Raw genomic sequence first — 57,671 nt, forward strand, 5'->3', positions numbered from 1 at the left:
CGAGCTCCCCATCGAGTTCCTCTGTGGACCAGCCGTGCTCGGCGGCGATGGCCTCGAAGATCTCGTCCAAGGTCATCACGTTCTCCGGCTGGTCCGGGCGCTGGGTCTCGTTCCAGGCGCTGAAGACGTAGCTGGAGTCCTCGTCGCGCATCTGGACCAGGTAGGGGGCTCCGTCTGCGGCGACCACGAGCTCGGTGGAGCCGTCCTCGGTGGCGTAGACGTAGACCTGCGCGCCGTCACGGGTCTCTGCGGTGCCCTCGAGCCCGGCGATCTCCTGGCCCTCGAGCTCACGCTGCCAGGTGCTGATGAAGTCCTGGGCGGAGAAGACTGCGCCTGCGCCGTCGGTGCTGAACTGGACCCACTGCTCGACGACCACCGAGGTGATGAAGTCCTCTTCGATGAGGGCGGTGATCTCTTCATCCATCTCGCTCATCAGCAGCGCGGCGAAGTCCTCCCCGCGGAAGTACTCCACCCCGTCGATGGCGCGCTGGGTGAAGGTGACGTCGCCAGCGGTGAAGGTCATCTCGGAGTCGCTGCCGTCCACGGCGCCGGTGATCAGCAGATCCCCGGTGTCGTCTTCGTCGATGTCTTGGAACATCTGGTCGACGTCGGCCTCGGCGGCTTCGATCTCGCCTTCGATGTTCACGGTGTCCGCGGTCAGCATCGCATCCCACATGCGGTCCTGGATCTGCCCGAAGCTCGGAACCTGGGGCTCGTCGTCCTCCGCATCGCCCGCGAAGGGGTTCCCGCCACAGCCGGCGAGCAGCACGACGGCGGCAGCAGCGCTGCCAGCCAGAGCCGAACGCTTCATGGGGCCTCCTTGGGGACATACACGGTGCAGGTCGACGAGCTGCGCGAGGGCGCGGCGCGGGTGGGACTCTTCAGCGTAGCGCCTCGCGCTCCACCCACGCCGTCGCGCTCAGAGAAGGCGCGGATCCCCGGGGCGCTTCACCCGCAGCCACCGGCAGCCATAGCCGTCCAGCGTGACTTCGGTGCGGTGTTCGGCATCGATGGCGCAGGCGCCGTCCTGAAGCAGGTCGATGAGCTCGGTGTCCTTCTCCTCGTCCTCCAGCATCAGCGGCACCACGAGGGACTTCGGTGAGAGGTTATGGATCAGGACCATGGACTGATCGCCGCTGGTCATGCGATGCGCGAGCACTTCGTGGTGCGGCTGCTGAAGGATCGACAGCTCACCCCAGCCCAGCTCGGGGCAGTCGCGGTAGCGTCGGGCCAGACGGCTGACATGGTGGAGCAGCGAGTCCTCGTCCCGGCGGGCCTGTGCAGCGTTGACGTGTTCGGGCCCGAAGGGACCCTCCACGACCTTGCGTGCGAGCTTCGAGGGTCGGGCCGAGGAGAATCCGCCGTTCTTGTCCTGACTCCACTGCATCGGCGTTCGGACGGCCTCGCGTCCGGGCACTTCGAGGTTCTCCCCCATTCCGATCTCCTCGCCGTAGAAGAGCACCGGGGTGCCGGGCAGGGAGAACAGCAGCGAGTAGGCCATCTTGATCCGCCGCGGGTCACCGTCGAACATGGCGGGCAGCCGACGACGCAGCCCACGGCCGGCGAACCGCATGTCCTCCTCGGGGGCGAAGGTGTCCAGCACCTCGTCGCGCTCTGCGGCGCTGAGCAGGTCCAGGGTGAGCTCGTCGTGGTTGCGAAGGAAGTTCGCGTACTGGGTCTCGGTGGGGAGGTTCTGCGGCCGCTGCGCCAGGGCTTCGGCGAGGGGCCGAGCGTCCTCGCGGGCGAAGGAGAGGAAGGCCTTCTGGTTCACGGTGAAGTCGAACTGCATGGTGAGCTGGTCACCGTCCTCCCCGCCGAAGAAGGCCAGCTGTTCCTGGTGTGGAAGGTTCACCTCGCCGAGGATCATCGCGGAGCTCGTTCCGGTGGAGCGGCGCTGCAGGAAGGCCCGCAGCGTGCGCAGGTAGTCGTGGGGTTCCACGAAGTCGTGCTGATCTGCCCCGGTGAGCGTGGTCTGGTTGATCGCGAAGGGCACCGCGTCCACCCGGAAGCCGTCCACCCCGAGCTGGAGCCAGAAGCCCATGGTCTTGGTGATCGCATCGCGGACCTGCGGATTGGAGGTGTTCAGGTCCGGCTGGGTGTGCAGGAAGTGGTGCAGGTACCACTCCTCGGTCTTCTCGTCGTGGGTCCAGATCCCGCCTTCCTGCCCGGGGAACATCGCCTCCTCGGAGGTGTCCGGCGGGGTGTCGCTGCGCCAGACGTAGAAGTCTCGGTAGGGGCTGTCCTTGGAGGCCCGCGAGCTGCGGAACCATGGGTGCTGGTCCGAGGTGTGATTGATGACCAGGTCCACGATGACTCGGATCCCACGGTCATGGGCCACTCGGACCAGCTCGACGAAGTCCCCGTGATCGCCGTAGCGCCGATCGACCCCGAACATGTCAGAGATGTCGTAGCCGTTGTCCCGGCGGGGCGAGGGGTAGAAGGGCATGAGCCAGAGGCAGCTGACGCCGATGTCGGCGAGGTAGTCGATCCGCTGAGTCAGCCCCGGCAGGTCACCGATCCCGTCGCCGTCCGAGTCCAGGTAGGTCTCCAGGTCCACGCAGTAGATGACGGCGTTCTTGTACCAGAGGTCCGCGGTGTCGGTGATGCGCATCAGGCGCCCTTCAGTTCGGGGAGGATCGACTCGCCGGCGAGGTCGAGCCAGGGTCGCTGCTCCTGGCCCACATGGTGGAGGTAGACCTGGTCGAAACCGGGCTGGACGGCGGCGTCGATCCATTCGGCGAGCTGGCCGGGCTCCTCGGAGATCCACACCGCCTTCGCCACGGTCTCCAGGCTGACCTCCGCGGCGGCGGAGTCGAAATGTTCCGGGGTGGGCAGGTCCTGGTCCAGCGGTGAGCCGAAGACGTTGGTGCGCCATTGGTCGTGGGCGATGGCCTCGGCCTGCTCCCGTGTCTGCGCCCAGCTGAGGTGGATCTGCAGCATGGCGGGCCCTTCCCCGCCGGCTTCGCGGTAGGCGGCGAGCACCTCGTTCTGCACATCCTCGGGCTGGTTCAGGGTGATCATGCCCTTGGCCCAGACAGCGGCGAGGCGAGCGGCGTCGGGGGTGATGCAGGTGGCGTAGAGCGGGATGGGCTCCTCGGGGCGGTCATAGAGGTAGGCGTCGTCCACGCTGACGAAGCCGCGGTGGCTGATGATGCGCTCACCGCGGTGCAGCCGGGAGATGATGTCCGCACATTCGAGCAGCCGCCGTCGTCGGGTCTCCTTGTCCATCCAGAGCTCTCCGGTGACGTGTTCGTTCATCGCCTGTCCGGCACCCAGCGCGGCCCAGTACCTGCCGGGAAACATCTCACCCAGGGTGGCTGTGGCCTGCGCGACGATGGCGGGGTGATAGCGCTGGCCTGGAGCGATCACCGATCCGATGGGGAAGGCGGTGGTGGCCAGTGCGGCGCCGAGCCAGGAGAGGGTGAATCCCGAGTGGCCCTGCCGCTGCGACCAGGGCATGAAGTGGTCCGAGCTCATGGCGGCCTGGAATCCGACCATCTCGGCGTGCTGGACGTCGCGCAGCAGCTGGGAGGGGGCGATCTGTTCCTGTGATGCGTGGAACCCGTAGATGGTCATGTGTGACTGCCTCTCGTCTCGTGTCCTTGACTGAAGGTTACTGAGAGTGCCCTGGTGACCACCTGGACGTAAGAGAAGTGTTACCTCGGAATCTTGCTGACCCGGGGGGTCGAGAGTACCCTGCGCTAACCCTCGATGACAGTGCCCTGGGCGGCGCGGTGGGCGTCCTTGTGACCCAGGTAGACCTCGGCGTTGCTGCGCAGCCCGGCGATCTCCTCCTCGGTAAGCTCGCGCCGGACCTTGGCGGGAACGCCGGCGACCAGGGACCGCGGCGGAACCTCGGTGCCCTCGAGCACCACGGCCCCGGCAGCGATGAGGCTCTGCTCGCCGATGACGGCGCCGTTCATGATGGTCGCACTCATCCCGATCAGCGAGCCGTCTCCCACGGTGCAGCCGTGGACCACTGCGGAGTGCCCGACGGAGATCCCGGCACCCAGGGTGCACGGGTGACCGGGATCGGCATGGAGCACCGCGTTGTCCTGCAGGTTGGTGCCCTCCCCCACCGAGATCGCCGCCGAATCGCCGCGGACCGAGACGCCGTAGAAGGCCGAGGAGTCCTTCGCCATGGTCACCTCCCCGGTGATCGCGGCGGTGGGGGCCAGGAACACGCCCTCACCGATCTGGGGCGTGTGTCCGCTGACGGTGAGCACATGTGCCATGAAGATTACTCCTGGGATCCGAAGGGGGTCGGGTCGTGCTGGGCGTGAAGGCAGTACTGGTGGTGAAGGTCGACCTGGTGGTGCGGGCTGGGGATGTCCTCAGTATCCCTGGGCAGGATCCACCAGGCCCAGCATCGGTTCGCCGGCATGGAAGCGGCGGTGGTTCGCCAGGATCCGCTCCCGCAGCAGCGGCACCACCATCTCCGTGGTGTCCGCGGTGTGCGGGGTGATCAGGCAGTTCTGGAGCGACCAGAGCGGGTCGGTCTCGGGAAGCGGCTCCGGCTCGGTGACGTCGAGACCGGCGCCGCGCAGGGCTCCGGTGCTCAGCGCCTCGACGAGCGCTGTCTGGTCCACCAGGCTGCCGCGGCCCACGTTGGCGACCACCGCGCCGTCGGCCAGCAGCGCCAGCCGGTCGGCGTTGAGCAGGTGCCGGGTGGCAGGAGTGGCCGCTGCTGCCAGCGCCACCACTTCGGCCCCGTCCAGCGCCTCATCGAGACCCTCGAAGGCGACGGTGACATCGGCGTGCTCCACCGGTTCGGCGGTGCGCCGGACGACGGTGACGTGGGTGTCGAAGGCCTTGTAGAGCCGGACGATCTCCGCCGCGACCCCACCTCCGCCGACGACGACGCAGCGCAGCCCGTTCAGCGAGATCCCGCCCTCGGTGCCCCAGCTGTTCGCCAGGGCCCGGGCCTTGAGTCCGCGCAGCGCCGCGAGGGTCAGCGCCAGCGCATGCTCCCCGACCGGTTTGGCGTAGGAGCCCTTCGCGGAGGTCCAGGTCAGTTCTGGGAACTGGGTGAGGATCTCCGCGTAGAGCTCGATGCCGGCGCTGGGCAGCTGCACCCAGCGCACCTGGGGATTGGCCTCGAGCACCTCGGCGAGGTTCAGCGTCTTGAACATCCCGGTGACGATGATGCCCTCGGGCTGTTCATCCTCACCGACGAGGACGGCGCCCTGCTGCCGCAGCCCCTCGCGGAGCGCAGCATCGGCCTCGGGCCGGACGTGGAGCCGCGTCATCTCAGGCCTTGAGGCCGTCGATGATGCTGTTCAGGGTCGCCGAGGGGCGCATCGCGGCGAAGGCCTTGGCCTCATCGGGGCGGTAGTAGCCGCCCAGATCCACCGGTTCGCCCTGGACTCCGTTGAGCTCGCTCAGGATCTGCTCCTCGTTCGAGGTCAGCGCATCCGCCACGGAGGTGAAGCGCTGAGCCAGCTCGGTGTCCTCGGTCTGCGCGGCCAGCTCCTGGGCCCAGTACATGGCCAGGTAGAAGTGCGAGCCGCGGTTGTCGATGGTGCCGAGCTTGCGTCCCGGCGAGCGGTTCTCCATCAGGAAGGTGGCTGTGGCGCGGTCCAGCGCGGAGGCGAGGACCTTGGCCTTGGGGGCCTGGGCCTGCTCGGCGTACTTCTCCAGCGAGGGCACCAGGGCGAAGAACTCACCCAGGGAGTCCCAGCGCAGGTAGTTCTGCTCGGCCAGCTGCTGGACATGCTTCGGCGCGGAGCCGCCGGCGCCGGTCTCGAAGAGTCCGCCGCCTGCCATCAGCGGCACGATGGAGAGCATCTTCGCCGAGGTTCCCAGCTCCAGGATCGGGAACAGGTCGGTGAGGTAGTCGCGCAGCACGTTGCCGGTCACCGAGATGGTGTCCTCGCCGCGGCGCAGCCGCTCCACGGTGTACTTCGTGGCCGCCACCGGGTCGAGGATCTTGATCTCGAGCCCGTCGGTGTCCAGCTGGGCCAGGGCGTGGTTGACCTTCTCGATCATGGTGCGGTCGTGGGCGCGCTTGTCATCGAGCCAGAACACCGCGGGGGTGCCGAATTCGCGGGCCCGGGTCACGGCGAGCTTCACCCAGTCCTGGATGGGGGCGTCCTTGGTCTGGCAGGCGCGCCAGATGTCTCCTGCGGAGACCTCGTGCTCGAGCAGCACGTCGCCGGCGGCGTTGGTGACCTGCACGGTGCCGGCGGCATCGATCTCGAAGGTCTTGTCGTGGGAGCCGTACTCCTCGGCCTTCTGCGCCATCAGTCCGATGTTGGGCACGGTGCCGATGGTGGTCGGGTCGTAGGCGCCGTGGGCGCGGCAGTCTTCGATGACCGCCTGGTAGACCCCGGCGTAGGAGGAGTCGGGGATGATCGCGAGGGTGTCGTCGGTCTCTCCGGTGGGGCCCCAGGCCTTGCCGCCGTTGCGGATCATCGCGGGCATGGAGGCGTCCACGATGACGTCGGAGGGTGCGTGCAGGTTGGTGATGCCCTTGGAGTCATCGACCATCGACATCCGGGGGCCGTCGGCCAGGCCCTGGGTGATCTCGGCCTTGATGGCGTCGCCCGCCTCGCCGAGCTTCTCGGCGCCGGCGAGGATGGAGGCCAGTCCGTCATTGGCGGAGAGTCCGGCCTCGGCGAGGGTCGCCCCGTGCTTCTCGAAGACCGTCGGGAGGAAGGCCCGCACGATGTGTCCGAAGATGATCGGGTCCGAGACCTTCATCATCGTGGCCTTCAGGTGGGCCGAGAAGAGCACATCCTCTTCCTTGGCGCGGGCCACCTGGGCGGTGAGGAACGCGTCGAGCTCGGCGGCGCGCATCACGGTGGCGTCGACGACCTCTCCGGCCTTGACCGGGAGGGACTCCTTGAGCACGGTGGAGGCGCCGTCGGTGGAGACGTGGGTGATGGTGAGCGTGTCCTCGACGTCGAGCACCACTGACTGCTCGTTGGCGGCGAAGTCGCCAGAGTCCATGGTGGCCACGTTGGTCTTGGAGTCTGCGCTCCAGTCGCCCATGGAGTGCGGGTTGGCGCGCACGTAGTTCTTCACCGAAGCGGGGGCGCGGCGGTCCGAGTTGCCTTCGCGAAGCACCGGGTTCACCGCGGAGCCCTGGACCTTGCCGTAGCGGGCGCGCACGTCGCGCTCCTCATCGGTGGACGGTGACTCGGGGTAGTCGGGCAGGGCATATCCGGCGGACTGCAGCTCGGCGATGGCGGCCTTGAGCTGGGGTCCCGAGGCGGAGATGTTCGGCAGCTTCACGATGTTGGCTTCTGGGGTCTTCGCCAGGGCGCCGAGCTCGGCGAGGGAGTCGCTCTCGCGCTGGTCCTCACGGAGATACTCGGGGAACGCAGAGATGATGCGGCCGGCCAGTGAGATGTCGCGGGTCTCGACCTCAACCCCGGCGGGGGCGGCGAAGCCCTCCACGATGGGTTTGAGGGAGAACGTGGCCAGCATCGGCGCTTCGTCGGTGTTGGTATAGATGATCTTTGCCGTCGGCATGGATCTCCTCAAGTTCGGTTATATGTTGTTTCCCTGATCACAAATCTACCCCAGATGCTCCGGCTGGCCCGGGCACTCAGATTCCCAGCACGGTGCGGGCGATCATGAAGTACACGATGAGTCCGGTGGCATCCACGAAGGTCGAGATGAACGGGTTGGCGAAGACTGCCGGGTCGGCGCCGAGCTTCTTGCCCAGCAGCGGCATCAGCCCGCCCACCGAGGCGGCCAGGGTGCAGATGGAGAGCAGGGTCAGCCCGATCACGGTGCCGATGTCCCAGCCGTAGAAAAGTCCGGCGACCAGGAAGCCCAGCACGCCGAGCGTGGCACCCAGGGTGATGCCCACCCGCACCTCGCGCCAGAGCACCTTGAACACGTCTCGGGTGCCCACGTCGCCCAGCGCCAGCGCGCGGACGACCGTGGTCGCTGCCTGGTTGCCGGTGTTGCCGCCGGTGCCGATCAGCAGCGGCACGAACAGGCTGAGCACCACCATGGATTCGATGGTGCCCTCGAAGACGTCGAGCACCTGGACGGTGAGCGCGGCACCCAGAGCCAGCACCAGCAGCCACACCACGCGGGAGCGCATGATCTGCAGCACCGGGGTGGAGAGGTAGGGCCGGTTCAGCGGCTCGGCGCCACCGTGGCGGGCGGCGTCCTCGGATTCGGCGCGCTCGAGGATGTCGAGCGCGTCGTCGACCGTGAAGATCCCGACCACCCGGTGCTCGGAGTCGGTGACCGGCACGGCGAGGTGCTTGCGGTCGGCGCACATGCGAGCGGCGTCCTCGGCGTCGTGGTCGGCGTCCACCGAATCTGCCTCGCGCATCAGCTCCGCGATGAGTGTCTCGCCGCTGTTGCTGACCAGGTCGCGCAGCGAGACCACGCCCTGCAGCAGCCGACCGGGGTCCACCACGGGCAGGGTGTAGAGCGTCTCCGCGTCCTCACCGGCCTTGCTGACCTTGTCCATCGCCTCGGCGACGGTCCAGTGCTCGGGGATCGCGACGAACTCGGGGCTCATCTGGCGCCCGATGGTGCCGCTGGGGTAGCCGAGCACGATGTTGGTCAGGCTGCGCTCACGAGGGTCCAGGTGGCGCATCATCCGGCGGGCGATCGAAGCCGGCATCTCGTCCATGAGCCGGACTCGGTCATCGGGGTCCAGGGACTCGAAGTAGTGCGCGACCTCGACGTCCTTGAGGCCCTCGATGATCTCGCCCTGCAGCGACTGGTCCAGCAGGTCGAAGGCTTCGACGGCGACGCCCTTGGAGAGCAGCCGGAAGGCCACCGCGCGGTTCTTGACGCCGAGGCGTTCCAGGAAGTCGACGATGTCACCCACGTTGAGCTCGTCCAGGGCGGAGCGCAGCTCCGTGAGGCGCTCCTCACGGATCATGTCTTCCAGCTCGTCAAGCAGTTCGTTCACGGGTTCCACCCTTTCAAGGGTGCCGAGCAGGCGTAGGGGCGACCGGATCCGCGGGTGCGGACGGGGTGAGGTCCGCGGCTGCAGATCTGGTCAGTGGTGGTGGTCGATCAGTGGAAGAAGTGGCGCGTTCCGGTGAGGTACATGGTCAGGCCGGCGTCGCGGGCTGCGGAGACGACCTCCTCGTCGCGCTGGGACCCGCCGGGCTGCACGACCGCGCGCACCCCGGCGGCGATCAGGCTCTGCAGCCCGTCGGCGAAGGGGAAGAAGGCGTCGGAGGCCGCGACGGACCCGCGGGCCCGCTCCACCCCGTCACCGGCGAGCGTGTTCGCGCGCTGCACAGCGAGCCGGCAGGAGTCGAGCCGGTTGACCTGACCCATGCCGATCCCCACGGTGGCCTGGTTCTTCGCCAGCAGGATCGCGTTGGACTTCACCGAGCGGATCGCCCGCCAGGCGAAGTCGAGGTCGGCGAGCATGTCGACGTCGGCGGCTTCCCCGGAGACCAGCTTCCAGCCGGAGGTGGTGTCACCCTCGGCGTCGACCGCGTCGGAGGCCTGGAGCAGCATGCCTCCGGAGATCTGCTTGTATTCCACCCGGTCGCGCCGGTGGCCTTCGGGCAGGCGCAGCAGCCGGATGTTCTTCTTCCTGGTCAGGATCGCCAGCGCCTCCTCCTCGAAGGCCGGGGCGACGACGACTTCGGTGAAGATCTCCGAGACGGTCTTGGCCATCTCCGCGGTGACGGTGCGGTTGGCGGCGATGACACCGCCGAAGGCCGAGAGCGGGTCGCAGGCGTGGGCGGTGCGGTGGGCCTCGGCCACGGTGGCACCCACGGCCACACCGCAGGGGTTGGCGTGCTTGATGATCGCCACGGCGGGCTGGGCGAAGTCGAAGGCGGTGCGCACTGCGGCGTCGGCGTCGACGTAGTTGTTGTAGCTCATCGCCTTGCCGTGCAGCGTCTGGGCCTGGGCCAGGCCGGGGCGGGCGCTGGAGTCGGCGTACAGCGCGGCGGGCTGGTGCGCGTTCTCGCCGTAGCGCAGGGTGTCCAGGCGCTGCAGCGCGAGCCCGGCGTAGGGCGGGAAGTTCAGCTTCTTCTCGGTGCGGCTCAGCGGCGAGGCGGGCACCGAGGCGGCGTCGAAGTCGTCGTCGAACTGCTGCGAGGTCCAGCGCGCCACGGCGGTGTCGTAGGCGGCCGTGTGGGCGAAGGCCAGGGCGGCCAGGCGCTGCCGGGCGGTGAGCGTGAAGCCTCCGGCGGAGGCCGCGGAGATGATGTCGTGATAGCGCAGCGGATCGACCACCACAGCGACGGAGGCGTGGTTCTTGGCGGCGGCGCGGACCATGGAGGGTCCGCCGATGTCGATCTGTTCGACGATCTGGTCCTCCGCGGCGCCGGAGGCGACGGTGTCGGCGAAGGGGTAGAGGTTCACCACGACCAGGTCGAAGGGTTCGATCTGGAGCTCCTCGAGCTGGGCCCGGTGGTCTTCGCGGCGACGGTCCGCCAGGATGCCGGCGTGCACCCGGGGGTGCAGGGTCTTCACCCGGCCGTCCAGGCACTCCGCGAAGCCGGTGACCTCGGAGACCTCGATGACAGGGACCCCGGCGGCGGCGATGCGCTTGGCGGTGGAGCCGGTGGAGACGATCTCGACGCCGGCGGCGTGCAGTCCCGCGGCGAGGTCCTCCAGCCCGGTCTTGTCATAGACCGAGATCAGGGCGCGCCGGATCGGCTGGCGCGAGGCGGCGCCGGAGGTGCCGGAGGCGCCGGGGGCAGCCGCGGTGGTGTTCTGCGCTGCGGAATCGCTGACGGTGCTCATGCACACTCCTGTGAGGGGGACGACGCTTCGGGGACCTGGGCCAGTCTACCGACCCGGTTCAGGACTCAAATTTGTAGCCCAGCCCGCGGACGGTGATCAGGAACTCCGGGCGTGACGGGTCGGGTTCGATCTTGGCGCGGAGTCGCTTGACGTGGACGTCGAGGGTCTTGGTGTCTCCGACATAGTCCGATCCCCAGACGCGATCGATGAGCTGGCCCCGGGTGAGCACCCGCCCGGCGTTGCGCAGCAGCATCTCCAGCAGCTCGAACTCCTTCAGCGGCAGGCTCAGCGGCGCGCCCTTGACCTCCACGGTGTGGCGTTCGATGTCCATGCTGACCGGTCCCGCGATGACCATCGAGCCGTCGTCCACCTCGGTCTCGACCCGCCGGCGCAGCACCGCTCGGACTCGGGCGAGCAGCTCCCGGGAGGAGTAGGGCTTGGTGACGTAGTCATCGGCGCCGAGCTCCAGGCCCACGACCTTGTCGATCTCGGAGTCCTTGGCCGTGAGCATGATCACCGGAACATTGGACTGCAGCCGGATCTGGCGGCACACCTCGGTGCCGGACTGCCCGGGGAGCATCAGGTCCAGCAGGACCAGATCTGCTCCTTCACGGGTGAATATCTCGACGGCGTCGAGGCCGTTCTCCGCGACGACGACGTCGTACCCCTCCTTCTCGAGGGCGTAGGACAGTGCTTCTGAGAATGAGGGCTCATCCTCGACGAGCAGAATTCTGGTCACGCGTTTCCTCCTTCGCCGGCCCTGGTGGGTGCCGGGTTCGCTGCACTGTGACGCGATGCAGCACCATGTGGGGCGGTGCGAACTGATGCTTGGCCAAGCCCGGCCGCACCCCGACCGAGCCCTTCAAGGGTGTCGAGGCTCTCGTCGAGCTCGGGCAGGCGCACCGTGAAGGTGGAGCCCCTCCCCTGCTGGGACCACAGCGCGACCTCGCCGCCGTGGTTGGTGATCACGTGCTTGACGATGCTCAGGCCCAGGCCGGTGCCTCCGGTCTGGCGGGAGCGGGCGGCGTCGACCCGGTAGAAGCGTTCGAAGATCCGCTCCTGGTCCTCCCTTGCGATGCCGATCCCCTGGTCGGTGATGGTGACCTGGGCGATCCCGTCGCGGCTGGAGAGCCCGATGCCGACCCGGGTGGATTCCGGGGAGTAGCGCACGGCGTTGTCGATCAGGTTCCGGAACGCCATCGCCAGCTGGTCGGCGTCGCCGTGGACCCGGTGCGGCAGCGCACCACCGATCTTCAGCTCGATGTTCTTGGACTCCGCGGGCAGCCGAGAGCGGTCCGCGGCGTCGGCGATGACGTCTTCGAGGTCCACCGGCCGGCCGGCGTGGACCACGTTCTTGCCCTGCACCCGGGAGAGCTCGATGATGTCTTGGACCAGCGCCGCGAGTCGGCGGGACTCCTTGTGCAGGCGCTGGGTGAAGCGGCGAACGGCGACGTCGTCGTCGGCGGCGTCCTCGATGGTCTCGGCCAGCAGCGAGATCGCCCCGACCGGGGTCTTCAGCTCGTGGGAGACGTTGGCGACGAAGTCATTTCGCACCGCCTCGATGCGGGAGAACTCCGTGCGGTCATCGGCGAGGACCAGGATGTACTCATCCCCCAGCGGCGCCACGCGCAGGTGCACGACCAGTGAGGTCTCCCCCTGCAGGCCGCGGGCCAGCTCATGCTCCTGATCGATGATCACCCCGTCCCCGCGTACCCGGGCGGTGAGGTTCAGCAGCTGCTGGTGGACCACAGTATGGCCGCGGACCAGGCCGAAGGCGTAGGCGGCCGGGTTGGCGCGCACCACCCCGTCGACGGTGTCCACGACGATATAGGCCAGTCCGAGCGAGGCGAGCACCTCGGTGGCGCCGGCGGGCATCGAGGGTTCGTCCACATCGATGCCGGCGGCACGCTGCTTCTCACTGACGCGGAAGGCATACATGCCGACAACGCCAAGTGCCAGGCCGACGACGCCGGACAGTGCGGCGATGAGCAGGTGATCCACGTCCTACAGCTTAGGCCCGACTCCCGGTGAGGGGCACCATAAGCCCGGACCAGCGCCCAGGGTTCAGCCAGCGTTCACCTTCGCGTCGACTGCTGACTTCGCTGGCGTTCATCTGCGCCAGCAAGGATTCACTGTCGGGATACTCCACGGCGGGAAAGGAACGCGAACACGTGCGAAAGCTCTTTCAGGCAGACCTCATCAACCTTGGTGAGCAGCTGATACAGATCACATCATTGGTCCATACGGCGATGGAGAAGGCCTACACCGCCTTCGACACCACCGATCTCCAGCTGGCGGAGGAGGTCATCGCCGCCGATGCCCAGATCGACCGGCTGCAGGTGGAGCTCGACGAGAAGGCCATCGAGCTGCTCGCGCTACAGGGTCCGGTGGCCTCAGACCTGCGGATGATCGTGGGCGCGCTGCGGATGAGCACCTCGCTGGAGCGCATGGGCGATCTGGCGCGGCATATCGCCCAGCTCGCCCGGATGCGCTACCCGGACCGGGTGGCCCCGGACTCGCTGCACTCGGTCTTCGACAAGATGGCCAAGCTGAGCACCGAGATCTCGTCGCGGCTGATCACGCTGCTGGAGACCCGCGAGCTGCACCTGGTCGCGGAGATCCACGCGCTGAACGAACAGCTCAACGACCTGCACGCCTCGGTGTTCACCATCGTCGCAGCCGATGACTGGCAGCAGAGCGCGGCGACCAGCGTGGACTCCACCCTGGTGAGCCGGTTCTTCGAACGATTCGGGGACCACGGGGTCTCGGTGGCGAACAAGGTCGACTATCTGGTCACCGGCGCCTGGGACACCCGCGAACACTGAGCCTGCTGGTGGAACGGCCTTCCCCAGGCACATCCACCACCATGCATCGGGCGCTCTGCGGCGTGATCACGCCACTCTCGGGCGCCCATTCCGCCGCAGGCCGGCCGATCGATGGCGTGTGAGCATCGGATGACCCACGAAGAGACCCCTCAGACATCGCATGATGTCTGAGGGGTCTCTTTCGCTGTGCGGACTACTTCTTGCCCTGGTTCGCCACGGCCTTGATCGCGTCCTTGGCGGCCTCGGGGTCGAGGTAGGTGCCGCCGGGGTTCAGCGGCTTGAGATCGTCGTCCAGCTGGTAGTGCAGCGGGATCCCGGTGGGGATGTTGAGTCCGGCGATGTCCTCGTCGGAGATCCCGTCGAGGTACTTCACCAGGGCGCGCAGCGAGTTGCCGTGGGCTGCGAGCAGCACGGTCTTGTTCTCGCGCAGATCCGGGATCACGGCGGACTCCCAGTAGGGCAGCATCCGATCCACGACGTCCTTGAGGCACTCGGTGCGCGGCGCGGAGTCGCCGAGGTCGGCGTAGCGCGGATCCCCCAGCTGGGAGAACTCGTCGTCGGCGGCGATCTCCGGCGGCGGGGTGTCATAGGAGCGGCGCCACATCATGAACTGCTCTTCGCCGTACTGCGCCAGCGTCTCGGCCTTGTCCTTGCCCTGGAGCGCGCCGTAGTGGCGCTCGTTGAGCCGCCAGTCGCGCTTCACCGGGATCCATAGCCGGTCGGCGGTCTCCAGCGCCAGGTGGCAGGTGGTGATGGCGCGCTGCAGCAGCGAGGTGTGGACCACGTCGGGGAGCAGCTGATGCTCCTTGAGCAGCTCACCGCCGCGTGCGGCCTCTTCACGGCCCAGGGCGGTCAGCGGCACATCCACCCACCCGGTGAAGAGGTTCTTCTCGTTCCAGTCGCTCTGCCCGTGGCGGAGCAGGATCAGGTCATAGGCCATAGGAGTGTGTCTCCCTTTCGGAGTCGAACGTGGAAATCAGCGCAGGGTGCGGTCAGTCGGAGACTTCGGGGTTCACGTCGGTCAGGTAGACCATCGCCATGCAGGCCGCGGCCACCGGGAAGATCAGGCCGAAGGGACCGGCTCCCGCAGCGCCGAGCAGAGCCAGGACGACGGCGCCGCCGGTCATGCCCAGCCAGAAGCCCTTGGTCCGCTTGAAGGCGATGTCGAACCGCTGCGCGTTCTTGGGGATGCACTTGACCAGTGCCACGATGGCGAGCCCGAGGCAGACCAGTGCGAAGGCGAGGTGCATCCAGGCTTCGGTCTGCAGGACGAAGATCCAGATATCAGAGAGGGGAGACTGCATACCCCGATGTTATCGGATGGGCTCCCCGGCTGCGGCGGCGCGCAACGCGTTGAGCAGATCTGCGAAGAGATCCTCGACGTCCTCGATGCCCACCGAGAGCCGGATCAGCCCGTCCGGGACCGAGGACGGTTCACCCGGATGACGACGACGGCGCTCGGCGAGGGACTCCACGCCGCCCAGGCTGGTGGCCGGGGTCCAGAGCTGCAGTGCGCTGAGCACCGCGTCGGCCACCTCGGCCTCGCTGCGCTGACTTGTGATGCGCTGGCCCGAATCGGGCTGTCCCGGCTGGGGCTCTCCGGAACCGGGCTGTGCTGAATCCCAGGCGTCGGCGGAACCGGGCTGGTCGGCGTCGAGCTCGATGGTCAGGATCGCGCCGAACCCGCCGAGCTGCTCTGCGGCGCGCTGATGTTGCGGGTGCGCGGCCAGGCCGGGGTAGTTGACCTTGCGCAGCGGCAGCCCGGCATCCCGGCTGAGCTGATCCAGCCGGCGGGAGAGCTCGCCGGCGTTGGACTCCGCGGCGTCCAGGCGCACCGCGAGGGTGCGCACGCCGCGCAGGGCGAGGAAGACCTCCATCGGGCCCGGGATCGCGCCGTGGAGGGTGCGGTGCTGGTGCAGCCGCTGATGGATCTCGCGATCACCGGTGATCGCGGCGCCCATGATGAGGTCGGAGTGTCCGGAGAGGAACTTGGTGACCGAGTGGACCACGACGTCGGCGCCGTGTTGGAGCGGGCGCTGGCGCAGCGGTGTCGCGAAGGTGTTGTCCACCGCAGTGAGCACCCCGCGCTGCTTCGCAGCGGCCAGCAGCGCGGGAAGGTCCGCGATCTCCAGCATCGGGTTGGTCGGGGATTCGATCCACAGCATGACGCGAGCGTCCTGGGCGCCAGCCAGGGTGGAGACGTCGTGCAGCGTGCTGGAGACCTGCGCGGTGTCGGCGATGTCCACCCGGTGCAGCGTGAGCAGACCCTGGTCTGCCATCTGCTGGGCCAGCGCGGAGAATCCCATGTAGCTGTGCCGCGGCATGATCAGGTGGCCTCCGGGTGGCAGCAGATGCACGACGGCGGAGATGGCGGCCATCCCGGAGGAGAACAGCAGACCTGGCAGCACCTGGACCGGATGCTCCTCGGCCGTGGTGACCTGACCCTGGGACTGGGAGGTGGTGCGGGTGCCCGCCTCGAGCTGAGCCAGCAGCTCCTCCAGCGGGGACCAGGAGGGCATCCCCTCCCGCGCGTAGTCCAAGGAGGCGTGGACGCCTGGCCGGTAGGAATACGTGGAGGTGAAGTCCACCGGCATGTTGACGGGCTGGTTCGGACCGTGGGGGCCGCGGCCCGCACTGACCACAAAGGTGCGTTCGTGCTGGTTCACACTGTTACGGTACCCCAGCAGGTGTCCGGGATTGGGTGGGCCGCCCGCCGCTGCCCGGGCTCCCGGTGTCATGTCCGTGTCACCGGGGCTGGGTAGGCTGGGAGCGTGACCCATCTCAGACGCGGAGGCTTCGTCGCCTTCGAAGGCGGCGACGGCGCCGGCAAGACCACCCAGCTGGACCTGCTCGAGTCCTGGTTCGAGGATCGGTCGGTGCCCTACGAGCGCACCCGCGAGCCCGGCGGAACCGTGATCGGCGAGCGCATCCGCTCGCTGGTGCTCGAACATGATCAGGGCGAGGTCGATCCGCGCACCGAGGCGCTGCTCTTCGCGGCCTCCCGCGCCGCCCATGTGGTCCAGCGGATCGAGCCCGCACTCGAGGCCGGCCGCTTCGTGCTCTGCGACCGCTATGTGGATTCCTCGGTGGCCTACCAGGGTGTGGGACGCGAGCTCGGGACAGCGGCCGTCGCTGAGATCAACGCCTTCGCCACCGGCGGGCTGCAGCCGGATCTCACCGTGGTGCTGGACATCGATCCGGCCATCGCGCGTGCCAGGCGGGAGGGCCGCGCGGGACACTCGGACCGGATCGAGTCCGCCGAGGACGCCTTCCATGACCGGCTGCGCCACGCCTTCCTCGCCCGCGCGGACGCTGCGCCCGAGCGATATCTGGTGCTCGACGCGTCTGGTTCCGCGCAGGAGCTGCAGGCCGCGATCCGGTCCCGGGTCCAGGAGCTGTTGAGCCCATGAGCGTCTATACCGAGCTGGTCGGCCAGGATGCCGTCGTCGAACAGCTTCGTCGCGCCGCAGGGTCAGGCACCCCCGCACATGCGTGGCTGTTCACCGGTCCCCCAGGCTCGGGACGGTCCAACGCCGCACGCGCCTTCGCCGCCGCCCTGAACTGTGACCAGGACGAGCCGGCGGCCCGCGGCTGCGGCGAATGCCGGTCCTGCCGGCTGGTGGCCGCGGAGAGCCATCCCTCGGTGAAGCTGGTCTCCACCGAGAACGTGACCTACAAGATCGACGATGTCCGCCAGCTGATCACCACCGCGCAGGAGAAGCCCCAGGGTGCACGCTGGCGCGTGATCGTGGTCGAGGACGCGGACCGGATGACCGAACGGGCCACCAATGTGCTGCTCAAGGCGATCGAGGAGCCGCCGCCGCATACGCTCTGGGTGCTGTGCGCCCCGAGTCCGGCGGACGTGCTGGTCACCATCCGCTCGCGCTGCCGGCTGGTGAGCCTGCGGATCCCGCCCACCGCCGCGGTGGCGCAGCTCCTGACCAGCCGGGACGGGCTCAACGAGGAGCAGGCGCAGTTCGCCGCGCGGGTCTCGCAGAACCACATCGGGGTCGCGCGCCGGCTGGCCCGGGACCCGGAGGCACGGAGCAGGCGCGAGCAGGTGGTCACCCTGCCGCTGCGGCTGACCTCTTCCTCGGCCGCGATCAAGGCCGCGGGGTCTCTGGTGGAGATGACCCAGGCGGATGCTGCCAGCACTGCGGAGGCGCGGCTGGAGGCCGAGCAGGCCTCGCTGCGTCGGTCACTGGGGCTTGAGGCCGAGGAGAAGATCCCGCCCAAGCTGCGCAGCCAGTTCAAGAAGCTGGAGGAGGAGAACACCCGGCGGGCCAAGCGCGCCGTCGCCGATTCCCTGGACCGGGCGCTGATCGACCTCACCGCGGTCTTCCGAGATGTGCTGAGCCTGAAGCTGGAGACCCATGCGGAGCTGATCAACGAGCATCTGCGTGAGGAGCTGAAGCGATACGCGGAATCGCTCAGCGCCGAGCAGACCCTGGCCGGGCTCGACGCGATCAACGCAGCCCGGACCCGGATCACCCAGAATGTCCCCCCGCTGCTGGCCGTGGAGGCGTTGATGATGCAGTTCCTACCCGGGAGGTCCCATGCCTGAGATTGGTCTCCCTCCCGGCAGGCTTCGGCTGATCAGCCTCGCCGCCGCTGCCGCGCTGCTGCTCTCGGGCTGCGTGAACGCCGGTGGGGACGAGGATTCCGGCGCGGCAGACGCTGAGGCGGAGCCGATGACTGCCACCTCGGTGCCGGCGGGCGAACTGGCCGGCGCGGCCGAGGACTACACCGAGTATTACGAGCAGGACATCGATTGGACCTCCTGCGAGGAGACCATGATGTGCGCCGATGTCACGGTGCCGATGGACTGGGCCGATCCGGGGGCACAAACGGATCTCGAGATCCGGATCATCAGCTCCCAGTCCGGCGGAGACCAGGCCGAATATCTGCTCACCAATCCCGGCGGACCCGGCTCCTCCGGCTATGATGCGGTCGCCGACTCGCTCGCGATCGCGTTCAGCGAGGAGCTCGTCGAGCACTACAACATCATCGGTTTCGACCCGCGCGGGGTGCACCGGTCAGCGCCGGTGAACTGCCTGGACGACGCCGAGATGGACGAGTACCGCGAGCAGGTCTCCGACGAACAGCTCGACGCCGAGTCCTCATACGCGGAGGCCCGCGAATCGGCCGCCGAGCTGGCGGCACGGTGCGAGTCCGAGAGCGGCGCTCTGCTGGGACACGTGGACACGCTCTCGGCGGTCCGGGACATGGACGTTATCCGCGCCGTGCTGGGTCAGGACGAGCTGAACTACCTGGGCTTCTCCTACGGTACCAAGCTGGGGATGACCTACGCCGAGCACTACGGTGAGCGGGTGGGGCGCTTCGTCCTGGACGGGATGCTCGACGTCTCGATCGATGCCCACGAGCTGAACAAGGGGCAGGCGCTCGGCTTCGAGGTGGCGCTGGAGAACTATGCGCAGTGGTGCACCGAGCAGGCGACCTGCCCGGCCGGAGACACCGTGGATGAGGTGGTCGACGGCGTGCAGGAGCTCTTCGCCGGAGTCGCCGAGAACCCGGCGCAGGGCGCGGACGGACGGACCATCAATGTCTCCACCCTGGTGAGCGGCTTCATCACCCCGATGTACAGCCGCGCGAGCTGGCCGCTGCTCTCCGAGGCGCTGACCATGGCCCTGGTGCAGCAGGACTTCACCAGCTTTCAGTACTTCGCGGACCTGCAGTCCGGGCGGAGCCCCGACGGCAGCTACGGATGGATCAACAGCTTCGTATTCACCGCAGTGATGTGCCTGGACTATCCGATGCCGCAGGACCCCGATCAGATCGAGGCCGAGTTCGAAGAGGTCTCCGAAGAAGCCCCCACCTTCGGGCCCTACCTCGGGCACAGGGCCGTTGTCTGCGAGGAATGGCCCGTTCAGAACGTGACGGAACCCTGGGACCCTGAGCTCAGCGAGGTCGACGAGCTGCTGATGATCGGCACCACCGGAGACCCTGCCACCCCGGTGGAATGGGCGGAGAACATGCACGAGCAGGTGCCGCAGTCTGCGCTGATCATCCGCGAAGGCGAAGGGCACCTGGCGTACCGGTCAGGCAACAGCTGCGTGGATCAGGCGGTGGACGGGTATCTGCTCGGCGGGGACCTGGCCGAGGGTCGCGAAGATTGTTGAACTTTTTTCTACCGGTTGTAGAAACTGCCTTGTAGACTCTGACTACCGGTGACGACGACGTCCACACGGCCTTTCTGACTCATCGGTCCTTTTCAGCTGATCTGCGTTAGGACACTGCCATGAACACAGAAGCTCCGCTCACACCCGATGCGACGTCATCCGATTCCCAGACTCACGATGCCCACACCTCGAGCGCTCCGGAGCCGACGGCTGGCGGTGAACAGGCACGGGCCCCGCGCCCGCTCGGCGTCCTCGTCGGGTTCGACGGTTCACCCAACGCCACCTCCGCACTGCGCTGGGCGGCCCGCGAGGCGCACTTCCGTGGTCTCCCGCTGACGGTGATGAGCTCCTTCACCATCCCCCCCGCGGTGAGCGGATACCTCGAGAGCTTCCCGGATGCCGGGGGCCAGACCCTGGCGCGGCAGGCCACGGAGAAGACGCTGAACACGGCACGGGAACAGCTTGCAGGACATGCCGGCGAGGTCACCTACCGACTGGAGCACGGCGACGCCGCAGGGTTGATGGTCCATCTCTCGGGCTCCGCTGAGCTGTGCGTGGTCGGAAGTCGCGGCCGCGGCGGGTTCACCGGGCGCATCCTGGGATCCGTGGCAGCCGCCCTGCCAGGTCACGCCCACTCCCCCACGGTGGTGGTCCCACACACCGACGAGTCCAGCGTGGGCGAGGGTTCCGAGGCGATCAGCACCGCTGACACCCGGCCGGTGGTCGTCGGCATCGACGGATCTCCACATTCCCGGCGAGCCTCCGTGCAGGCCGCTCGAACAGCGATCAGCCACGGCACCCGACTGCAGCTGGTGATGGCGCTGCCACCGCTGACGACGGCGGCCATGTGGTACCCGGAGCTTGCCGCCCGGGAGCAGGCGATGGTGCAGACCCGGGTGGATGACCTGAACAGGGACCTCGACGTGGAAGTCGGCTGGATCCAGGCGCAGTTCCCGGAGCTCTCCGTCACCGGTTCCGTCGAGGAAGGCTTCCCGGTCAATGTGATGCAGGAGATGGGCAGCAAGGCACAGCTGACAGTGGTCGGCACCCGGGGTCACGGAGGAATGCGCAGCGCGCTGCTTGGCTCGGTCTCCCGCGAGCTGCTGCACCACGCGACGGCTCCGGTGATGGTCGTCCCAGCTCACGACTGAGCGAGCTTTGACCGCGGTGGGGTGCACCAGTAAAGTGAACCCTCGTGCGCCTCACCGCGGTGCCACGCCGCCTTAGCTCAGTCGGTAGAGCGATTCACTCGTAATGAATAGGTCGCCGGTTCGATTCCGGCAGGCGGCTCCGTAAAGGCTCCTGAAATGGAGTTTTGTTGGTTCTAGTGGACAAAGTGCTGACGAGAAATCCACGACTACGCTCTAGACTACGGTCTAGGAGCAGAGGATTCGTGCGTGAACCCGGTGGCCCGCCGCAGGTGTGAGCGTCGCACTCAGATCCCCGGGGTCCACACCCCCGCAAGCAAGGACGTCATCCAGTCATCTCAATGGCCTAAGCAACGCTGCGGCGGGGAACTCAACGAACGCAGCTTCCCTCGCCACGACGAACAACGTCTAGCAGTTTCTCGCACCGAATCACCACCCTCCGAGGAGGCCTTGTGATCTCACGACGCCTTTACACGGCTCTTGCCCCTCTGGAGATCAATGACCGCTAAGACAGCCACGTGGCTGCAACACCCAGGGACAGCCCGAAGGCTCACCAATGGGTGACTCCACCAGGCAACTGAGCCAGAGCTGCGGATAAGCACGGTGCAGCGGTGAGCACTACCAATTTTCGGGACACATGAACGTCTCATCGTCTCCCCTAAGGGGCTGCGTGCCGGGCGAGTTGCCGCCGGGGTAGTCATAGTGTTCTCGATGCATTCCTGGTCAGGCATGACCACCGTTCTGCCGCTGGCGTTCATTTGGCCACCGGCCGCGATCTTCAGTGCTGATCTTTAAGGGAATTCAAATAGTCCACCGCGTCAAACTTCGGCCGCACCTAGGTCCTTTTTCGCGCCCGTCCACGTGAGAATAGCTTGTTTGAGGAAGGGCCCCGCTTAACGACGCTTCACCCGATCTTTCGAGTGGGCGCCAGGCTCAAGGCGGGCGGTGGTGGCGCGCATCGGCGTCATAACCCAAGTTCCCTATTCTGCATGTCCAAGTTTATCTGTGGAAAAGTTCGGAAATCTATGGGAATATACCATCAGCCTGAGAATAAAAGGGTGGGAGTCTTTGGACGACAGTCCATAGATTCTGACGAAGAGACGCGCACCACCCGGTGCACGTGCGCCAGGGTATCCGCTAATGGGATTGGTGCCGCGGTCTCCCGTAAGTTTTAAACTTGCGAGGACACCCATGCCCCCTGCCGTCACCCTGAAGCCAGGCTCACTCTCCGCGAAGCGCACTGCTGAGTATCTTGACGTCGCCGAACAGACCCTTGCCAAGTGGCGCTGCCATGGCGAGGGTCCCCCCTTCGTCAAGATCAATTCTAAGATCCTGTACAGGGTGGAATCCCTGGAGAAGTATCTTCGGGATCACGAGCAGCCCGCTTCCCGCCGAGGTACGCGATGACCTGCGTCTTCCTCGCGCCGGATCACGTCGCAGCGGACCCGTGGATCTCCCCATTGGGTGCCATCAGCTGGATAGGCACTGGCGACCCATCACCACGTAACCCCCTGCCGGGTACACAAAAACACCGTAAACAAAGGGAAGCAGGCATACTGCGGTGCGGTGTACCCAGTAACCCTCCCCCTCGATTCCTGCCAACCTGCGGGGCAAAACTCGCTATTGCTGTGCTCAACTGTGCTTTTGGACCAGATGTCAGCTGGGCTGTACCTACAGATCCCTTTCAGCAATGCGCGTGCGCGCGCCCGCTCGCCCGATTCTTCCTTGAGGGACAGACCCCGTTTCAGTTGTGCTCAACTGTGCTCGGCTACGGACGTCAACACCAGTCTGCATCGACACTTCCGCGTATTTCCGGCTTCTACGGAGCCATCACCAGGCTCGACGGTCTGCAAGCCGTGATCCGCCTCCAAGTGTGCTCAAGTGTGCTCGCGCGATTGAGCCCTTCAACCCCAGATACTCCCCCACTGAACGAAAAACACTGCCATGCGTTAATGCGCATGCCGAAGAAAGGTAAGCAATGATGAGCTCGAACAAGAACACCGCCCGGACGGCCGGAACTCAGAGGTTCCGCATGATGAAGTTCACCACGCGGCTAATCCACCCCAATACGGGTGCAGTTCTGCTGAACCTCGACGAGTTCGAGCATGGCCTGGACCAGCACAAGTCGATCAAAGAGTATGCCTGGGTCCTCCAGGACAAGGACCGCCATCCGGACGGTACGCCCGTGGCGACGCATGTTCAGGGCGCACTCCGTCTCCAGGACGGACGCACCCTGCACCAGGTCTCCTCCTGGATCGGGATCGCCGAACACCTCGTAATCCCCCTCAAGGGCCGCGGAGCCTTCCCCACCTATCTGCGGTACCTTACTCACGAGGCTCCGAGTGAACAGGCCAAGCGCAAGCATCGCTACGAGGACTCGGAGGTCCATGCGAACTTCGACTGGCGCGCGGTGATCGACGCTCATTTCGCGCGAACTCGTGAACAGCCCACTGACACCCTTACGCAGGTCAAGCTCGATCTACTCAATGGGCGAACTTCATTGGCTCAAGTCCGTGAACGGTATCCGCTGATTTTCGTGGATCACCATCCCAGGCTCGGAAAGATTGAGGCCAACTGGCGGGAGAATGCGCAGTTTCTGGCCCTCGGATTCAACTACGTGGATGCCGCTGGGAACCCGGACATCCACAGGATCGCCGCTCTTAAGGGCCTTGCCGACCAGCTCGGCTTCACAGGCTCTCTGGAAGAACAGTGCAAGCGCGCAGTTCAGCACCAGACTAGCGCCGCCGCCAGCGCAGGAGTCTGACCAATCAGGGACCGTAACGGGCGCTTGGCCGTTCCTCGCGCTCGCACCGTAGTGGCCCGCCCTGGGCCTCTACGGTGCGAGCGCGACGAATCGGCACCTGCTTTCCAGCGACGTGACCGAAAACAGGCTAGGTCAGCGAGCCATCAGCGAACCGCCCTGTGTTTCGTGGAGTCTGTCGTCACTGCGATGGCGTCAAAGCCGGAAGCCCCCAGGAAGATCGTCCCCTACCAACCACTGCCTGCCGATGTGGCACGCATGCCGATCACCTCCGAGAAGAGCAGGAGCAACACAGTGATGAACGACCATGAGATCAGGGCTTACGGCCCGAACTATGACACCGACTACCTGGCAGTGGACCTCGACAAGAAGATCCGCTCGGTCGGTGGCGCGACGATCATCGTCTTCGGCGAAGATCCTGTGCTGCGTGCAATGCAGTCTCGCGCACTGGCGGACTCGCTGGGCCTGAAGCTCACGAAGAACCGGCTGAAGGCGGAGGATCAACACGACCCTGCCATCGGCGTGACAGTCGCACTGCACTGTGCTGATCCGACCGTGACCTCTGACGCCCTGGTGCGCGAGTGGGTGTTGGACCCTGAGTTTATGGGTCCGCGCATCCTGATCGTCGAAGTCGCAGAGAACGCCGAACTGGCGGTCTCTGCACTGGGTGCCTGCGCGCTCTTCGTGAAGGTGGACAGCTTCAACATCCCGCCCGCCGGCATGGGCAGCACCACGACTGTAGCCAGCGACATCGCTGACTACGATGATCCGAACCTGGTGCCCGGGTTCACCTCGATGAGGAACTACTCGACCCTGATGGCAGAACTGGCCGACACTGAAGTGCTTTAATACAGAGCGGTCACGCTCTCGGGTCATGCCGAAAACCCGGACCAGGAAGCCTGACCTGCCCTTCCGGGCATTCTTCGCCTGACGTCGACGGAGTGCATTTTGCCCAAGGGCAGGGCCAGATCGATAAACGATCATCCTGAGTTGTGTTGCCGCTCGTGGCCGGACCCACGAACTGGGTTTCCACCATCCACTGCCGGGTGATCCTTCTAGAAGAATGCGCCAGGTCTGTCGAGTTGTCCCCGGAAAATGTGGCAGAGGAGCTCGGTCTCTCTGAACGCTTCTGGTCGAACCCTTAGTTGACGAAGGACCGCGCACTGTCGCCGGATCGCACAACTGAGGTCATGTCTAGCCTGACATTTCAGTGAAACCCTGTCACCCATGCCGCGAGGCTGTCGCTCATGAGTTGGACCGGGTGATCGCCATTCGAGAGCGCGAGCTGTCCAGACTGTAGGCGACATCCAGCGCTGCGGCCACCCCTATGGCACAGCTGCCGGCCCAGAACCAGGTCGAGACACCAGCGTGCTTCAGAGGCTGAAAACCGGCCTAGATCGCGCGAACGACCGGCAGCTCATCCCAATGGGTTGTATACCGAGGACTCCGCATCTCTCGGCGCATCTCCCACGCAGGACCACCCTTCAACCCCGCCGCGCCGAGGCCGATCGCCGGTTGATCGAGTTTCGCGCGGATCGACTCGATCAGCGGCCCGATTCCGCGATCCTCGCCGAGGTGGCCGGTGTAAAACGACACCGCTTGACGCACGACAACCCCGACATCAATAGCTCATTCCAAGAACGCGCCCGCGAATTGAACCGCCGCAAACCGGAACTTGATCTCGTCCGGGAACGGCTCGCGCAGGAACGCGATCGAAGCATCAAGTCGAATCGCGAGATAGAGTCTCTGACCTTGCAGCTTCGGAACTACGCAACCGCACTTTCGGTTGCCTTAGACGAACGCGAGGAACTTATCGACCAGTTGAGGTCTGACGAAAGAATCCAGAGCTTTCGGAGACCGACGAAGTCTCCAAAGTAGACTTTTCGCGATCCCTCGAGCCAATACCTAAGGTGTCAATCGTGTGCTGTCGCGGCCTCAGGTCAACATCTGCATCTGACGCGTTAGGGCAGTGCCAGCTATGAATGACAATCACGAAGAGTGTCCACTAACCAGGACGGGGGTAGCCCCTATAATCGAGATATGTCGCACCTCAGTCTAGTGTCGGTCGATCGCTCCTGATCCAGACGCTAGTCGCCGTGAAACATTGCTTTCCCCGGACAACGATGATGTCGATCAGCGGCGTAGACCAGTACCAGTTGCATCTCATTCACCGCGTCTGAGCGCCACGAACGTCTCTAAGTCAATCCACCGCGTTCGTGATCAATCCATACGGGTAGATTTCTGCACTCCTCGTAAACCGAATGACGACGTCGTCATCGAGTGACGTGGGTGGCGTGTTGTCAACAACGATTAGTTGAGCACCTTGGCCGTCCCCCGCCAACCATTTTTTCGCGTGAGCGTAGAACCGGTCCACAAGACTTGCATCCGCGAAGTCGTCCTCAGGCGAAGCATTGTGCCCTAGGTTCTTTTGCGGACTGTCAATTATCAGAAGCCCGGGCGCGTCTGCGTCTTGTTCGAAAGCAACCTGCCAAAGCGCCAAGTTCCAGGCGAGTGCAATGACTACAAGGCCCCCACTGCTCGCTTCGGTGTACTTGAGTCCGCGCACGTAGGGGACGAAGTCCGAGCTAACGTACGCGTCACCCAACTTGGGGTACCCGATGTCAGCGAGGATAGAGACGAATCGGTCCGACAAGAGCGCCACGACCTGTTCGCGATCCGGGCGTTTCTTGCGGCGTTGAGCAGATAGAGTTTTCACCTCAGTTTGCAGCGAGTTGACTAGGACTTCGACCCTCTCAACACGTTGCCAGGCTTTCGCCCCGGTCTCGGTGGACTGCCGCTCCAGTCGTAGCTGCATAATGTCGTTCGTGATCCTGTCCCGGAGCGCGAGCCAGGGGGCGGGGCTCTCCGTGATCGCATCCACCGCTTGCGCCGAGGCTACTGAGTCCAGCCTGGCCTCTTCCAACTGGAGAACAAGCGACTCCTGATCAACGACGAGTCGCACGATGTACTCGTTCAAGCTCTTGATTCGTGCGGTCAAGGCACGGAGTTCGGCTTCGACTATCTTGTTCTGGGTCTCCTCCCTCCCTTCCTCGCCGGGGTCTTCTATGGCCTGATGGCACAAAGTGCACGAACCATCCGAGATCGACGGAGTGCGCTTCAGGGCCTTTAGGCATGCAGGGCACTCTGTCACCCCGAGGGGATCGAACAAGCGGTCCGCGTCGAGAAGAAAATGCAACTTTCGCCGGTCGTCGTTATATTGCAGGCGGAGAGCTTCAAGACGTTCCAGCAACGAGCGCCGATCGCGGACACGGATCTGCAGCTCGGTCTCCTTTTGCCTCGAGGCTTCGAGCGCTTGCCGGATCTCAATGGAAGCTGACTCTGTGCTTCGGCGTTGCGCATCCAGAGACCGGAGTTGCGCGTTTAGCTCCGCAAGGTCAAGCGATTGCCTGTCGAGAGTATTCTCCAGCGCAGCGCGACCGCCAGGGTGATCGCGCTCTGCACTTATTGACAGAGTTTCAAGGCGCGCCTTCTCTTTGCTCAAGTCCTGAGACAGTCGCTTCTGCTGAGCTGCCAAAACTGCTTCCTCGTTGTCGTACACCCCAAACATGACCTCGATGGTCTGCCGATACTTCTGCGTGACCATGAAGTTTTCTCGCTCGTAGACGAGATTCTTAGAATCTAACCGCTCGTTCCGGACGGTCATCACCCTAAATACGTCACGGATAGAGAGCATGCCCGACCCGGTGTCTTCCTTCACCACTGAGTCGGAAAGACGAACTCCGTCGAGGTTTGATGCTGCGAGCACAAACTGGGATAGTCCGTTCGGATCACTCGTTGGTTCGACCGGGAAGCGCCGCTCTGCTGCACCGTCACGAGTGTCGAGGGTGGCCTGCCAGACAGTCGCAAACTCCGACGCTTGCAGCACAGCTGAGCGCTCGATAACCGTCGGGGTGCTGCCCAGATCGAGTTCGAGTGACGACGCCTTCACGTTCGCGCGAACCTCGTCATGAGGCGGTAGGCGCGCCCCACCTAGGCAATATTCGATGAAATCGACGATTGTCGTCTTACCCGTCAGGGACTGTCCCGCGATGATAGACAACGGGCGGTATCCATCCGTTGAGCCTTCTGGCTGGAAGGAGACCTCATAGGGCCCCGCATTTGCGGACGACCCCTCAAGACGGAGTCGTTTTATTCGGAGACCCATGGTTCCCCTTCCTCCTGCAATCGGATTTTCTCAGATTTCCGCTGCTCGTTCTTCTCCGGCAGGGCGGGCACGCCAGCCCCCCGAACGTCCTCTAGAAGATCCAATAACAGCCACGGACGGCCAAGCCAGTCCTCAACCTGTTCTGTCAGCCTGCGGTTGGAGAGGCGCGTAAGTCGTCGGAGCACGATGCGTGAAGAAGCCCGGTAGGCATCGGCGTATGAAGACATCAACCCATCAGAAAGCTCATCCCCGCGTGGCGTAGTCGAAAACGAACCTCCGTCTAGCGATGCGAGACCACGTGCAATCAGATGCGCCAAGTCTGAGCGGATCCGTTCCCGTCGTGAAACAAAGCGTTGGCCTGTAGATGCGTAGGAGAGCTGGTTTCGCGCGAAACCAACTAGCCTCAAAGCATCCCTGTCTGCGGCATCCTGCTCAGAACTGCCAGAGGTAACCGCCCACGGATTGTCGGAGAAGAACTCGTAATAAGTGAGCCGATCTATCGACTCGATGCGTCGACCATCCTGTTTCGCAATGGACATGAGCAGCATCAAGCGAGCCATACGGAAGGTGCGATTACTCTCAGGAACGTAGGATGCGCCTGGTTCGCTCGTGAGACTTGCTTCTCCGCTAATCACGATGGCTGTTCCTCTACGGTGCGCTGGTGCGGATCGCGGTCTGGCGTGCTGTCACTAGCATCGCGGTCGCCACTGACATGCATGTCGCCGCGGTGTTCCTCTGCGACATGTCGCCAGTGCTTGACCCACCCGGCTCTTCCTTCCTCGACCAACATATGCGCGGCACCTTGCTTGTGGGCCCGTTGGAGGACTAATCCCGGGGCGTCAGCTGTGGATGCAGCTTCACCAATGACTTGTCCGTACAACGCCGGCATCATGCCATCGGCAGAGGCGGAAGGTGCGTGTTCGTTGAACCGCATCTCCCAGATCCCGTGGACATCGAGTTGCACGGTTCGGAGCGCCTGAAGTTCAGTCGCCGCCTCCTTGGCCTCGAGGTCGCGTCGAAGGGCTTCAGTCGCGAAGAACATGCCACAAGCAGCGCTTGTCTCTTCGAAACCAGAGGCCTGAAGTTGCCGAACGAACAGCGCATTGTCGAAGGCTGCATAATCCTCAGTAAGAGCCACGTCTGGCGAAGCAATACGCTGCAGAGGCAGAGAATCCACCGTATGAGGGAAATACTCACGACGCACATTGATCGATTCGCTGCTCATTAATTGGCGACGCAGTTGGTCGCCTTGCCAGAGCTTGACTTTGGTACCCGTCTCCCTTTTGCAACGACCCGCCCACCCGAGGAACCATTTCATCTGCTGAGGATGCAGGATCGCAGGAACCACGAGTGTCCACTCGACGATGGTGTAGTTCTCCTCTTTCGCCTTCTTAGAGGCCGAACGAAACGATTCCCTCACTTGGTTTTGGGGTGACGCATTTTGCCAGTGCCGAATGTACTTTGATTGCCAAACTTGGACCTTCCCCCCGTCTAACTCTCCAACGAAGGTGTCAATGCCCCAGTCGTTATGGTTATTCGCGGCGACCGTCGTTGCGTCAATCCACCTCACGGCAACGAGATCCGAGACAAACTGCTCGAAGCGGTCTCGTGCGGCGCCATCCGAAGCGTTGTCGGAGTCGAACCGACGAAAAAGTTGTTCGGCTTCCGGGAGAGCACGGCTCATGCGATTTCCCCGTGTACGGGAGGTCGGGGCCGGGCAGTCTGGCAGTGTCCCAAGCCGCTTTGTCCAGTCATATCAAGAATCTACCTCACTCGATTTCCAGAGAGGTACTTTCAACGCGTCTGTTCAACTCAGGGGTAGGACCCTCCGGTCAGCTTGCTCGATGATTCCATTTGGCGCTGTTTCAAACTGCAAATCAGACCAGCCGGTGCCTTCAGTAGACTCTGCACGCCGCAAGTCTGGTTGCTTGACGTGCGACCCCACTTCTGGATGAATAAGGCATTCGATACCAGGTCTGGCTCGATGGTCTAGCCCGGTAGGACCATCCAATCGTCGGATAGATTAATTCTCGGCGACGATCCGCAAAAATCGATGACCCACCTCGCACGAAGAGGTTTCTCCGTGAGGATCCACTGGCGTAGGTCTCGTATGTTTATCCGGCGACCAGCAGGACATAGGCAGTTCTCGCCACCCGTCAGCCGTACACACTCAGATCGGAGACCCAAGATCAACAAGCGTCCCGTCCGCCGTCTGTCCACGCTATCCACAGCCTCCTGGGAATATAAAGGAAGTCAAAGCACCGCCCAGCCTGGTCCAAAACGATCTATCTTCGCCAACTTGAGCTCGATCGCCCCTGCAGCCCTCCGAGATGACATGCTCCTCTGGGGCAACCAGCAGGAAGAGGCACGAATTCGTGGGGTCTGTGATTTCGTTAAAGCCTCCGATGGCACGCCCCGAACAGTCGAGGAGTTCATTCGGAGTACCGTTATGAAGGAAGTACACCGACTGGAACTCGAGCACAACGCCGGTCAGCCGTTCCACTTCTAGTTCACCCGGGCTGCGACACAGGGCGGCATGCCAATGCAGCACCTCTACGAAGGACGCGTACGCTCACAAAGCGACCGAGCCTTCTACCGTGTAGAGCGCCCGTTCAGCGCGCGTCGTCCCAAAGCCAGATTCACGCATCGGTAATGTCCTCGACGACTTCGACAGCAAGCATTCCATCTTCGATCCGACCTGTTGGAAAGTCTGTCCCGAGCGTGAATTGAACGCGACGCGTTTCGGTGGCTTGAAGCATATGACTGCTCCAATCCCCAAGAATTGCGACACTGTCGAGTTCGTAAAGAGACACGTCACTCTTGTAGATGTAGCCCTCGAGGACACAATCAGCCTCGACAGTCACTCGGATGGTCGTCGTCCCTGGCTCGCCGGCATCGAACGTATGAAATTCGATGGTCGCGTCGTCCATGACAATCTCCGCAAACGACGGTCCGTCCAGAACTGTCTCGATGGGGTTAGTTATCAAGCCATCGCCGTCGTACAGCCCAAGTGTTGCCTCAACATCTAAGCCCTGTAACTGCTCCAGGGCGCGATCCAAAAGTTCGCTGAGCCTCGCATCAGTCAGCGTCTTGTCGACCACGCGAAGAATCTCAGCCAGTGGGCGAATCTTCTGGTGGCTCAGCAAAGACTGCAGGGAGTCTACAACCTCGAGTCCTTGCGAACCCTTGAGCTCGCTCCGTAATTCTGAGTGCAGGGGCCCGCCCTGTTCTTCGCAGAAGTCCGTGTGGTTCGCCGTCACAAAAATGGCCGGCCCGGACGCGTGGCCCGAGGTAGAGCAGTACGTACGAATGCTCTCCCAAATTAATGCGTCACGAAAACCTCTGCCACTCTCCGAGAACGGCTTACGCCCCTCGAGGTCCCGCGACAAGAGGTCCTCAATGGAAAGCTTCGAGTAGGTCGCTATCTCGACGGACTCTTTCAAAAGTCGTCTCTTCATGCCCCTATAGAAATCTGTGCTGTCCAGGTCAGGGGGCACCACAGCTACGTTCTGGGCGCCCGCCATCTGTGTGACCATGTTGAAGCCGCTCGTAGCGTTCATGAGTTTGAGCCGCTTCTGGTCGAAAGACTTTTTCCACTGCCGGCCGAGCTCAAGAATCACCACATCGGGCACCACGAGATGAACGAGCCGAGCACTCGAGAGCGCGAATACCTGCTTCACCGCCGAACTGGTGAACCCTCCCGTCCCGTACAGAGCAGTCGTGTCCAGAAATACCAGTGGCTTCATCCGGCCAGCTTACTTATCTCCGGAACGAGACAAGGAGCGTGTAGTACTCAGTGAGTGCAGGCTATTTTCCTCAAAGGCTCCCGAGAGACTAGTAGGTGGCAGCGCCAGATCATGGTGCCGCGTTGCGACTGCTCAACTGGACACCGCAACACTGTTTGGGAAAGTGAACTTCTACATCGATGAGGCCTATGAAGTCGCGGCCCGCGAGCTCAGCAAAGTCGGCTACACGTTGTGGATGCACTTGATGACGACTCCCCAGATCTCGAGTTCAGACAGCTCCTGAACCTCGATCGGGGGGGGTAGGAAGGGTTCTCCGCTTGGAGCACCACTCTCCCATTGACGAGCCTCAGCCGCTTCACGGTCATTTCACCGTCGAGAATAGCGACCACCACGGACATGTCTCCCGCGGTCAGCGAGCGATCCACGATCAGTTCATCACCGTCACAGATCCCCGCACCTTCCATCGAGTCACCCGAGACCCGGACAAGGAAAGTGCTGTTGAGATCTCGGATGAGGTACTCAGAGAGGTTAATCGGAGCTGTCTGGTAGTCCTGGGCCGGGGACGGATAGCCAGCAGCCACAGACTCAGGAACCCGCAAGAGGCCCCGAGCCACGTCGGTCTCATCGAGACTCTGGATCTGTTCGATACGCATGGGAGCCTCAGTATCTATCGAACATACCTTCGATAGCAATGCGACGAAAGCACGATCGCCCTGGCTTCGTGAGTCGCCGTCGACAACATCGCGTGACCTGCAGGCTGTGTCAGAATCTACCCATGGAGGATCAGACACCGACAGAGTGGAACGCGGATCAAGACCCGGCGACCGTCAACTTGGGAAAGAAGAAGGACGGCGCCTTCTCCAAGCTCGGAGCGGCGGTCAAGAAGGCCTCCACGGACAGACAGTCCGCGAGAGAAGAGCTGGGCCGCAAGTTCCTGGCGGACGCGGAGGCGGCTGGGCCGCTCGTTACAAGTGGCGTCTTCGGCACCTCGGCAGTCGAGATTTATCAGGGCGGTTACGTCCGCGTTGCGACGGCACCAGAGAAGGCGCAGCAACCTGCCAAGATTTCCAAGAAGACGCCGTACGAGCAGTTGCGTTCGATCAAGTTCACACAGCCTGGGCAGGAGCAGTCTTCCGGCTTTGAAAATTCACTTGGCCCAGCGGTGTCCGGACTGATGAAGGGTGGCAGGGCCTTCATGAAAAGCAGTGCACCTGGGCTCGCGGCCGCGGGTATCGCACACCTCGCCAAGAATGAGGCGCGTAAGGCCTTCCTGACCGTCGTTACTGATAAAGAGATCTATACCCTGATTAATCAGATACATAACGGCTATATGAATAAAGTCGCCAAAGGACACAACGAGGTGGGTCTAGTTCTAGAGACCGCAGGGAACTCGGTCCTCGACATCGTCGAAGTAGCAGCACCCGAAGCCCGGCCAGAACCTCATCAGGTCGAGACGCACCCTGCTGCGGCGGCCACAAGTCCAACTCTTTCGGAGCGGCTCCGCGAGCTAGCCGACCTGCACAGAGACGGGATCCTCTCCGACGACGAGTTCGCTGCGGCTAAAACGAAGTTGCTAGCCGAACTCTGATCTCCGTCCATATGCAGCGCCCTGCGCCGGCAGCTAGTTGCAACTGCCCTCGAAGGGACCCAGGCGCCTGGGACACGCGCCTGCAATAGATGACCAGTGGCGAAACCCGCACCAGCGGTACTCGCGACCTTCGATCCAGCAGCACAGGCGCTTCCCTGACACCGCTCCCCTCCACTCAGCGGTGAGAATTCTCGGACTTTTGCTCAAGCACTTGACTCGACGTGGCTCCGTCAGTTGGCGTTTCCCTTGCTCTCCGCGCGCCAGAGCGCATGCTCGAAGTGCGTCAAGGTCTCGGCGATCTGGGGACGGGATTCGTAGGCCTGGTTGACCAAAGCGACGACTTGGTCTGAACCCGGCTTCAAAGACTCATCCCCGTAGGCATGACGAGCGACGAACCGAGTCAGTAACGAGTCTGCTTTCACCCCCGGGACCCCCAGGTGCATAGCGAAGTACGTGAAGGTGACCTTCCCGAGTCCATGCACCCGCGTGTATGCCCTCCGCGCGTCCTCGCTGCGTTCGGGAGTGAAATCCGCAGCACGCACGATTGGTGGCTCCAGTGCCGTGAACGCGCGTGCAGCGTCCAGGACTGCACCACTCTTGGACCGTTGGCTGGTCTTGCCCTCCCCCATGACCTTCTGGATAGCATGTTCGTCCAGAGCGGCAAGTACACGCAGGTCATCAACCGCGTTGGGGTGATCGGACCTGAACTGTTTCACCCGGTTGAGCACACCCTTGCCGGGGTGTGCCGAATCGTAAGAGGCCTGGATGGAGTGAACGGCGTCTACGAGTGCTAATCCGATCGAGTTCGGGTAACCACCACGGTAGGCAGTGAAGAACTCTTTAGGGAGCGAGTCGATTGCCGAAAGTAGGGCCGTCATGTTTGGTTTATCAGTGGTAGCGGTCATAACTGGACATTACATGTTCAGAATGCGTAGACCTGGGCCTCATGTGAACTTCGCCGAGCAAAACCTACGATTTAACCACCGAGCGATGCGGCGTCCGCGTCAGTCCGATCGATCAAAAGACGCGCTTCCTACTGGGGCGCCTCGTGGAACCTAACTGGTGGCGTGGTCATTCTTCTGCCATTCGCCCCTGGACGTGAGGCCCTCCCGTCCCCGAGCTACCTCAATAATGAAACTGCCCCCTTCTCTGGGAGAGGCCTGCCGCACTCGTAAATGACGTCTTCCAGCACCTTCTCCATCGACGCGACGACGCACCCGTCGCATATCGGCGTTTGGACCCGCAGGTTAAGGTCTTCCCTGCATCGCTCCTGTAACGCCACACTAGTCAGGTGAAGCGCCCCGAGAACCCGACGGAACGATGGCTGGCCATGAACGAGCTGCGTCGGCACATCCTGGCTGCACAGGTCACCGTCGCGCTTAACGAGCAACTGGACCGACCCACCCCGGACAACGTGCGGGAGCTGGCCGAGATGAAGGTCCCCTCTCAGCGCGACCTGGCACATGCGCAGTACGGGCCGGAGCTTCCTCGGGTGCAGGCTCTGAAGCTTCTGCATCGAGACATCCTGTGGGCTCAGGTCTCTGTCGCACTGGATGAGCAGCTCGGACACACCACCTCGGGCCCCGTGCTGCGCCTGGCGAACATGGAACTCCCCGACCGGGCTGAGTTCGAGCGTGCGCGTGCTTACGACGAGGCCAACCGTCCGCAGAAAGGCGCCGTGGAACCCTCCACGCATCTGATCCATCCCGGGGTGATCCTGCTGGAGGAGTTCATTGAACCTCTAGGGCTGGCACCGGAGCAGGTGGCCCAAGAACTCGGTCTCAACCCGGCGCAGTTCACCTCGATCACCCAGGGCGCCCAAGACATCACCGCCGAGGTGGCAAGGCTGCTCGCACAGCGCTTCGATCTCTCTGCGCGCTTCTGGGTGAACCTTCAGGCGACGTATGATCGCGCGCTGGCGGCCGATCGCTGATCCAAGAACGCGTCTCTGCCGGGATAGCAGGGAAAGTCTGCCAGCATCGTTCCCCGGAAACCCTTTGAGACCCCCGTGACACCTCCCGACGATGACATGTGACTCACCCTAGAGCAAGCCTCCAAGGTCGTCGGCGTCTCGCTCTCTACCCTGCACCGTCGACGCAAAGACGGGTCCCTCCAAGCCGTGGGCGCTCACCTGGGCACCGACGGGGCATGGAAGATCCCGCGCCAGGGTCTCGCGCGGCTGGGATACGCCGAGCTGGTTCCCCGGGGGGGGCCGACCAGGATTCTCTGGGTGATGGGTCGACACCCCTGAAACAGGTCTCAGCACCACTGCCAAAGACACCCTCTGCCACCCAGGAAAAACCCCCGTTCTGGCGCCGCATCCCCAGTATGCAGTTCACGCAAGCAACTTTTTTCTGCTTTACATTCCTTACAGATTCTACGAGTTATATAGGTTGCCGGCGACTGTCCCTCGCTGTGGCGTCCACGTCGAGCACCCTCGATGCGCAGGATCGTGACTGAATGATGTTTGCTGCCGGGTTGAATACGGCAGGGCGCTGAGTGGCACGGGCAAGACTCATAGCTCAGCGAGATCAGCTGCTGCCTTGGTCATGAAGTCGGGGTCTCCGGTGTGCATTGCTGGGGTGTCGCCGTCGAAACGCGGTGAAGGAGTCGCCGCCCAGAGGGTGAAGGACCTGCCGGTGGTTCCCTCGTTCTCCAGGATCCCCGCCATGGTCGAGACCCATTCCCAGGTCTCTCGATGCACCGGGTCGATCTGGAAGGCGGGGTAGTAGGTCTCCCCAGCGTGCCTGACTGAGATGAGTCGACCCTTGCGCGCTGAGTCCGAGGGCCAGTTGCGGGCCTTGTCGACGTAGTCGGCCATCTCCCCTGCAGTGAGGAGTCGGGCCTGCGGGTTTTGGTTCAGAAGGTCGAGCTTCTCTTGGGCGGAGTCCTCGGGTCCCGTCTCCACCATGTCCCGCACCTTCCGTTGCGACCGGGCCAGCAAGTCAACGAATTCTAGTGCTAGGCCTGCAGTCTCACGAGGGCCCTCGACACTCTGCCTGCATCTCTGCGGTGTGCACCGCTCGGGCCGGCGGTCCAGGGTGGGGCGTCAGCTCGTGGAGGGGTCATTCGTAGCAGCGAACAGTGTCAGTAGCGGCGTTGGCCTCGATCGCACTCACTGCACGGGTCAGCGGCTCGGGTTGGGGTCGGTGACTGCGCTCTTCGAAACCAGATAGGAACATATAGGAACATATAGGAACACTAGGTACGCACTTAGCGTACTTGTGTGTTACTGTAGAGGCATGGACACTGAACAGAACGCATCGAACACGCCCACCCCGGCACAGAGCCGTGCCGCCGAGGCTGCCGAGGCGCTGGCCGCTGAAGGTCAGCCCGTGACTGCTCGCAACGTAAGAAAGCGCGCCGAGGTCGCAACGGACGTAGCGGGTGAGGCAGCGCGGAAGTGGAACGAGAGCGCCGCCTCGGCCGAGCCCGAGTCTCCGATCCCGGACAACGTGATGGCCCGCTACGCGGCCGCATGGCGCGAGTCCCAGGCTGAAGCGAGTGCCAAGTTCGCTGCTGAGCGCGAGGCTTTCATGGCCAAGCTCCAGGCCTCGAACGATGAGATCCGGGAGCTCACCGGTGACCTCACCGAGGCCGAGGCCAAGATCGAGGAACTCTCGGCGGCCGTCGCCGATGCCAAGGCAGCCCTTGCCGACGCTGAGCGGGCCGCAGCCGTCCGGGCTGACGAGCAGGCTGCGCTGCTGTCCACCGAGCGGTCCCGCGCGGATCGTGCAGATGTGCTGCTGGAAGCGGTATCGGCTGAACGCGACCGACTGCTGGAGACTGTGCGTTCGATGACACGCGACTGATGTTGGCCGGCGGTTCGGTCTGGGTGGGTCTCGCCTCACATGGGTGTCTCGGTGCGTGCTGCCGACTATGACCGTATGCCCGCTGTCACGCATGATCACCCGCACCCATGCGTGCGTGCTACCGCCCAGACACGGGCTCCCTGGTGAGGGGGAAGTCCATCTTCGGGTGGACTGCAACGTACGTACGCCGCAGCCCACGCTGCAAGCCAACTTACGCATGTTGCACTCGGGTCTGCCACACCGATAGGTGACAGTTTGACGTGACCTATCGGTGCGGCAGACTCGAGGTCATCTGCGGAACCGGATTAAGAAACACAACCCACGGCTGGCCGACCGGGGCACCGTAGAGTTCTTCACCGCCGTGGAGGCACAAACCGTGGTGGTCGCTCGGCACCGATGCGCCCGCGACGATTGTGCCGATCCTCGCCCAGCAGCTGTAAGACGTGAGCCGACAACAGGCCGGAGCCTCACCCAAGTAGAGGCCGGTGGACGCCCCCTCTTTACGACCGCGGCCAGGATCGTCACTAACTTCGAGACCGCAAGCCACCTGGCCTCCTACGCCGGCACTGCGCCCACGACGAGGCGTTCCGGGACTTCCATCCGTGGAGAGTTCACCAACCGCGGCGGGAACAAGCGTCTGAAATCCAGCCTCGACAACTCAGCGTTCGCGGCACTGCACCACCCGCCCTCGAGTGCGTATTACGACCGGAAGATCGAGATGGGGAAGCAGCATAAGCGGGCCATTATTGCGATGGCGCGGCGCCGTCTGGACACGCTCTACGCCCATGCTGCGCGACGGGACCCTCTACCAAGGCCCAGCCGTGCGGCCGCATCAGAGCACTCCCTGGCCGTTCGACGAAAACCACAGAGGCAGCCCCGCCCTGTGTTGCCAATCACACTAATACGTACTAGTGTTCCTGCCAAGAGATGATCCAGCCGATGCAAGACCGGCCACGGACCCCCTTTGTCCACAATCAGCCCCTGACTCCAAGGAGCGCTTCGTGCCTCAGTCCCGCATTCTGAACATAGGCCTGATCGGTGCTGGCCGCATCGGATCTAGCCACGCCCAGCTGATCGCTCGCGCCGTCCCGAACGCGCGGCTGGCCGCCGTGGCCGACCCTGTGGAGGGCGCGGCCGCGCGTCTGGCCGAGGAGCTGAAGGTGGATGCGGCGTACACGGACATCGCTCAGCTGTTAGCTGATCCGGAGATCGACGCGGTCGTGATCACCGCCCCTGCCCGCTTCCACGCCGGATTGGTAGAAGAGTCGGCCGCGGCGGGCAAAGCGATCTTCTGTGAGAAGCCGGCCGGAATGACGCTGGATGAGATCGACCGGGTCCGGCGGGCGGTGGAAACTCACGGGGCGTTGTTCCGCATCGGATTCAACCGCCGATTCGCCGACGGCTTCCCGCAGGCCCGCGCAATGATCGACGCCGGCCACATCGGCACCCCCCAGCTGTTGCGATCGACCACCCGGGACCCGGGACTAGCCAACCCCGCGGCAGTCGCACCCTGGACGATCTTCCTCGAGACTCTGATCCACGACTTCGACACGCTGAACTTCCTCAACCCGGGCGCCCGGGCGGTGCAGGTACACGCGGTAGCCGACGCCCTCGTGGCCCCCGACTTCAAGGACGCCGGGTTGCTGGACACCGCTGTGGTCACGATCCGCTATAACAACGGGGCGATCGCCACCGCCGAGGCCAGCTTTTCGGCCGCCTACGGCTACGACACCCGTGCCGAGGCCTTCGGCTCAGCAGGCATGGTCACCGCGGGAGACCTAGCGGCCTCAAGCCTGCGCTATTACGGCCCCGCGGGCCTCGCCGTAGACACCGTGCGCGCAGACACCCAGTCCATGCGCGGCTCCTACACCGCGGAGCTGCAGGCCTTCACCGACACCGCCCTTGGGCAGCCGACCGACGGGCCGGGAGTCGAGGCGGCCGGAGAAGCGTTACGGATAGCGCTGGGGTGCATCGAGTCCTGCGGCACCGGGGCGCCCGTGACGCTCGACATCGTCGAGGCCATCCGATGAGCCGTTTCACCCTTGCAGCCAACGCCGAGATGCTCTTCGTCGATATGCCCTTCGAGCAACGTGTCCGTCGACTCCACCAGGCCGGTTTCGACGTTGAGATCTGGGACTGGAGCAACAAGGACCTTCCGGGCCTTGCGGCCACAGGGGCCAGGTTCGGGTCGATGACCGGCTACCTGCGCGGCACCCTAGTCGACCCGGACGGTGCGACCGAGCTGTTGCGCACGGCCGAGGAGTCTCTGGTCGCGGCCGAGGTCATTGACTGCCCAAGGCTCAACGTTCACGGCACCGGTCTGGATCCCGCTGGGACACCCGTGGTCCCGCATTTGGTGGTCACAGGGGCGGACTGGCTTGCCGCGGCGCGTACTCTTGAGCGCCTGGCTGCACTGGGCGAACGCTACGGGCGAATCTTCACTCTGGAGAACCTCAACACCGCCGTCGATCACCCCGGTGTGCCCTTTGGAACGGCTGAGGAAACACTGGCCCTGGTCACGGCCGTGGACAGCCCACACCTCCGCTTGAACCTGGACCTTTACCACGCCCAGATCGGGGAAGGGAATCTGGTAGAGCTTTGCGGCCGGGCCCTCGCGTATATTGGGGAGATTCAGGTGGCGGACGTACCAGGACGGTGCGAGCCTGGCACCGGCGAAATTCACTACCCCCGGGTGGCCGCCGCTTTGGCAGAGATCGGATATGAAGGAGTGATCGCGATGGAGGCCTTCGCCGCCACCGACCCCGAGCTGGCCCTGACCCGCTTCCGGGATGCCTTCACCATGTCTGCCGCGTGACCCCAGACGCCCCGGGCCCAGAAGCCCTCCGCCCCCCGACCGGGCGCCGCGTCACCATGCGCGACGTCGCCCGGACGGCCGGAGTATCCCAGCCGCTGGTCTCGATCGTATTCCGGAACGTTCCCGGCGCCAGCGAGGAGACCCGAGCCCACGTGCTGGCCGTGGCGGCCAAGCTGGGCTACCGCCGCGACGAAAGGGCTCGCCTGCTTCGCCAAGGACGCTCCCGACTGCTGGGAGTAGCCTTCGAACCGGTGCAACCGTTCCACGGAGAGATCCTCGATGCCCTTCACACCGCCGCGCAGGAGCGGAACTACGAGGTAGTCCTCTCAGCCGTTACGCCCCACCGGGCCGAGGACGCCGCCCTTGATGCCCTGCTTCGCGATCGGTGCGAGGCGCTAGTCCTGCTTGGCAGTTCCCTTCCACAAACCCGTCTCGAGCAGATCGGTGCTTCTATGCCGATCGTCTCAGTAACCCGCGCCTTCGAGGACTCAGTCTTCGACAGCGTGGCCATCGATGACCACCGCGGGGCGGTCCTGGCAGTGGAGCATCTGTTCGCCCTGGGGCACCGACGCATCGCCTATATCGACGCTGACCGCGAGGCTGGCGGGGCGCGACGCCGAGCCGGCTACCAAGACGCCATGCTCGCCGCAGGCCTCAGCGACCAGATGCTGATCATTCGCGAGGCTGCTTCGGAAATCGGGGGCGCGGCCGCTGTCACCCGGCTCTTGAGCCAGGGGCCCGCTCCGACCGCAGTCATGGCCTTCAACGACCGATGCGCGGTCGGAGTGATCAGCCAAGCCCGGCTCATGGGCCAGCGCGTGCCGCAGAACTTGTCGGTGGTCGGTTTCGACGACTCCGAACAGGCATCCCTGCCCTACCTCGATCTCACCACCCTCGCCCAGGACGCCCGTCAGCTCGCCCGCACCGCTGTGGAACTCGCGCTGCGCCGCCTCGAGATCGCGGCGGAGAACAGCGCAGTAGCAGGCGAGCACGTCACGCTCCCCGTCCGACTCATTCCCCGCACCAGCACCGCCCTTGTCCCCGCCGGCCTCTAAGGTCCTGCTTATGATGCTGACCCGGGACCGGACGCGGGACCAACAACGTGCCTCAGGACACCTCGCCCGTCAGCAGTCAGCGCTGCCGTCCGAGGAAGCGCAGGCTTCTCCACGAAGTGAGCGACCGGACTCATCTGGTCGTGCCCAGGACGACGATGTCGTCACCGGGCTCGTGCTCGGCCAGATACCCGGCCCCAGACGAGGGCGCCGACCGCTGCGGCGAAGATCAACGAGCTGACCGCAACACTCATATAGATGAGGTTCAATCCCAAATCTTGGGCCATCGGCCCCTCTGCAACGTCCCACTGGCAGTCGATGACGTCCGATGCCCGTGACGACCAGTCGTTGACGATCCACGAGGTCTGCCGAGTACTCGACTCCGAACCGGGTGGTCCTGGCACGGCCACGACCCTGGTCTGTCAAAGACTTCCGGCGAGCACCTGAGATCCTCCGCGCGCTTCTGACCTGTTCTCTCATCCGGGTGCAGTGGGTTCCCGGTGCAGTTCAGTCCCTGCAAGCTGACCCCCGGCACCGTCGAGCACTGTGAGCTACTTCCGCGCGGCGACGGGATCGTTTTCGAGTTCGACCACCGGAACGTGCGCCGCGGGCAGGAACCTGCCCGTGTTGAGCTCCACGGCGTCGAGGCCGATGTTGGCGACGATCTCGATGGATTCGGCGAGCGCCCTCTTGTGCAGCGGTGCTGTGTACAAAACTGGATGCACGGTCTCCTCCTTTGATGGTTCGAGCGGTCTCAGACCGCCGAGATCGCGTCTACCTGCACACTGACTCCGCTGCGACGAGCGGACTCAGCGACTGCCTCGATGATTTCCATGTTCCGCAGGCCCTCGGCGAATGACGCGTTCCGGGGCCAGGATTCGGATTCCGGAACCCCTGCCACCTCCTCCAGGAATGCGCGCGCCTGGAAGATGAATCCATCGTTCTGACCGAATCCGATGCCGGGAGCCGCCATCGCGTACCCCTCGGCCACGTAGGGGTGCCCGGGTCCGAGCTTCACGGTGCGAAAACCGTTGTTGTGTGCGTTTGGTCCGTCTTCATTGAGGTGGAGGAGGATTTCTGCCGGGCGCTCCTGGTCCCAGACGGCGCTGCCGTTTCGGCAGGCGATCTCCAGGCGCAGCCCGTTGGGGTGGCCGGCTGTGACGCGTGAGGCTTCGAGCGTGCCTGAGGCCGTTCCGTCTACTTTCGCCCCGAATTCTGCCGTGAACCCGGCCCAGTCGTCGTTCGTCACCGGCTCCGTTTCCTCAGAGACTGCCGCGACCGCGTGTCCGACCGTGGCGCCCAGTGGCAAGGATCGTTCCTTGATGACAGTGCGGAAGGAGGCACCTGCCACGCTGCGGATGGGCCCAGCGAGCAGCTCCGCGGCGTAGAGGAGGTGGCTCCCCACATCTGCTAGTGCACCTGAACCTGGTTCTCCGCGATATCGCCAGGTCATCGGCACCTGGGGGGAACGGGCGTAGTCGGCGTAGTATCGCCCGTTCAGATGAAGCACCTCACCAAGCTTCCCACTGTGGACCAGCTCAGCAAGCGCGGCCAGTCCTGGCGCACGTCGGAAGGTGAATCCGATGCGGACCACCGGGTCCGCCTCCGAGGCCAGAGCGGCCATTGCTCGCGCATCCTCCAAGGTGCCGCTGAGCGGCTTCTCGCACAAGACATGCTTTCCTGCAGCGACGAGGGCTTCGACGATCTCTCGGTGGAGGTGATTCGCCACCACCACCGAGACGATGTCGACGTCGGCAGCCTCCAGCAGATTTCTCCAGTCTGACTCCACCCTGTCGTAGCCGTAGCGTCCGGCGACGTTCTCGGCCAGTGGCTGAGCAATGTCGACGATGGCAACGAGCCTGACCTCCTGGGGAAAAGGGCTGCGCACTGTGGTCGCCGCTCTCCAGGCGGCCGCGTGAGCGGCCCCCGCCATGCCAGCACCGATGACTGCGACTCCGATCGTCTGCGACATGACGGGGTCCTTTCGTGGTGAGTCGTAGTTATCCGCGCTTGACGGCTTCTGGGATCACCGGGATGGCCCCGGTGCGAAAGTCCTCTTCAATCTGTTCCAGGCTCCGGCCCTTGGTCTCCGGGACCTTGATCCAGGTGAAGGCGAAGGCGATGGCACAGATCACGGCGAAGCCTGCGAAGAGGACGCCGACACCGAGGGATTCCAGCAGCACGGGGAAGCTGAGAGCGACCACACCGTTGCCGAACCACAGAGCCGTCGTGGCCAGGCCCATGGCTGCGGCTCGGACTCCCAGCGGGAAGATCTCACCGAGCATGACCCAGACGATGGAGCCCCAGCTGGCCTGGAAGACGAAGACGTAGACCGCGATGCTGGTCAGGGTCAGTACCCCAACCAGTCCGGAATCGTCTGCCTCGGGGAGGAACAGGTTGGTCGCGGCGAGGGCACCGAGGCTGATGGTGGTGCCGGCAGCACCGATGAGAAGCAGTGGCTTGCGCCCGATTCGGTCGGCGCAGAGCAGTGCGACCGCGACTGCAAGGATGTTGACGATGCCGAAGATGAGGTTCGACGCGATAGCCGCCTGATCGGAGAAGCCTACATTCTGAAGTGTCGTAGGCGCGTAGTACATGATGGTGTTGATACCCATCACCTGTTGCAACACGGCCAGTCCGAGCCCGATGAACAGGATGGGCTTGACCCAGGGCTGCAACAGTGCCTTCAGACCCTTGCTGGCTCCTGCCGCAGCCTCTGCCCGCTGGACTGCATGAATTTCTTCGAGCTCGTGCCGGACTTCCTCCGGGGTGCGGTCATAGTTCAAGATCTTGCGAGCTTCATCTTCGCGGCCGCTCCTGACCAGCCAGCGAGGTGTCTCCCAGACGAAGAAGAGCCCAAGTGCGAAGAGGATCGAAGGGATCACCGAGAGCCCGAGCATCCATCGCCAGGATTCCATCGGGGCGAAGGCAACACCGATGATGAAGCCCAGGAACTGTCCGGACACAATTGCCAGGGCATAGAAGGCGGTGACTTTACCCCGGATGCGTGCAGGAGCGATCTCCGAGAGATACACCGGCAAGGTCACGGCCGCCAGACCGGCCCCGAGGCCGACTACCAACCTGAAGAGGAAGAGCACTTCAGTATTGGGCGCGAAGGCCATACCCAGGGGGGCGATGATGAACACGACAGCTGTAGCGATCAGGACTGACCTGCGACCATATTTGTCGGAGATCCTCCCTCCGACTGCGGCGCCAACGACTGCACCGATGATGAGGCCGGTGACGACCCATCCCTCTTCCCAGGCGCTGAGCTCGAAATCGCGACGCAGATACACCAATGCTGCTGAGATGACGCCGGTGTCATAGCCCCAGTTCAGACCCCCTAGGGCTCCGAAGATGTAGATCAGGGAAGTTCTCTTCTTACGCGCAGGTGCCGGAACGTGTCCGGTTCCGGGCGTGCTAGTTACAGAAATCTGTCTGTCCTTGTCTCTCGGTCAGTTCTACGTTGAATCGTCAGTGATTCCTGATGAGGCCGCGCTCATGCTCGTCAGCGACGAGCAGCGTCGACTCGGGAGCGCATCTCGTTCAATTGGTAGCGGGTGACCTCTTCGTGATTCTCATGCTCGGAAAAGACGCTGGTGACCATGACTGAGTCGTCACGGTTCAGGAAACCGTTGCGATTGAGCTCGGAGTAGAAGTTGTCCCAGTCGACATCTCCGTCCCCGATCTTCATGTGCTGGTGCACACGCGCAGCGGTTTCGGGCGGGTTGGTGATGTAGCGCAGGCCGCCGGATCGGCGATGGTCGAAGGTGTCTGCGACGTGCACGACACGCAGCCGGTCCTGCACGAGGTCAAGAATTTCGTCCATCGGGTCCTGCATATGGAACGAGTGGGCGGCCACGTAGACGAAGCTGAGGTTCTTGGAGTTCACTCCGCGAATGATTCGCCACGCATCGGTTCCACGTTCGACGAAGTCATCAGGGTGGGGGTCGATGGCGATATTGATGCCTTCGCGTTCGATGATCGGTACCAGTTCCTCCATCGAGCGGTAGAAGGATGCCTCCGACTCCTCCGGCTTCTCTGGGCGCCCTGAGAACTCAGTGTTCATCTGGTCCACCCCCAGATCGACAGCGATCTGGATGGCGCGTTTCCAATTGCGCACTGCTGCTTGACGCAGATTCTCATCGGGTGAAGACCATCGCTGGACCGGCAGGATCGATGAGATTCCCACACCGGCACTCTCGCAGGCCTTGCCTAGGGCCCGAACGAGGTCATCATCGGCTCGGGGGTGGGAGAAGAACGGGATGAAGTCGGGGTGCGGCGTCATCTGGATCCACTCGAAACCGAAATCCGCTGCCACGCGAGGGAACTCCAGCAGAGAATTCGTGTGGTGGAAGGGAACGGGGTCAAACGTGTATTTCATGGGTCTCCTCGAGGTCGAGCCGGTCAGGAGTAGAGATCTGGCTTGGCGGCCATCGTGACGTCGGAAAGACCGCCGTTCTGCTGAGCTTCGACTCCTGCACCACAGACCGCGGCGGTGGCGTATCCATCCCATGCGGATGGCCCGGTCGGTGTCTGCGTTAGCACAGAGTCGACCCATTGCTGAATCTCAGTGTCATAGGCATCGACGAATCGAGTGTGGAAAGTCCGGTCGATTGCACTGCCGCTCGAGGCCGCCGAGACGACGGTGGACTGTGCTGATTCACCGATCTTCACGACGCCTTCTTCAAACACCGCCTGAGTCAGGACCTGGTAGCCCAGCTGGGCATTGACGAAGATCTCGACGTCGGCAAGGAGACCTGAGGTGGTCTGCATCGTGACCAGCTGAGGGTCACTGAGCAGATCCGATCCATGCTTACTCCTACGCCCCCTCCGGACCCCCACGTTGGCAATCTCCTCTCCAGAGAAGAACCTGACCGCATCGAATTCATGGACTACGGAATCATGGATCAGCATCTCTTCCGAGAAGGTCGCAGGCACAGTCGCATTGCGGTGCTGGTGATGCAGCATCAGCAGTTCACCATAGGTGCCAGCGTCGATGATCTCTTTGAGATGACGGTAACCCGCGTCGAATCGACGCATGAAGCCCACCTGAATGAGGCGCTTGCCGATCTCCACCTCCGCTTCCACGACTCGCAGCGAGGAAGCGGGATCCGGCGTCAGCGGCTTCTCACACATGACCGGGATCCGGGCCTCCAGGAGCTTGAACAGCGCCTCCTCGTGAAGAAAGCCTGGCGTGGCGAGGACCACGGCGTCGGCGGCATCAGCGGAGATGAGTGACTCCACGCTGGTGAAGGTCAGGGCCTGGTCGGCCACCTCCGCGGCCGCTCGTGCCCGCTCTGCATCGATGTCGACCACAGCGCTCACATGGGCGCCAATGGTGTGGCGTGTCAGTCGCTGGACGTGATCTGTTCCCATGAGTCCTGTGCCTACTACGGCGACTCGGAGATCCTGAGTTGTCATGATGCTGCGGTTCCTGTCAGTTCGGACAATGTGACTCCCCTCACTGTAGTGCGCATCGCAGACTTTGTACAGACATTAGGACGACTGGTCAAAATGGAGCTAAGAGCCTCACCCGTACACAGATCTGCCCGGGGCCAGATACCTGGTCCCGGGCAGATCCATCGTGCGTTGTCAGGCGTTCGACGGGAAGTTCATCGATGCTCCGGAGAGGTCGTTCTCCGCAGGCCACCGCTGGGTGATGACCTTGCCGCGTGTGTAGAAGCGGACACCGTCGGGGCCGTAGATGTGGAGATCACCGAACAACGAGTCCTTCCATCCGCCGAAGGAGTGCTGCGCAGCGGGAACCGGCACGGGCACGTTGACCCCGATCATTCCGACGGTCACCTGACGCTGGAAGGTCCGCGCTGCATGCCCTGACGCCGTGAAGATCGCGGTGCCGTTGCCGTAGGGGTTGGCATTGATCACCCGAATGGCATCTTCGAGCGTCTCGACCCGGACCACCGCGAGCACCGGGCCGAAGATCTCTTCCTCATACGCGGTCATGGTGTCTTTGACCCGGTCCAGCACAGTCGGACCAACGAAGAATCCCTCGGCGTGGCCCTCGACAGCGAGATCTCGGCCATCGACGACGACGACGGCTCCGTCCTGCTCAGCCTCCGTGACGATTCGAAGCACACGCTCCTTCGATGCGGGCGTGATCACCGGACCCATGTCGACACCCTCCTGGGTTCCATTGCCCACCGTGATGGCGCGGGCGCGGTCGCCCACATTGGCGACAAGCTTGTCCGCAGCGTCACCGACCGCGACCGCGACGGAGATCGCCATGCAGCGTTCCCCGGCTGAGCCGAAGGCAGCGGCGGAGAGGTGATCGGCCGCCAGGTCGAGGTCGGCGTCCGGCATCACCACGGCGTGGTTCTTCGCTCCACCGAGCGCCTGTACGCGCTTGCCGTGGCGCGTCGCAGTCTCATGGACATGTTTCGCGATTGGCGTCGATCCCACGAAGGAGATGGCGTCGACGAGGTCGTGGGTCAGCAGGCCGTTGACGATCTCCTTGTCACCGTGGAGCACCTGGAACACTCCATCGGGGAGGCCGGCGTCTTTCCAGAGCTTGGCCAGTAACATCGAGGCCGAGGGGTCGCGCTCGGAGGGCTTGAGCACGAAGGCATTGCCGGTCGCGATCGCCAGCGGGGCCATCCACAGCGGCACCATGACCGGGAAGTTGAATGGGGTGATGCCCGCAACCACACCGACAGGCTGCCGGAATGAATAGACGTCGATTCCGGTGGCGATCTGATCGGTGTACTCGCCCTTGAGCGTCTGCGGCATGGCGCAGGCGAACTCCACAACCTCGAGCCCCCGCCCCACTTCACCGGCGGCATCCGAGAGCACCTTGCCGTGCTCGGCAGTGATCAGCGCGGCCAGGTCCTGGGTGTGCGCATGGACCAGTTCGCGAAATTTGAAGAGCACGGCCATCCGCTTGGACAGAGACGTCTCACCCCATACATCGGCGGCGGCGCGGGCAGCCTCCAGGGTCTTCTGCAGGTCTTCGGCGTCACCCATATGCAGGCTGCCGCTCACCTTGCCGGTGGCAGGGTTGAAGACGTCCTGGCGGGCTGATCCGTGACCGGCAGCTTCGCCGCCGTTGATCCAGTGGTTGATCTCGGTGATGCTCATGCGTTCTTCCTCTCCTCTCCCAGCAGGAGGCGCTGCCGGGATTTGTGGTCTGCGTAGGTGGTGTAGGCGGTCTGGGTGGATTCAAGCTCGGAGGTCGACGCGACGGGCACGTCCCACCAGGACTCAGAGTCCGGGGCGTCGAGGTACAGGTCCGAATTGATGTGGATCATGACCGGCCCCGAGCTCGCCGGCAGCGCCTTGGCTTCGGCTACGGCCCGGGCGAGGTCATCGACCGCACCCTTGCCGGGTTCGACCCGGATGACCTTGACCCCGAGCGATTCAGCGTTGGCAGCGATGTCCACCGGCAGAGGGTCTCCCTCTTCGAAATTGTGAGTCTCTTCCTCCAGGTACCGGTACTTCGTGCCGAAGCGCTGGGACCCCAGGGACTCTGAGAGGGAGCCGATGGAGGCATAGCCGTGGTTCTGCAGCAGCACCACGATCAGCTTGATCCGCTCGGCCACGGCGGTGACAAGTTCGGTGTGCATCATCAGATAGGAGCCATCCCCGACCATGACGACGACGTCGCGACCGTCTTCCGGGCCACGGCCGGCCGCCACAGCCTCGGCCATGGTGGCGCGCTTGACGCCGAGCCCGCCGGCAATCTCATAGCCCATGCAGGAGAAGGCGTACTCCACGTGATAGCCGTGGGAATCCTTGACCCTCCAGAGCTTGTGCAGATCCCCTGGAAGCGATCCCGCCGCACAGATCACGACGTCTTGATCATCCATGGCCTCGTTCACGGTCCCGATGATCTCGGTCTGCGCGGGAAGCGGTTCATTACGGATGCTGAAGGACTCGTCGACGGCGGCGTTCCAGCGCGCGCGTTCCGAACGGATCAGATCAGCGGTGGGTTCTGGCACTCGATACCCGGCGCTGGTCAGACCCGACTGGAGGTGCGGAATGGTCTTCCCAGCATCGGCGACGATCTGTACCGAAGCGCCGAGCTTATAGGCGTCCATACTGGTGATGTTGACGTTGACGAAACGCACCGCGGGGTTCTGGAAGACGGTCATCGAGGCCGTGGTGAAGTCCTCATAACGGGTGCCGATGCCGATGACGACATCCGCGTCCTTGGCGTAGGCATTCGACGCCGTCGACCCGGTCGAGCCGAGCGCCCCAAGGCACAGCTCGTGATCCCAGTCCATGCTTCCCACACCGGCCTGAGTGTAGGAGACCGGGATCCCAGTGGCTTCGGCAAGGGCACGCAGCTTCTCGGTGGCAAACGCATAGTGCACGCCGCCACCCGCGATGATCAGCGGCTGCTTGGCATCGCGGATCACATCGAGTGCCGCCGCGATATCGACGTCTTCCGGCTCCGGCCGACGAATCCGCCATTGGCGCGGCGCAAGGAAGGCGTCGGGCACCACTACTCGCTCAGCCTGCACGTCCTGAGGCAGCGAGATCGTGACGGCTCCGGTCTCGGCGGGGTCCATCAGCACGCGCATCCCATTGAGCAGCGCGGAGAAGAGCTGTTCGGGCCGCTGCACGCGGTCGAAGTAGCGACTGATCGGACGGAAGATGTCAGCGCAGGTGACGTCATAGGAGTGCGGAAGCTCCAGCTGCTGCAGGACCGGATCGGGGACACGAGTGGCGAACTCGTCCGAGGCGAACAGCAGGGCTGGCAGCCGATTGGTGGTCGCGAGTGCCGCACCGGTCGCCATATTCGTTGAACCTGGGCCGATCGAGGCGGTCACTGCGAAGGTTTGGCGCCTGCGCGTGTGCCGGGCATAGCCGACTGCTTGGTGCACGAGTCCCTGCTCGTTGCGGCCCTGGAAATATGGCATCAGACCTGGGGCCTTGACCTGCGACTGCTTCAGCGCCTGTCCGACTCCGGCCAGGTTTCCATGGCCGAAGATCCCGTGCATTCCGGGAATCGTGCGAACTTCGGTCCGTTCGCCGTCGACGACATCGACGGTCCACTGGTTCGCGAGAAACTCGACGGTCGCCTGGGCGACGCTGAGGGTGCGTGTGCTCATTATTTCTCCTGAGTGTGGTGGCGAAGCAGCGAGGCCGCGGTCTCCACTGCTGAGGCGACGTCACCGTCGTCGGGGTACAGCAGGGTTCGTCCGACGGTCAGGCCCTGGACTCCGGGCAGCGCCAGCGCGCTGCGCCAGGATTCCAAGACCTCATCGGTCTTGCCCGCCGGCTCTCCGCCCAACAGCACGGTGGGAAGGGTCGTCGCGGCCATGACTCGTTCCATGTCTGGGACCACGGGGAGTTTCATCCAGGTGCGTGCTGAACGGGCACCCAGACCTTGGGCGATGCCGACCGATTGGATGACCGCATCGGCGGTGAGCACGTTGCTGACTCGTTCGCCGCTGCTTGTGGAGATGAATGGTTCGACCATGGCGATGAGTCCTCGCTCGTGCAGCGAATCGATGGCTTCGGCTGTGTTCTGGAGAACTGAGGTGGTGTGTTCGGAGTCGAAGGCGATTCGGGTCAGCATCTTGCCGCCGTCGGCCCCGATCTCTGCCAGGGCCTGGGCTGTGTGACCGGTGAAGCGGTCGTCGATCTCGTTGACCAGCCCTGTCAGACCCCCTCGGTTCATGGAGCCGAAGACCAGCTTCCCCTCCAGCGCGCCAAGCAGCATCAGATCGTCGAGCACATCTGGAGATGCGAGGATGCCATCGACCTTGGGGTTGGCCAGAGCGGTGCGCAGCCGATCCAGCAGGGACCGGCGGTCGGCCATGGCCTGGGCATCCCCTTTGACCGCAAGTGCTCCGCGAGCCGGGTGGTCCGCCGCGATGACAAAGCTCTGCCGGCCGTAGACCAGACCCGGGTGACGGCGCCTGCTGCGACCCGCCCGCAGCACCGCGTCTGGATCCTCCAACCGGATCCGAGTCAGTGCTTCGTATCGGTTCGGACTGTCGTCGCCCGGTTCGCTGAAAGTGATGTCCTCAAAGATCAAGGCAGTGCTCCTATCCTCGCGCAGTGGCGTTTGACGGCACACCGCGACCTCGATCGAGGAGCATCGCGACCAGCTCCTCGGTGGTGGGCATGGCTTCTGAGCAGGCGATCTTGGTCGCCACGTGCGCTCCGGCAGCGTTGGCGAAGTCCAGGACGTTCTCCAGCGGCCATCCGGCGAGCAGACCGTGGCAGAGGGCACCGCCGAAGGAGTCCCCGGCACCCAGCCCATTGACGGTTTCGACCGGCAGCGGCGCGGAGATCACTCGCTCTTCGCGGGTCGCTGCCATGACACCGTCGGGCCCGAGCTTCACCACGGCGAGCTTGACCCCGGCGTCCAGGAGCCGGTCAGCCTGTTCGTCGGCAGTCCCCTCCCCCACGGCCACCGAGCATTCCTCGGAGTTGCCCACCGCCACGGTGACATAGGGCAGCAGCTGCTGGACCTGCTCGCGAGCCTGTTCTTTGGACTCCCAGAACATAGGTCGATAGTCGAGGTCGAGGATGGTGTGCTGGTCTGCGGTGAGGCCGTCCCTCGGGCGCGCCTCGTGCATAGCGATCTGGGCTTCGCGGGACGCGTCGCCCACCATCCCTGTCACGGTGGACCAGAAGACGGAGGCTTCGCGGACAGCTTCGTAATCCACCTCATCGGGTTTGATCTCCCAGTCAGGCGCCGTCGGTGTGCGGCCATAGAAGTAGAGCGGGAAGTCTTCAGGGGGCTGGATCGCGCAGAACGTCACGGGTGTCAGCAGTCCGGGCACCGCTGTCGCCCACTGGGAATCCACCCCGTAGCGGCGCAGTTCTGACCGAAGGAAGTCACCGAACGGGTCTTCACCTGTTCGTGTGATGACCGCAGTCCGTCGACCATGTCTCGCGGCCGCGACAGCGACATTCGAGGGGGAACCCCCCAGGTATTTTCCGAATGTCTGGACATCAGCGAGGCCCACCCCGATGTCATTGGGGTAGATGTCCACGCTGATGCGCCCGGTGGTGATGACGTCGTAGCTCATCTGACTCTCCTCAGCGAATTCTGGTGCGGGAGCCGCAGCCACAGAGATAGCGGCGGGTCCGCGTGGCGATCGGCAGCGGCACATCGAAAGATGCGACTGGGTACATGTCCTGCTCAACGATGCAGTAGAGGCTGCGGTCGAGCTTTTCCAGTTCGTCGATAACCTCGGCGAGGTCGGGCAGACCCCCGGGGGGCTCCACCATCACTCCGGCCTTGTTCGCCGCGGCCCAGGTGAGGTCATTCTGACGAACGGTCTCCATGACCTTGGGATCGATCTGCTTCAGATGCAGATACCCCACGCGCTCCGGGTGCTCTCGAATGATCTTCGCTGACGAGGCTCCCCCGTATTCTGCGTGCCCTGTGTCAAGGCACAACGTCACCAGCTCCGGGTCAGTGCCTTGCAGGAATCTCTCGATCTGCTGCTGAGTGCACACATGAGAGTCGGCGTGAGAGTGGAACTGCTGCTTCAGTCCATACTGCTCCTGCAGGACACGCCCTAGTTCGTCATGCCCGTCGAAGAGGTTCTGCCACTGTTCCTCGGTCAGGTGCTCGTTCTCCACCGCTTCTCCGGAGACGTCATCTCGCCACATGGCTGGGATCACGACGATGTGCTCACCCCCTACCGCGGCGGTCAGTTCAGCGACCTCGTGAACCTGTTTCCACACCGCTTCGCGCTCAGCGGGGTCCATGCGGTGAAAACCGGTGAACACCGTCCCGGCGCTGACTGCCAGATCGCGAGCAGCAAGCTCGGCATTGAGCGTGTCGGGATCCGTTGGGAGATATCCGTAGGGGCCCAGTTCGATGTAGTGATAGCCGGCTTCCGCCGCTTCATCCAGAAAACGATTCCAGGGCGTCTGCTGGGCATCATCTGGGAACCAGACGCCCCAGGAATCCGGGGCCGTCCCGATGAACAGGGGCGCTGCCGTTCCGTCCTGCGCTGACTCTGGCGCGCTGCGAAGTGGCTTCGTCATAGATCCTCCTTGCGGATAGTCCTGCAAGCTGCAGGCACTACAGCGGATGTGTCGTAGACCACTCTTCACCCTTGATGTCCTGTTGTCAAGACAATTGACATTGGGAACAATGGGTCCATGCGCTGACAGAGACAGAGAAGCACGGGCGGACTGGAGAGTTCGCCATAGGCCCCAGGATGGGCCATATGCAGCATGACTCCACCGATCCACCGGAAGTCTGCCACTGGGAACCCCGGGGCTGGACACCCTCGACGCACAGCTTGAATTGGTATAATGTCCTGACAAGCTGACATTGTAACGAAGGAGACCGACGTGTCGACTCTAGACATCGCCATAGACCGTTCCTCCCCCGTGCCGCTCTACCATCAGGTGGCCTCTGCCTTCGAGAAGGCGATACGTGAAGGCGACCTGCTGCCCGAGACAAAGCTTGAGAACGAGATCGCTCTCGCCAAGCGCTACAACCTCTCACGGCCCACGATGCGACAGGCCATGGACCACTTGGTCCGTGAGGGGCTCGTCGTGCGGCAGCGCGGAGTCGGCACCCAGGTGGTCGGACCACAGGTCCGTCGCAATCTGAAGCTGTCCAGCTTGTACAACGACCTTCAGGCCGAAGGGTCCACACCGCAGACGACCGTGCTGGGACTCGACGTCGTGACCAGTGATGACTTCCTGCAAGAGAAGCTAGGCCTCAAGTCCGCGACGGAGGTCTACCACGTGCGCCGGCTTCGTTCTGTGGACGGACGGCCACTGGCATTGATGGAGAACTGGGTTCCCCTCGCCGTGGCCGAGCTATCGATCGAGGAGCTCGAGCGCGACGGACTTTACAACATCCTCCGGCGATCCGGTGTCGACTTTCGGATGGCCCACCAGACTGTCGGAGCCATGGTCGCTGACAAGGATCAGAGCTCGCTCCTGGACATGGACCCTGGGTCCGCTCTAGTCGTGATGAGTAGGACCGCCCTGGACGGCAGCGGATCCCCCATCGAATACGGACACCACGTCTATCGAGCAGACAGATATTCCTTCGACATCACGCTCGTGAGCTGACGACTTCTACCGATCTCTTTCCTGACGAGACAGCGCCACCCGACAGAAAGGCAGACCACCCATGACCGATGCAACACAGGTGACACGGAGAGACCCAACAGAGGACCCGTGGTTCCACCCTTCAGGATCTGTCCGGAGTCAGGGTTGGACCGTCAATCTGGGCACCCCCGACTCCGCCGCGACGCCGCCCGGCTGGGCCCACACAGGTCTTCGCGTGACCACCCTCTCACCGGGAGCATCGGTAGATTTGGACGCACAGGCCGAGGAACGCATCGTGATTCCGCTCGCCGGGTCATTCGAGGTGGACGTTGACGGCTCCAGCTACTCGTTGGCGGGACGCGCCTCGGTTTTTCAGGGTCCGACTGACGTCCTCTACACGGGCATCAACAAGGCTCTGAGCATCAGGTCCCCCGAGGGTGGGCGCGTCGCCGTCGCCTCTGCGCCGGCCGGAACCGAGTACCCGGTACGCCACATTTCTCGGGCCGAGATTCCACTTGAACTGCGCGGGGCTGGAGCGGCTTCTCGACAGGTCCACAACTTCGGAACCCCCGCCGCGTTGGAGGCGGATCGCTTCATCGTGTGCGAGGTGTTGACCCCTGCCGGAAACTGGTCGTCCTACCCGCCACACAAGCACGACGAGGAGAAGGACGGGGAGACCTCGCTGGAAGAGATCTACTACTTCGAGATGCAGGCCTCAGCGGACTCCCCCGTGCCCCCATTGGAGGACGGCGGGCCAGACGTCATCGGCTACCAGCGCGTCTACGCCTCAGATGACCGTCCGATGGACGTCACCGCGGAGGTGCGCAGCGGCGACGTCGTCCTCGTCCCCTACGGTTGGCACGGCCCAGCCATGACTCCTCCGGGACACGACATGTACTACCTGAATGTCATGGCCGGACCCGGCCCAGTCCGACAATGGCTGATCAGTGATGATCCGCACCACGGCTGGATCCGAAGGACCTGGAACGAGTCCGACATCGACCCGCGCCTGCCGTTCACCAGCGAACAGGTTGCATCCGACTGACCTCCTGACAGCACGTAGAACTGGCCCGCTCCATTGAGGACGGGCCAGTTCTATGCGAAACGACGGTCTTGTCACAGGACGCCCTGAGTTACCCCAAAAAAAGATTTGTGCGAATGTCAAGACATACTATTGACAATGTGATTCCAATCACGCCATGATGTGTGTCAACCAACTGCACACGGACTCCAGTTGGCGCCGTCAAAGGAGACACCATGGAAAAGCACTCGCACCCTTCCGCCCGTCGGTCAACCCTGCTGCGCACCACCGCGGTCCTCGGGGCCGCCGCCCTGATGCTCACCGCCTGCTCCGAAGGAGGCGGACGCACTGAAGCAGCCGACACCTCCGACCGGGGCGGGGGCGTGGACACTGAAGAGCAGACCTACTACCTGATCACCCACGCGGCAGACGGAGACACGTTCTGGGACTACGTCCGAGCCGGCGCTGAAGAGGCGGCCGCTCAGAAGAACATCAACCTGGTCTACAACAACCACGTTGAAGGAGCTCAGCAGGCGGAGCTCATCCAGTCAGCCATCGATGCCGGAGCCGACGGAATCGCCGTCACCATGGCGAAACCAGAGGCCATGACGCCCAACGTCCAAAGCGCGACGGAGGCGGGCATCCCCGTCGTCTCCCTCAATGCCGGTGAGGAAGAGGCTTTTGACGCCGGGGTGCTGAGCCACTTCGGCCAGGATGAGAATGTCGCAGGTGAGGCACTCGGGCAGCGACTCGCCGACGAGGGAATCGAGCATACGATCTGCGTCATTCAGGAACAGGGGCACGTCGGACTCGAGAATCGATGCGCGGGGATCGCGGAACACGTCCCAGAAACCGAGATCCTCTACGTCGAGGGCACCGACATGACGCAGGTGTCTTCAACGGTTGAGGCAAAGCTACAGACCACTCCTGATGCTGACGCCATCGTGGGCCTAGGCGGCCCGTTCACCGAAACGATTCTTGATGTGGTCGAGAGCTCGGGCTCAGAGATCGAAGTGGCGAGCTTCGACCTCAACGCCACAATCGTGCAGGCCGTGCTGGATGACAATCTGATGTTTGCGGTTGACCAGCAGCCCTGGCTGCAGGGATATCTCTCTGTCGACACGCTCTGGCTGCACCACTACGGCGCCTTCGAGCCCGGTGGAGGACTTCCCGTCTTGACCGGACCGGCGATCATCGACGCTGAGAATGCCGAGGCCGTCCAGTCCTTCGCCGATGAGGGACTGCGATGAGCGCGGCACCCACCGAGGGAACCATCACTTCCGCCAAAGAGGTCAACCTCCCAAGCAGCGACGAAGGCAACACCGTAGACGAGCGGGTATCCACCAAGGGACGCCTGGCTCAGCTCATGTCCCGCCCAGAAGTGGGGGCTGCGATCGGCGCCTTGGCCGTGTTCATGTTCTTCACGGCAGTGGCGCCTCCGTTCACCACGGCCGCAGGTATCTCCACCGTCCTCTATGGTGCATCCACCATTGGGATCATGGTCGTCGGCGTCTCGCTGCTCATGATCGGTGGAGAATTCGATCTGTCCACCGGCGTGGCAGTGGTGTCATCTGCACTGATGGCCTCGCTCTTCAGTTGGCATTTCGCGACGAACGTCTGGGTCGGAGTTGCAATCGCACTCATTGCCTCGCTGGGCATCGGTCTCATCAACGGGCTCATCTTCATCAAGACCAAACTCCCCAGCTTCGTCGTCACGCTGGCGATGTTCCTGATGCTCACCGGATTGAATCTCGCCCTGACTCGCATCATCGGCGGCACGGTGGCGACACCATCGATCTCGAACATGGATGGATTCGAGTCCGCTCGCTCCGTCTTCGCGTCCTCGTTCTCGATATTCGGATTGAACATCAGGATCACGATCGTCTACTGGATACTCCTAGTGGCGATAGCGACGTTCATCCTGCTGCGGACGCAGGTCGGCAACTGGATCTTCGCGGTCGGCGGAGACCCAAACGCCGCGCGAGCAGTCGGCGTACCCGTGACAGCCACGAAGATCGGACTCTTCATGGGAGTCGGATTCTGCGCCTGGGTCTTGGGCATGCACCTGCTGTTTGCCTTCAACTCCGTGCAGTCCGGTGAAGGCATCGGCAACGAGTTCCTGTACATCATCGGCGCCGTCATCGGAGGATGCCTGCTGACCGGTGGTTATGGCTCAGCGATCGGCGGCGCTCTAGGCGCATTGATCTTCGGAATGGCCTCCCGGGGCATCATCTACGCAGAGTGGAACCCCGACTGGTTCCGTTTCTTCCTCGGACTGATGCTGCTGTTGGCCACCATCGTCAACCTGGTCGTCCGTCGTCGGTTCGAGAAGAGTTAGGAGCGAGATGATGACTGAGAATACGGACAACACCGCTAAGAGCGCACTGACAGCAGCCTCTCCCCATTCAGCGGGAGACAGCTCACGGGCCACGTCCAGCCCACTGATCGAGCTCGAGAAGGCAGGTAAGCGGTACGGCAATGTGATCGCGCTGACGGACGTGACGATGGACGTCCACGCCGGACTCGTCACGTGCGTGCTCGGCGACAACGGCGCAGGCAAGTCGACTCTGATCAAGATTATCGCCGGACTCCACCAGCACACCGATGGAATCATGCGAATCGCCGGCGAGGAGCGTCATTTCAATTCACCACGCGATGCGCTCAACGCAGGCATCGCCACGGTCTATCAGGATCTGGCGGTGGTCCCCCTGATGCCGGTGTGGCGCAACTTCTTCCTCGGCTCGGAGATCAGCCGAGGGGTTGGGCCCTTCCAACGGCTCGATGTGAAGACCATGAAGCGAATCGCCAAAGAAGAACTCTTTGAGATGGGCATCGACCTTCGCGACGTGGACCAGCCGATCGGGACTCTCTCCGGAGGCGAACGGCAATGTGTCGCCATCG

General features: G+C 63.8%; 51 protein-coding genes, 1 tRNA gene and 2 pseudogenes (2 of these 54 running past the window's edge). 23 read left to right on the forward strand and 31 right to left on the reverse strand.

The window, feature by feature from the left end:
* The 10 genes from LTH93_RS06150 to LTH93_RS06195 form a co-directional block, all read right to left on the reverse strand.
* A protein-coding gene (locus LTH93_RS06150) for a hypothetical protein (RefSeq protein ID WP_241465207.1) crosses the window boundary here: on the reverse strand, nucleotides 1-811 show its 5' portion. It extends 32 nt beyond the left edge of the window; only the first 811 of its 843 coding nucleotides appear in the window; its start codon is at nucleotides 809-811; the stop codon falls past the left edge of the window.
* 108 nt (nucleotides 812-919) lie between these two features.
* Nucleotides 920-2,611, reverse strand: a complete 1,692-nt coding sequence (locus tag LTH93_RS06155; protein WP_241470420.1) for an alpha-amylase family protein — start codon at nucleotides 2,609-2,611, stop codon at nucleotides 920-922.
* Nucleotides 2,611-3,576, reverse strand: coding sequence for a TIGR03885 family FMN-dependent LLM class oxidoreductase (locus LTH93_RS06160; RefSeq protein WP_241470421.1), 966 nt, complete (start codon nucleotides 3,574-3,576; stop codon nucleotides 2,611-2,613). Before LTH93_RS06160 ends, LTH93_RS06155 begins: the two co-directional genes overlap by 1 nt.
* 125 nt (nucleotides 3,577-3,701) lie before the next feature.
* Entirely contained in the window at nucleotides 3,702-4,235 is a 534-nt protein-coding gene (locus LTH93_RS06165; RefSeq protein WP_241465210.1) for a gamma carbonic anhydrase family protein, read from the reverse strand.
* Between the two features lie 99 nt (nucleotides 4,236-4,334).
* A complete protein-coding gene (locus LTH93_RS06170) occupies nucleotides 4,335-5,249 on the reverse strand; it encodes an NAD(P)-dependent oxidoreductase (protein ID WP_241470422.1) in 915 nt (304 codons plus the stop codon).
* 1 nt (nucleotide 5,250) lies between these two features.
* Nucleotides 5,251-7,476 carry an NADP-dependent isocitrate dehydrogenase gene (locus LTH93_RS06175; protein ID WP_241470423.1) on the reverse strand — a complete coding sequence of 742 codons (2,226 nt, stop codon included), beginning with the start codon at nucleotides 7,474-7,476 and terminating at the stop codon, nucleotides 5,251-5,253.
* 76 nt (nucleotides 7,477-7,552) lie between these two features.
* A complete protein-coding gene (mgtE, locus tag LTH93_RS06180; protein WP_241465213.1) occupies nucleotides 7,553-8,887 on the reverse strand; it encodes a magnesium transporter in 1,335 nt (444 codons plus the stop codon).
* 107 nt (nucleotides 8,888-8,994) lie between these two features.
* Nucleotides 8,995-10,692, reverse strand: coding sequence for a bifunctional phosphoribosylaminoimidazolecarboxamide formyltransferase/IMP cyclohydrolase (gene purH / locus LTH93_RS06185; protein ID WP_241465214.1), 1,698 nt, complete (start codon nucleotides 10,690-10,692; stop codon nucleotides 8,995-8,997).
* Between the two features lie 58 nt (nucleotides 10,693-10,750).
* On the reverse strand, nucleotides 10,751-11,431 hold the full coding sequence (locus LTH93_RS06190; protein ID WP_241465215.1) for a response regulator: 681 nt from the start codon (nucleotides 11,429-11,431) through the stop codon (nucleotides 10,751-10,753).
* The gene (locus LTH93_RS06195; protein ID WP_241465216.1) at nucleotides 11,428-12,693 is read right to left on the reverse strand and encodes a sensor histidine kinase; all 1,266 of its coding nucleotides are present in this window, start codon (nucleotides 12,691-12,693) and stop codon (nucleotides 11,428-11,430) included. The genes LTH93_RS06190 and LTH93_RS06195 overlap by 4 nt, the downstream gene beginning before the upstream one ends.
* A 170-nt stretch (nucleotides 12,694-12,863) precedes the next feature.
* On the opposite strand from LTH93_RS06195, the gene phoU reads away from it, so the two are divergent.
* The gene (gene phoU / locus LTH93_RS06200; protein ID WP_241465217.1) at nucleotides 12,864-13,517 is read left to right on the forward strand and encodes a phosphate signaling complex protein PhoU; all 654 of its coding nucleotides are present in this window, start codon (nucleotides 12,864-12,866) and stop codon (nucleotides 13,515-13,517) included.
* A gap of 193 nt (nucleotides 13,518-13,710) precedes the next feature.
* On the opposite strand, the gene LTH93_RS06205 is transcribed toward phoU, so the two are convergent.
* From LTH93_RS06205 to LTH93_RS06215, 3 genes are read right to left on the reverse strand one after another with little or no spacing between them, the layout of a single operon-like run.
* On the reverse strand, nucleotides 13,711-14,457 hold the full coding sequence (locus LTH93_RS06205; protein ID WP_241465218.1) for a phosphoglyceromutase: 747 nt from the start codon (nucleotides 14,455-14,457) through the stop codon (nucleotides 13,711-13,713).
* A gap of 52 nt (nucleotides 14,458-14,509) precedes the next feature.
* A complete protein-coding gene (locus LTH93_RS06210; RefSeq protein WP_051501343.1) occupies nucleotides 14,510-14,821 on the reverse strand; it encodes a DUF2516 family protein in 312 nt (103 codons plus the stop codon).
* A 9-nt stretch (nucleotides 14,822-14,830) separates the two neighbouring features.
* Complete coding sequence (locus LTH93_RS06215; protein ID WP_241470424.1) at nucleotides 14,831-16,183, reverse strand: trans-sulfuration enzyme family protein; 1,353 nt, start codon at nucleotides 16,181-16,183, stop codon at nucleotides 14,831-14,833.
* A 105-nt stretch (nucleotides 16,184-16,288) separates the two neighbouring features.
* Between LTH93_RS06215 and tmk the strand changes: the two genes are divergently transcribed.
* From tmk to LTH93_RS06250, 8 genes are all read left to right on the forward strand, one after another.
* The gene (gene tmk / locus LTH93_RS06220) at nucleotides 16,289-16,927 is read left to right on the forward strand and encodes a dTMP kinase (protein WP_241465220.1); all 639 of its coding nucleotides are present in this window, start codon (nucleotides 16,289-16,291) and stop codon (nucleotides 16,925-16,927) included.
* Entirely contained in the window at nucleotides 16,924-18,081 is a 1,158-nt protein-coding gene (locus LTH93_RS06225; protein ID WP_241465221.1) for a DNA polymerase III subunit delta', read from the forward strand. The genes tmk and LTH93_RS06225 overlap by 4 nt, the downstream gene beginning before the upstream one ends.
* Entirely contained in the window at nucleotides 18,074-19,657 is a 1,584-nt protein-coding gene (locus LTH93_RS06230) for an alpha/beta hydrolase (RefSeq protein WP_241470425.1), read from the forward strand. The genes LTH93_RS06225 and LTH93_RS06230 overlap by 8 nt, the downstream gene beginning before the upstream one ends.
* 119 nt (nucleotides 19,658-19,776) lie before the next feature.
* Nucleotides 19,777-20,808 (forward strand): universal stress protein, encoded by a 1,032-nt coding sequence (locus LTH93_RS06235; protein ID WP_241470426.1) that lies wholly within the window; start codon nucleotides 19,777-19,779, stop codon nucleotides 20,806-20,808.
* 66 nt (nucleotides 20,809-20,874) lie between these two features.
* A tRNA-Thr gene (locus LTH93_RS06240) sits at nucleotides 20,875-20,947 on the forward strand.
* 1,049 nt (nucleotides 20,948-21,996) lie between these two features.
* The gene (locus LTH93_RS13445) at nucleotides 21,997-22,212 is read left to right on the forward strand and encodes a helix-turn-helix domain-containing protein (RefSeq protein WP_370642700.1); all 216 of its coding nucleotides are present in this window, start codon (nucleotides 21,997-21,999) and stop codon (nucleotides 22,210-22,212) included.
* Nucleotides 22,213-22,837: 625 nt separating this feature from the next.
* Nucleotides 22,838-23,569 carry a Rep family protein gene (locus LTH93_RS06245; protein WP_241470427.1) on the forward strand — a complete coding sequence of 244 codons (732 nt, stop codon included), beginning with the start codon at nucleotides 22,838-22,840 and terminating at the stop codon, nucleotides 23,567-23,569.
* Between the two features lie 294 nt (nucleotides 23,570-23,863).
* Nucleotides 23,864-24,415, forward strand: a complete 552-nt coding sequence (locus tag LTH93_RS06250) for a hypothetical protein (RefSeq protein WP_241470428.1) — start codon at nucleotides 23,864-23,866, stop codon at nucleotides 24,413-24,415.
* A gap of 543 nt (nucleotides 24,416-24,958) precedes the next feature.
* On the opposite strand, the gene LTH93_RS13450 is transcribed toward LTH93_RS06250, so the two are convergent.
* Nucleotides 24,959-25,174 (reverse strand): DUF4113 domain-containing protein, encoded by a 216-nt coding sequence (locus tag LTH93_RS13450; protein WP_370642701.1) that lies wholly within the window; start codon nucleotides 25,172-25,174, stop codon nucleotides 24,959-24,961.
* Between LTH93_RS13450 and LTH93_RS06260 the strand changes: the two genes are divergently transcribed.
* Complete coding sequence (locus LTH93_RS06260; protein WP_241470681.1) at nucleotides 25,082-25,444, forward strand: hypothetical protein; 363 nt, start codon at nucleotides 25,082-25,084, stop codon at nucleotides 25,442-25,444. The two genes, LTH93_RS13450 and LTH93_RS06260, sit on opposite strands and share 93 nt — an antisense overlap.
* Nucleotides 25,445-25,766: 322 nt before the next feature.
* On the opposite strand, the gene LTH93_RS06265 is transcribed toward LTH93_RS06260, so the two are convergent.
* The 3 genes from LTH93_RS06265 to LTH93_RS06275 all read right to left on the reverse strand — a co-directional run bounded on the left by LTH93_RS06265 (nucleotide 25,767) and on the right by LTH93_RS06275 (nucleotide 29,415).
* Nucleotides 25,767-27,626: an ATP-binding protein gene (locus tag LTH93_RS06265; protein ID WP_241470430.1), complete on the reverse strand. Its 1,860-nt coding sequence runs from the start codon at nucleotides 27,624-27,626 to the stop codon at nucleotides 25,767-25,769.
* A gap of 89 nt (nucleotides 27,627-27,715) precedes the next feature.
* Complete coding sequence (locus LTH93_RS06270) at nucleotides 27,716-28,366, reverse strand: hypothetical protein (protein ID WP_241470431.1); 651 nt, start codon at nucleotides 28,364-28,366, stop codon at nucleotides 27,716-27,718.
* Nucleotides 28,363-29,415, reverse strand: a complete 1,053-nt coding sequence (locus tag LTH93_RS06275) for a hypothetical protein (protein ID WP_241470432.1) — start codon at nucleotides 29,413-29,415, stop codon at nucleotides 28,363-28,365. The genes LTH93_RS06270 and LTH93_RS06275 overlap by 4 nt, the downstream gene beginning before the upstream one ends.
* Nucleotides 29,416-30,066: 651 nt before the next feature.
* Between LTH93_RS06275 and LTH93_RS13455 the strand changes: the two genes are divergently transcribed.
* Nucleotides 30,067-30,240, forward strand: a complete 174-nt coding sequence (locus LTH93_RS13455; protein ID WP_370642724.1) for a ParB family protein — start codon at nucleotides 30,067-30,069, stop codon at nucleotides 30,238-30,240.
* A gap of 130 nt (nucleotides 30,241-30,370) precedes the next feature.
* Here LTH93_RS13455 and LTH93_RS06280 read toward each other — a convergent pair whose 3' ends face one another.
* Nucleotides 30,371-31,477 carry a PIN domain-containing protein gene (locus LTH93_RS06280; protein WP_241470433.1) on the reverse strand — a complete coding sequence of 369 codons (1,107 nt, stop codon included), beginning with the start codon at nucleotides 31,475-31,477 and terminating at the stop codon, nucleotides 30,371-30,373.
* A 222-nt stretch (nucleotides 31,478-31,699) separates the two neighbouring features.
* A pseudogene (locus LTH93_RS06285) lies at nucleotides 31,700-32,130 on the reverse strand (LexA family protein).
* A 122-nt stretch (nucleotides 32,131-32,252) separates the two neighbouring features.
* Between LTH93_RS06285 and LTH93_RS06290 the strand changes: the two are divergent.
* A complete protein-coding gene (locus LTH93_RS06290) occupies nucleotides 32,253-33,065 on the forward strand; it encodes an SHOCT domain-containing protein (RefSeq protein WP_241470434.1) in 813 nt (270 codons plus the stop codon).
* A gap of 230 nt (nucleotides 33,066-33,295) precedes the next feature.
* On the opposite strand, the gene LTH93_RS06295 is transcribed toward LTH93_RS06290, so the two are convergent.
* Nucleotides 33,296-33,970, reverse strand: coding sequence for a hypothetical protein (locus tag LTH93_RS06295; protein WP_241470435.1), 675 nt, complete (start codon nucleotides 33,968-33,970; stop codon nucleotides 33,296-33,298).
* Nucleotides 33,971-34,356: 386 nt separating this feature from the next.
* On the opposite strand from LTH93_RS06295, the gene LTH93_RS13460 reads away from it, so the two are divergent.
* Nucleotides 34,357-34,998 (forward strand): HigA family addiction module antitoxin, encoded by a 642-nt coding sequence (locus tag LTH93_RS13460; protein WP_241470436.1) that lies wholly within the window; start codon nucleotides 34,357-34,359, stop codon nucleotides 34,996-34,998.
* A gap of 582 nt (nucleotides 34,999-35,580) precedes the next feature.
* On the opposite strand, the gene LTH93_RS06305 is transcribed toward LTH93_RS13460, so the two are convergent.
* A complete protein-coding gene (locus LTH93_RS06305; RefSeq protein WP_241470437.1) occupies nucleotides 35,581-35,976 on the reverse strand; it encodes a hypothetical protein in 396 nt (131 codons plus the stop codon).
* 331 nt (nucleotides 35,977-36,307) lie between these two features.
* On the opposite strand from LTH93_RS06305, the gene LTH93_RS06310 reads away from it, so the two are divergent.
* The 5 genes and pseudogenes from LTH93_RS06310 (at nucleotide 36,308) to LTH93_RS06330 (ending at nucleotide 40,747) form a co-directional block, all read left to right on the forward strand.
* Nucleotides 36,308-36,877: a DNA-binding protein gene (locus LTH93_RS06310; protein ID WP_241470439.1), complete on the forward strand. Its 570-nt coding sequence runs from the start codon at nucleotides 36,308-36,310 to the stop codon at nucleotides 36,875-36,877.
* A gap of 505 nt (nucleotides 36,878-37,382) precedes the next feature.
* Nucleotides 37,383-37,686, forward strand: a pseudogene (locus tag LTH93_RS06315) (transposase); the annotation flags it as partial.
* A gap of 192 nt (nucleotides 37,687-37,878) precedes the next feature.
* Nucleotides 37,879-38,907 carry a Gfo/Idh/MocA family oxidoreductase gene (locus LTH93_RS06320; protein ID WP_241470440.1) on the forward strand — a complete coding sequence of 343 codons (1,029 nt, stop codon included), beginning with the start codon at nucleotides 37,879-37,881 and terminating at the stop codon, nucleotides 38,905-38,907.
* Complete coding sequence (locus tag LTH93_RS06325) at nucleotides 38,904-39,692, forward strand: TIM barrel protein (protein ID WP_241470441.1); 789 nt, start codon at nucleotides 38,904-38,906, stop codon at nucleotides 39,690-39,692. Before LTH93_RS06320 ends, LTH93_RS06325 begins: the two co-directional genes overlap by 4 nt.
* A complete protein-coding gene (locus tag LTH93_RS06330) occupies nucleotides 39,689-40,747 on the forward strand; it encodes a LacI family DNA-binding transcriptional regulator (RefSeq protein ID WP_241470442.1) in 1,059 nt (352 codons plus the stop codon). Before LTH93_RS06325 ends, LTH93_RS06330 begins: the two co-directional genes overlap by 4 nt.
* Before the next feature lie 548 nt (nucleotides 40,748-41,295).
* Here LTH93_RS06330 and LTH93_RS06335 read toward each other — a convergent pair.
* The 10 genes from LTH93_RS06335 to LTH93_RS06380 all read right to left on the reverse strand — a co-directional run bounded on the left by LTH93_RS06335 (nucleotide 41,296) and on the right by LTH93_RS06380 (nucleotide 52,723).
* Nucleotides 41,296-41,469, reverse strand: coding sequence for a hypothetical protein (locus LTH93_RS06335; protein WP_241470443.1), 174 nt, complete (start codon nucleotides 41,467-41,469; stop codon nucleotides 41,296-41,298).
* A gap of 29 nt (nucleotides 41,470-41,498) precedes the next feature.
* Nucleotides 41,499-42,716, reverse strand: a complete 1,218-nt coding sequence (locus LTH93_RS06340) for a Gfo/Idh/MocA family protein (RefSeq protein ID WP_241470444.1) — start codon at nucleotides 42,714-42,716, stop codon at nucleotides 41,499-41,501.
* A 28-nt stretch (nucleotides 42,717-42,744) separates the two neighbouring features.
* Nucleotides 42,745-44,178 (reverse strand): sugar porter family MFS transporter, encoded by a 1,434-nt coding sequence (locus LTH93_RS06345; protein WP_370642725.1) that lies wholly within the window; start codon nucleotides 44,176-44,178, stop codon nucleotides 42,745-42,747.
* Between the two features lie 74 nt (nucleotides 44,179-44,252).
* Entirely contained in the window at nucleotides 44,253-45,128 is an 876-nt protein-coding gene (locus LTH93_RS06350; protein WP_241470445.1) for a sugar phosphate isomerase/epimerase family protein, read from the reverse strand.
* Nucleotides 45,129-45,151: 23 nt separating this feature from the next.
* Nucleotides 45,152-46,168, reverse strand: coding sequence for a Gfo/Idh/MocA family protein (locus LTH93_RS06355; RefSeq protein ID WP_241470446.1), 1,017 nt, complete (start codon nucleotides 46,166-46,168; stop codon nucleotides 45,152-45,154).
* 171 nt (nucleotides 46,169-46,339) lie between these two features.
* A complete protein-coding gene (locus LTH93_RS06360; protein WP_241470447.1) occupies nucleotides 46,340-47,842 on the reverse strand; it encodes a CoA-acylating methylmalonate-semialdehyde dehydrogenase in 1,503 nt (500 codons plus the stop codon).
* Nucleotides 47,839-49,818 (reverse strand): 3D-(3,5/4)-trihydroxycyclohexane-1,2-dione acylhydrolase (decyclizing), encoded by a 1,980-nt coding sequence (gene iolD / locus LTH93_RS06365; protein WP_241470448.1) that lies wholly within the window; start codon nucleotides 49,816-49,818, stop codon nucleotides 47,839-47,841. Before iolD ends, LTH93_RS06360 begins: the two co-directional genes overlap by 4 nt.
* On the reverse strand, nucleotides 49,818-50,750 hold the full coding sequence (locus tag LTH93_RS06370) for a Cgl0159 family (beta/alpha)8-fold protein (RefSeq protein ID WP_241470450.1): 933 nt from the start codon (nucleotides 50,748-50,750) through the stop codon (nucleotides 49,818-49,820). The genes iolD and LTH93_RS06370 overlap by 1 nt, the downstream gene beginning before the upstream one ends.
* Before the next feature lie 10 nt (nucleotides 50,751-50,760).
* Nucleotides 50,761-51,753: a 5-dehydro-2-deoxygluconokinase gene (iolC, locus tag LTH93_RS06375; protein ID WP_241470451.1), complete on the reverse strand. Its 993-nt coding sequence runs from the start codon at nucleotides 51,751-51,753 to the stop codon at nucleotides 50,761-50,763.
* A 10-nt stretch (nucleotides 51,754-51,763) separates the two neighbouring features.
* Entirely contained in the window at nucleotides 51,764-52,723 is a 960-nt protein-coding gene (locus LTH93_RS06380) for a sugar phosphate isomerase/epimerase family protein (RefSeq protein ID WP_241470665.1), read from the reverse strand.
* Nucleotides 52,724-53,035: 312 nt separating this feature from the next.
* On the opposite strand from LTH93_RS06380, the gene LTH93_RS06385 reads away from it, so the two are divergent.
* From LTH93_RS06385 to LTH93_RS06405, 5 genes are all read left to right on the forward strand, one after another.
* Nucleotides 53,036-53,770, forward strand: coding sequence for a GntR family transcriptional regulator (locus LTH93_RS06385; RefSeq protein WP_241470453.1), 735 nt, complete (start codon nucleotides 53,036-53,038; stop codon nucleotides 53,768-53,770).
* Nucleotides 53,771-53,831: 61 nt separating this feature from the next.
* Entirely contained in the window at nucleotides 53,832-54,794 is a 963-nt protein-coding gene (iolB, locus tag LTH93_RS06390) for a 5-deoxy-glucuronate isomerase (RefSeq protein WP_370642702.1), read from the forward strand.
* 212 nt (nucleotides 54,795-55,006) lie between these two features.
* On the forward strand, nucleotides 55,007-56,020 hold the full coding sequence (locus LTH93_RS06395; protein ID WP_241470454.1) for a substrate-binding domain-containing protein: 1,014 nt from the start codon (nucleotides 55,007-55,009) through the stop codon (nucleotides 56,018-56,020).
* A gap of 116 nt (nucleotides 56,021-56,136) precedes the next feature.
* The gene (locus LTH93_RS06400) at nucleotides 56,137-57,108 is read left to right on the forward strand and encodes an ABC transporter permease (RefSeq protein WP_241470667.1); all 972 of its coding nucleotides are present in this window, start codon (nucleotides 56,137-56,139) and stop codon (nucleotides 57,106-57,108) included.
* A 7-nt stretch (nucleotides 57,109-57,115) separates the two neighbouring features.
* A protein-coding gene (locus tag LTH93_RS06405) for an ATP-binding cassette domain-containing protein (protein ID WP_370642703.1) crosses the window boundary here: on the forward strand, nucleotides 57,116-57,671 show its 5' portion. 380 nt of this gene lie beyond the right edge of the window; the window shows 556 of its 936 coding nt (coding positions 1-556); the start codon lies at nucleotides 57,116-57,118; its stop codon lies off the right edge, out of view.

Origin of the sequence: Nesterenkonia sp. DZ6 (genome assembly GCF_022565835.1) — a bacterium.
In the GTDB taxonomy this organism is placed as follows: domain Bacteria; phylum Actinomycetota; class Actinomycetes; order Actinomycetales; family Micrococcaceae; genus Nesterenkonia.

What these genes read in the sequence shown, in the direction of transcription:
- LTH93_RS06155 (WP_241470420.1), bottom strand. Translation starts at nt 2,611, where the DNA reads ATGCGCATCACCGACACCGCGGACCTCTGGTACAAGAACGCCGTCATC.
- LTH93_RS06160 (WP_241470421.1), bottom strand. Translation starts at nt 3,576, where the DNA reads ATGACCATCTACGGGTTCCACGCATCACAGGAACAGATCGCCCCCTCC.
- LTH93_RS06165 (WP_241465210.1), bottom strand. Translation starts at nt 4,235, where the DNA reads ATGGCACATGTGCTCACCGTCAGCGGACACACGCCCCAGATCGGTGAG.
- LTH93_RS06170 (WP_241470422.1), bottom strand. Translation starts at nt 5,249, where the DNA reads ATGACGCGGCTCCACGTCCGGCCCGAGGCCGATGCTGCGCTCCGCGAG.
- LTH93_RS06175 (WP_241470423.1), bottom strand. Translation starts at nt 7,476, where the DNA reads ATGCCGACGGCAAAGATCATCTATACCAACACCGACGAAGCGCCGATG.
- purH (WP_241465214.1), bottom strand. Translation starts at nt 10,692, where the DNA reads ATGAGCACCGTCAGCGATTCCGCAGCGCAGAACACCACCGCGGCTGCC.
- LTH93_RS06205 (WP_241465218.1), bottom strand. Translation starts at nt 14,457, where the DNA reads ATGGCCTATGACCTGATCCTGCTCCGCCACGGGCAGAGCGACTGGAAC.
- LTH93_RS06210 (WP_051501343.1), bottom strand. Translation starts at nt 14,821, where the DNA reads ATGCAGTCTCCCCTCTCTGATATCTGGATCTTCGTCCTGCAGACCGAA.
- LTH93_RS06225 (WP_241465221.1), top strand. Translation starts at nt 16,924, where the DNA reads ATGAGCGTCTATACCGAGCTGGTCGGCCAGGATGCCGTCGTCGAACAG.
- LTH93_RS06230 (WP_241470425.1), top strand. Translation starts at nt 18,074, where the DNA reads ATGCCTGAGATTGGTCTCCCTCCCGGCAGGCTTCGGCTGATCAGCCTC.
- LTH93_RS06235 (WP_241470426.1), top strand. Translation starts at nt 19,777, where the DNA reads ATGAACACAGAAGCTCCGCTCACACCCGATGCGACGTCATCCGATTCC.
- LTH93_RS13445 (WP_370642700.1), top strand. Translation starts at nt 21,997, where the DNA reads ATGCCCCCTGCCGTCACCCTGAAGCCAGGCTCACTCTCCGCGAAGCGC.
- LTH93_RS06245 (WP_241470427.1), top strand. Translation starts at nt 22,838, where the DNA reads ATGATGAAGTTCACCACGCGGCTAATCCACCCCAATACGGGTGCAGTT.
- LTH93_RS06250 (WP_241470428.1), top strand. Translation starts at nt 23,864, where the DNA reads ATGAACGACCATGAGATCAGGGCTTACGGCCCGAACTATGACACCGAC.
- LTH93_RS06275 (WP_241470432.1), bottom strand. Translation starts at nt 29,415, where the DNA reads ATGAGCCGTGCTCTCCCGGAAGCCGAACAACTTTTTCGTCGGTTCGAC.
- LTH93_RS13455 (WP_370642724.1), top strand. Translation starts at nt 30,067, where the DNA reads ATGCTCCTCTGGGGCAACCAGCAGGAAGAGGCACGAATTCGTGGGGTC.
- LTH93_RS06280 (WP_241470433.1), bottom strand. Translation starts at nt 31,477, where the DNA reads ATGAAGCCACTGGTATTTCTGGACACGACTGCTCTGTACGGGACGGGA.
- LTH93_RS06290 (WP_241470434.1), top strand. Translation starts at nt 32,253, where the DNA reads ATGGAGGATCAGACACCGACAGAGTGGAACGCGGATCAAGACCCGGCG.
- LTH93_RS06295 (WP_241470435.1), bottom strand. Translation starts at nt 33,970, where the DNA reads ATGACCGCTACCACTGATAAACCAAACATGACGGCCCTACTTTCGGCA.
- LTH93_RS06305 (WP_241470437.1), bottom strand. Translation starts at nt 35,976, where the DNA reads ATGGTGGAGACGGGACCCGAGGACTCCGCCCAAGAGAAGCTCGACCTT.
- LTH93_RS06310 (WP_241470439.1), top strand. Translation starts at nt 36,308, where the DNA reads ATGGACACTGAACAGAACGCATCGAACACGCCCACCCCGGCACAGAGC.
- LTH93_RS06325 (WP_241470441.1), top strand. Translation starts at nt 38,904, where the DNA reads ATGAGCCGTTTCACCCTTGCAGCCAACGCCGAGATGCTCTTCGTCGAT.
- LTH93_RS06340 (WP_241470444.1), bottom strand. Translation starts at nt 42,716, where the DNA reads ATGTCGCAGACGATCGGAGTCGCAGTCATCGGTGCTGGCATGGCGGGG.
- LTH93_RS06350 (WP_241470445.1), bottom strand. Translation starts at nt 45,128, where the DNA reads ATGAAATACACGTTTGACCCCGTTCCCTTCCACCACACGAATTCTCTG.
- LTH93_RS06355 (WP_241470446.1), bottom strand. Translation starts at nt 46,168, where the DNA reads ATGACAACTCAGGATCTCCGAGTCGCCGTAGTAGGCACAGGACTCATG.
- LTH93_RS06360 (WP_241470447.1), bottom strand. Translation starts at nt 47,842, where the DNA reads ATGAGCATCACCGAGATCAACCACTGGATCAACGGCGGCGAAGCTGCC.
- iolD (WP_241470448.1), bottom strand. Translation starts at nt 49,818, where the DNA reads ATGAGCACACGCACCCTCAGCGTCGCCCAGGCGACCGTCGAGTTTCTC.
- iolC (WP_241470451.1), bottom strand. Translation starts at nt 51,753, where the DNA reads ATGAGCTACGACGTCATCACCACCGGGCGCATCAGCGTGGACATCTAC.
- LTH93_RS06380 (WP_241470665.1), bottom strand. Translation starts at nt 52,723, where the DNA reads ATGACGAAGCCACTTCGCAGCGCGCCAGAGTCAGCGCAGGACGGAACG.
- iolB (WP_370642702.1), top strand. Translation starts at nt 53,832, where the DNA reads ATGACCGATGCAACACAGGTGACACGGAGAGACCCAACAGAGGACCCG.
- LTH93_RS06395 (WP_241470454.1), top strand. Translation starts at nt 55,007, where the DNA reads ATGGAAAAGCACTCGCACCCTTCCGCCCGTCGGTCAACCCTGCTGCGC.
- LTH93_RS06400 (WP_241470667.1), top strand. Translation starts at nt 56,137, where the DNA reads ATGTCCCGCCCAGAAGTGGGGGCTGCGATCGGCGCCTTGGCCGTGTTC.